53 protein-coding genes and 1 pseudogene (2 of these 54 cut by a window edge) are annotated in these 54,969 nt (G+C 66.4%); 18 read left to right on the forward strand and 36 right to left on the reverse strand.

All coding sequences use genetic code 11. From position 1 onward, the window contains the following. Both AC1DSC_RS16275 and AC1DSC_RS16280 read right to left on the reverse strand, forming a co-directional pair. A protein-coding gene (locus AC1DSC_RS16275; protein ID WP_015865885.1) for a hypothetical protein crosses the window boundary here: on the reverse strand, positions 1–140 show its 5' end (the start). The gene continues 376 nt to the left of window position 1, outside the view; only the first 140 of its 516 coding nucleotides appear in the window; the start codon lies at positions 138–140; its stop codon lies off the left edge, out of view. Between the two features lie 69 nt (positions 141–209). Next, positions 210–1,199: an IS1595-like element ISVapa1 family transposase gene (locus AC1DSC_RS16280; protein ID WP_015865884.1), complete on the reverse strand. Its 990-nt coding sequence runs from the start codon at positions 1,197–1,199 to the stop codon at positions 210–212. 65 nt (positions 1,200–1,264) lie between these two features. Here AC1DSC_RS16280 and AC1DSC_RS16285 point away from each other — a divergent pair, with 65 nt between their 5' ends. Continuing rightward, positions 1,265–1,534 (forward strand): hypothetical protein, encoded by a 270-nt coding sequence (locus tag AC1DSC_RS16285; protein WP_018904954.1) that lies wholly within the window; start codon positions 1,265–1,267, stop codon positions 1,532–1,534. 908 nt (positions 1,535–2,442) lie between these two features. Here the strand turns inward: AC1DSC_RS16285 and AC1DSC_RS16290 are convergent. Together AC1DSC_RS16290 and AC1DSC_RS16295 are read right to left on the reverse strand one after the other, a co-directional pair. Continuing rightward, a complete protein-coding gene (locus tag AC1DSC_RS16290) occupies positions 2,443–3,306 on the reverse strand; it encodes a hypothetical protein (RefSeq protein WP_015865882.1) in 864 nt (287 codons plus the stop codon). 209 nt (positions 3,307–3,515) lie between these two features. Continuing rightward, on the reverse strand, positions 3,516–3,881 hold the full coding sequence (locus AC1DSC_RS16295) for a helix-turn-helix domain-containing protein (RefSeq protein ID WP_080515786.1): 366 nt from the start codon (positions 3,879–3,881) through the stop codon (positions 3,516–3,518). A gap of 171 nt (positions 3,882–4,052) precedes the next feature. Between AC1DSC_RS16295 and AC1DSC_RS16300 the strand changes: the two genes are divergently transcribed. Further along, positions 4,053–4,616 carry a helix-turn-helix domain-containing protein gene (locus tag AC1DSC_RS16300; RefSeq protein ID WP_041945859.1) on the forward strand — a complete coding sequence of 188 codons (564 nt, stop codon included), beginning with the start codon at positions 4,053–4,055 and terminating at the stop codon, positions 4,614–4,616. 338 nt (positions 4,617–4,954) lie between these two features. Here AC1DSC_RS16300 and AC1DSC_RS16305 read toward each other — a convergent pair whose 3' ends face one another. Further along, positions 4,955–5,416, reverse strand: a complete 462-nt coding sequence (locus AC1DSC_RS16305) for a DUF1016 N-terminal domain-containing protein (protein WP_080515784.1) — start codon at positions 5,414–5,416, stop codon at positions 4,955–4,957. Positions 5,417–5,867: 451 nt separating this feature from the next. On the opposite strand from AC1DSC_RS16305, the gene AC1DSC_RS16310 reads away from it, so the two are divergent. The 5 genes from AC1DSC_RS16310 (at position 5,868) to AC1DSC_RS16330 (ending at position 8,907) form a co-directional block, all read left to right on the forward strand. Then, entirely contained in the window at positions 5,868–6,182 is a 315-nt protein-coding gene (locus tag AC1DSC_RS16310; RefSeq protein ID WP_478079951.1) for an Arm DNA-binding domain-containing protein, read from the forward strand. A gap of 7 nt (positions 6,183–6,189) precedes the next feature. After that, positions 6,190–6,486: a type II toxin-antitoxin system RelB family antitoxin gene (relB, locus tag AC1DSC_RS16315; RefSeq protein WP_015865880.1), complete on the forward strand. Its 297-nt coding sequence runs from the start codon at positions 6,190–6,192 to the stop codon at positions 6,484–6,486. After that, a complete protein-coding gene (locus AC1DSC_RS16320) occupies positions 6,473–6,760 on the forward strand; it encodes a type II toxin-antitoxin system RelE/ParE family toxin (protein WP_015865879.1) in 288 nt (95 codons plus the stop codon). Before relB ends, AC1DSC_RS16320 begins: the two co-directional genes overlap by 14 nt. 466 nt (positions 6,761–7,226) lie before the next feature. Beyond that, the gene (locus AC1DSC_RS16325) at positions 7,227–7,808 is read left to right on the forward strand and encodes a hypothetical protein (protein ID WP_478079944.1); all 582 of its coding nucleotides are present in this window, start codon (positions 7,227–7,229) and stop codon (positions 7,806–7,808) included. Positions 7,809–7,815: 7 nt separating this feature from the next. After that, positions 7,816–8,907: a relaxase/mobilization nuclease domain-containing protein gene (locus tag AC1DSC_RS16330; protein WP_015865876.1), complete on the forward strand. Its 1,092-nt coding sequence runs from the start codon at positions 7,816–7,818 to the stop codon at positions 8,905–8,907. Between the two features lie 73 nt (positions 8,908–8,980). Here the strand turns inward: AC1DSC_RS16330 and AC1DSC_RS16335 are convergent, their stop codons facing one another. From AC1DSC_RS16335 to AC1DSC_RS16395, 13 genes are all read right to left on the reverse strand, one after another. Continuing rightward, complete coding sequence (locus AC1DSC_RS16335) at positions 8,981–9,667, reverse strand: TraX family protein (RefSeq protein WP_478079945.1); 687 nt, start codon at positions 9,665–9,667, stop codon at positions 8,981–8,983. A 440-nt stretch (positions 9,668–10,107) separates the two neighbouring features. Further along, a complete protein-coding gene (locus AC1DSC_RS16340; RefSeq protein WP_015865874.1) occupies positions 10,108–11,316 on the reverse strand; it encodes an LPD7 domain-containing protein in 1,209 nt (402 codons plus the stop codon). Between the two features lie 67 nt (positions 11,317–11,383). Beyond that, positions 11,384–13,339 carry a type IV secretory system conjugative DNA transfer family protein gene (locus tag AC1DSC_RS16345; protein ID WP_015865873.1) on the reverse strand — a complete coding sequence of 652 codons (1,956 nt, stop codon included), beginning with the start codon at positions 13,337–13,339 and terminating at the stop codon, positions 11,384–11,386. Further along, positions 13,305–14,453: a P-type DNA transfer ATPase VirB11 gene (gene virB11, locus AC1DSC_RS16350; protein ID WP_015865872.1), complete on the reverse strand. Its 1,149-nt coding sequence runs from the start codon at positions 14,451–14,453 to the stop codon at positions 13,305–13,307. The genes AC1DSC_RS16345 and virB11 overlap by 35 nt, the downstream gene beginning before the upstream one ends. Continuing rightward, the gene (gene virB10, locus AC1DSC_RS16355) at positions 14,422–15,759 is read right to left on the reverse strand and encodes a type IV secretion system protein VirB10 (protein WP_015865871.1); all 1,338 of its coding nucleotides are present in this window, start codon (positions 15,757–15,759) and stop codon (positions 14,422–14,424) included. Before virB10 ends, virB11 begins: the two co-directional genes overlap by 32 nt. Continuing rightward, positions 15,756–16,598, reverse strand: coding sequence for a TrbG/VirB9 family P-type conjugative transfer protein (locus tag AC1DSC_RS16360; protein WP_015865870.1), 843 nt, complete (start codon positions 16,596–16,598; stop codon positions 15,756–15,758). The genes virB10 and AC1DSC_RS16360 overlap by 4 nt, the downstream gene beginning before the upstream one ends. Then, a complete protein-coding gene (locus tag AC1DSC_RS16365; protein WP_015865869.1) occupies positions 16,595–17,317 on the reverse strand; it encodes a VirB8/TrbF family protein in 723 nt (240 codons plus the stop codon). The genes AC1DSC_RS16360 and AC1DSC_RS16365 overlap by 4 nt, the downstream gene beginning before the upstream one ends. 157 nt (positions 17,318–17,474) lie before the next feature. Further along, entirely contained in the window at positions 17,475–18,527 is a 1,053-nt protein-coding gene (locus AC1DSC_RS16370) for a TrbL/VirB6 family protein (RefSeq protein ID WP_015865868.1), read from the reverse strand. 267 nt (positions 18,528–18,794) lie between these two features. Next, complete coding sequence (locus AC1DSC_RS16375; RefSeq protein ID WP_015865867.1) at positions 18,795–19,529, reverse strand: TrbJ/VirB5 family protein; 735 nt, start codon at positions 19,527–19,529, stop codon at positions 18,795–18,797. Next, on the reverse strand, positions 19,522–22,029 hold the full coding sequence (locus tag AC1DSC_RS16380; RefSeq protein WP_015865866.1) for a VirB4 family type IV secretion/conjugal transfer ATPase: 2,508 nt from the start codon (positions 22,027–22,029) through the stop codon (positions 19,522–19,524). The genes AC1DSC_RS16375 and AC1DSC_RS16380 overlap by 8 nt, the downstream gene beginning before the upstream one ends. Positions 22,030–22,043: 14 nt before the next feature. Beyond that, the gene (locus AC1DSC_RS16385; RefSeq protein ID WP_015865865.1) at positions 22,044–22,412 is read right to left on the reverse strand and encodes a VirB3 family type IV secretion system protein; all 369 of its coding nucleotides are present in this window, start codon (positions 22,410–22,412) and stop codon (positions 22,044–22,046) included. A gap of 12 nt (positions 22,413–22,424) precedes the next feature. Next, the gene (locus AC1DSC_RS16390) at positions 22,425–22,757 is read right to left on the reverse strand and encodes a TrbC/VirB2 family protein (protein WP_015865864.1); all 333 of its coding nucleotides are present in this window, start codon (positions 22,755–22,757) and stop codon (positions 22,425–22,427) included. Beyond that, on the reverse strand, positions 22,754–23,323 hold the full coding sequence (locus AC1DSC_RS16395) for a hypothetical protein (RefSeq protein ID WP_478079949.1): 570 nt from the start codon (positions 23,321–23,323) through the stop codon (positions 22,754–22,756). The genes AC1DSC_RS16390 and AC1DSC_RS16395 overlap by 4 nt, the downstream gene beginning before the upstream one ends. 245 nt (positions 23,324–23,568) lie before the next feature. Between AC1DSC_RS16395 and AC1DSC_RS16400 the strand changes: the two genes are divergently transcribed. After that, a complete protein-coding gene (locus tag AC1DSC_RS16400) occupies positions 23,569–24,357 on the forward strand; it encodes a ParA family protein (protein ID WP_015865862.1) in 789 nt (262 codons plus the stop codon). Next, the gene (locus tag AC1DSC_RS16405) at positions 24,354–25,253 is read left to right on the forward strand and encodes a ParB/RepB/Spo0J family partition protein (RefSeq protein WP_015865861.1); all 900 of its coding nucleotides are present in this window, start codon (positions 24,354–24,356) and stop codon (positions 25,251–25,253) included. Before AC1DSC_RS16400 ends, AC1DSC_RS16405 begins: the two co-directional genes overlap by 4 nt. A gap of 54 nt (positions 25,254–25,307) precedes the next feature. Here AC1DSC_RS16405 and AC1DSC_RS16410 read toward each other — a convergent pair whose 3' ends face one another. Further along, the gene (locus AC1DSC_RS16410) at positions 25,308–26,291 is read right to left on the reverse strand and encodes a helix-turn-helix domain-containing protein (protein WP_015865860.1); all 984 of its coding nucleotides are present in this window, start codon (positions 26,289–26,291) and stop codon (positions 25,308–25,310) included. A gap of 309 nt (positions 26,292–26,600) precedes the next feature. Here AC1DSC_RS16410 and AC1DSC_RS16415 point away from each other — a divergent pair, with 309 nt between their 5' ends. After that, a complete protein-coding gene (locus AC1DSC_RS16415) occupies positions 26,601–27,308 on the forward strand; it encodes an autoinducer binding domain-containing protein (protein WP_478079812.1) in 708 nt (235 codons plus the stop codon). On the opposite strand, the gene AC1DSC_RS16420 is transcribed toward AC1DSC_RS16415, so the two are convergent. From AC1DSC_RS16420 to AC1DSC_RS16435, 4 genes are all read right to left on the reverse strand, one after another. Next, on the reverse strand, positions 27,285–27,947 hold the full coding sequence (locus AC1DSC_RS16420) for an acyl-homoserine-lactone synthase (protein ID WP_478079811.1): 663 nt from the start codon (positions 27,945–27,947) through the stop codon (positions 27,285–27,287). The genes AC1DSC_RS16415 and AC1DSC_RS16420 overlap by 24 nt on opposite strands. A 187-nt stretch (positions 27,948–28,134) precedes the next feature. Further along, positions 28,135–28,998 (reverse strand): DMT family transporter, encoded by an 864-nt coding sequence (locus AC1DSC_RS16425; protein WP_478079810.1) that lies wholly within the window; start codon positions 28,996–28,998, stop codon positions 28,135–28,137. Then, on the reverse strand, positions 28,991–31,189 hold the full coding sequence (gene pabB, locus AC1DSC_RS16430) for an aminodeoxychorismate synthase component I (protein ID WP_478083536.1): 2,199 nt from the start codon (positions 31,187–31,189) through the stop codon (positions 28,991–28,993). Before pabB ends, AC1DSC_RS16425 begins: the two co-directional genes overlap by 8 nt. A 353-nt stretch (positions 31,190–31,542) precedes the next feature. Beyond that, positions 31,543–32,061, reverse strand: a complete 519-nt coding sequence (locus AC1DSC_RS16435; RefSeq protein WP_015865855.1) for an Lrp/AsnC family transcriptional regulator — start codon at positions 32,059–32,061, stop codon at positions 31,543–31,545. 92 nt (positions 32,062–32,153) lie between these two features. Between AC1DSC_RS16435 and AC1DSC_RS16440 the strand changes: the two genes are divergently transcribed. Next, the gene (locus AC1DSC_RS16440; protein WP_015865854.1) at positions 32,154–35,750 is read left to right on the forward strand and encodes an indolepyruvate ferredoxin oxidoreductase family protein; all 3,597 of its coding nucleotides are present in this window, start codon (positions 32,154–32,156) and stop codon (positions 35,748–35,750) included. Positions 35,751–36,135: 385 nt separating this feature from the next. Here the strand turns inward: AC1DSC_RS16440 and AC1DSC_RS16445 are convergent. From AC1DSC_RS16445 to AC1DSC_RS16460, 4 genes and pseudogenes are all read right to left on the reverse strand, one after another. Next, a pseudogene (locus AC1DSC_RS16445) lies at positions 36,136–36,301 on the reverse strand (type II toxin-antitoxin system VapB family antitoxin); the annotation flags it as partial. Positions 36,302–36,468: 167 nt separating this feature from the next. After that, on the reverse strand, positions 36,469–37,158 hold the full coding sequence (locus AC1DSC_RS16450; protein ID WP_015865852.1) for an RraA family protein: 690 nt from the start codon (positions 37,156–37,158) through the stop codon (positions 36,469–36,471). A gap of 10 nt (positions 37,159–37,168) precedes the next feature. Beyond that, positions 37,169–38,161: a tripartite tricarboxylate transporter substrate binding protein gene (locus AC1DSC_RS16455; RefSeq protein WP_015865851.1), complete on the reverse strand. Its 993-nt coding sequence runs from the start codon at positions 38,159–38,161 to the stop codon at positions 37,169–37,171. Between the two features lie 17 nt (positions 38,162–38,178). Then, on the reverse strand, positions 38,179–39,387 hold the full coding sequence (locus AC1DSC_RS16460; RefSeq protein ID WP_015865850.1) for a pyridoxal phosphate-dependent aminotransferase: 1,209 nt from the start codon (positions 39,385–39,387) through the stop codon (positions 38,179–38,181). A 102-nt stretch (positions 39,388–39,489) separates the two neighbouring features. On the opposite strand from AC1DSC_RS16460, the gene AC1DSC_RS16465 reads away from it, so the two are divergent. Beyond that, positions 39,490–40,488: a LysR family transcriptional regulator gene (locus tag AC1DSC_RS16465; RefSeq protein WP_015865849.1), complete on the forward strand. Its 999-nt coding sequence runs from the start codon at positions 39,490–39,492 to the stop codon at positions 40,486–40,488. Positions 40,489–40,572: 84 nt separating this feature from the next. After that, entirely contained in the window at positions 40,573–41,499 is a 927-nt protein-coding gene (locus AC1DSC_RS16470; protein WP_015865848.1) for a protein NO VEIN domain-containing protein, read from the forward strand. Positions 41,500–41,545: 46 nt separating this feature from the next. Here the strand turns inward: AC1DSC_RS16470 and AC1DSC_RS16475 are convergent, their stop codons facing one another. Beyond that, entirely contained in the window at positions 41,546–42,544 is a 999-nt protein-coding gene (locus AC1DSC_RS16475; RefSeq protein WP_015865847.1) for an SLAC1 anion channel family protein, read from the reverse strand. A gap of 108 nt (positions 42,545–42,652) precedes the next feature. Here AC1DSC_RS16475 and AC1DSC_RS16480 point away from each other — a divergent pair, with 108 nt between their 5' ends. Both AC1DSC_RS16480 and AC1DSC_RS16485 read left to right on the forward strand, forming a co-directional pair. After that, on the forward strand, positions 42,653–43,606 hold the full coding sequence (locus tag AC1DSC_RS16480) for a GlxA family transcriptional regulator (RefSeq protein WP_015865846.1): 954 nt from the start codon (positions 42,653–42,655) through the stop codon (positions 43,604–43,606). A 56-nt stretch (positions 43,607–43,662) separates the two neighbouring features. Next, positions 43,663–44,565 carry an amidohydrolase family protein gene (locus tag AC1DSC_RS16485; RefSeq protein ID WP_478079807.1) on the forward strand — a complete coding sequence of 301 codons (903 nt, stop codon included), beginning with the start codon at positions 43,663–43,665 and terminating at the stop codon, positions 44,563–44,565. A gap of 13 nt (positions 44,566–44,578) precedes the next feature. On the opposite strand, the gene yccS is transcribed toward AC1DSC_RS16485, so the two are convergent. Together yccS and AC1DSC_RS16495 are read right to left on the reverse strand one after the other, a co-directional pair. Further along, entirely contained in the window at positions 44,579–46,741 is a 2,163-nt protein-coding gene (yccS, locus tag AC1DSC_RS16490; protein WP_015865844.1) for a YccS family putative transporter, read from the reverse strand. A 109-nt stretch (positions 46,742–46,850) separates the two neighbouring features. Next, entirely contained in the window at positions 46,851–47,393 is a 543-nt protein-coding gene (locus AC1DSC_RS16495) for a MarR family winged helix-turn-helix transcriptional regulator (RefSeq protein WP_478131826.1), read from the reverse strand. Positions 47,394–47,598: 205 nt separating this feature from the next. Between AC1DSC_RS16495 and AC1DSC_RS16500 the strand changes: the two genes are divergently transcribed. After that, the gene (locus AC1DSC_RS16500; protein ID WP_015865842.1) at positions 47,599–48,579 is read left to right on the forward strand and encodes a tripartite tricarboxylate transporter substrate-binding protein; all 981 of its coding nucleotides are present in this window, start codon (positions 47,599–47,601) and stop codon (positions 48,577–48,579) included. 107 nt (positions 48,580–48,686) lie between these two features. Here AC1DSC_RS16500 and AC1DSC_RS16505 read toward each other — a convergent pair whose 3' ends face one another. Beyond that, the gene (locus tag AC1DSC_RS16505; RefSeq protein WP_015865841.1) at positions 48,687–49,082 is read right to left on the reverse strand and encodes a tautomerase family protein; all 396 of its coding nucleotides are present in this window, start codon (positions 49,080–49,082) and stop codon (positions 48,687–48,689) included. A gap of 168 nt (positions 49,083–49,250) precedes the next feature. On the opposite strand from AC1DSC_RS16505, the gene AC1DSC_RS16510 reads away from it, so the two are divergent. Next, a complete protein-coding gene (locus AC1DSC_RS16510) occupies positions 49,251–50,000 on the forward strand; it encodes a DUF4303 domain-containing protein (protein WP_478079806.1) in 750 nt (249 codons plus the stop codon). 57 nt (positions 50,001–50,057) lie between these two features. On the opposite strand, the gene AC1DSC_RS16515 is transcribed toward AC1DSC_RS16510, so the two are convergent. Both AC1DSC_RS16515 and AC1DSC_RS16520 read right to left on the reverse strand, forming a co-directional pair. Beyond that, the gene (locus tag AC1DSC_RS16515; RefSeq protein ID WP_018904913.1) at positions 50,058–50,849 is read right to left on the reverse strand and encodes an SDR family NAD(P)-dependent oxidoreductase; all 792 of its coding nucleotides are present in this window, start codon (positions 50,847–50,849) and stop codon (positions 50,058–50,060) included. Between the two features lie 30 nt (positions 50,850–50,879). Next, entirely contained in the window at positions 50,880–51,845 is a 966-nt protein-coding gene (locus AC1DSC_RS16520) for an alpha/beta fold hydrolase (protein WP_015865838.1), read from the reverse strand. A gap of 119 nt (positions 51,846–51,964) precedes the next feature. Between AC1DSC_RS16520 and AC1DSC_RS16525 the strand changes: the two genes are divergently transcribed. Continuing rightward, complete coding sequence (locus tag AC1DSC_RS16525; protein ID WP_015865837.1) at positions 51,965–52,891, forward strand: LysR family transcriptional regulator; 927 nt, start codon at positions 51,965–51,967, stop codon at positions 52,889–52,891. A 21-nt stretch (positions 52,892–52,912) separates the two neighbouring features. Here the strand turns inward: AC1DSC_RS16525 and AC1DSC_RS16530 are convergent, their stop codons facing one another. From AC1DSC_RS16530 to AC1DSC_RS16540, 3 genes are all read right to left on the reverse strand, one after another. Next, positions 52,913–53,446 (reverse strand): c-type cytochrome, encoded by a 534-nt coding sequence (locus tag AC1DSC_RS16530; RefSeq protein ID WP_244883582.1) that lies wholly within the window; start codon positions 53,444–53,446, stop codon positions 52,913–52,915. A 452-nt stretch (positions 53,447–53,898) separates the two neighbouring features. After that, complete coding sequence (locus AC1DSC_RS16535; RefSeq protein ID WP_049826197.1) at positions 53,899–54,408, reverse strand: GNAT family N-acetyltransferase; 510 nt, start codon at positions 54,406–54,408, stop codon at positions 53,899–53,901. A 129-nt stretch (positions 54,409–54,537) separates the two neighbouring features. After that, positions 54,538–54,969, reverse strand: partial view of a hypothetical protein gene (locus AC1DSC_RS16540; RefSeq protein ID WP_015865833.1) — the 3' portion only. It continues 171 nt past the right edge of the window; only the last 432 of its 603 coding nucleotides appear in the window; the start codon falls outside the window, past its right edge; the stop codon is at positions 54,538–54,540.

The raw sequence follows: 54,969 nt of genomic DNA on the forward strand, positions 1-54,969 counted from the left end.
ATCATCAAGCTGCGGCCGGGCCGAGGGTCATGGATCCGCGGCATGTAGACCAGCTCTCCCACGCGGCGCGTGAGCTTCACCGCCTCCTTGCTGGAAAGCGCCTGACCTTCGAACAGGTATCTAAATACTTCGCAGTACACCTGTATGAATATAAGGGGTATCCTCTTAGCTCCAGAAGGTCTGAGTGACTGGATGAATATACAGTTATCCTATCCTTTTCGGCGCTGTTTTGCACCCGCCTGAATCACCTGCTGATAGGTCACCGGTGGGGTGACCACGGCCTGCTGCAAGAGTCGGTAGAACAACATGCCGCGCGAGCTTGAGGTGCGACGGTTGAAGCGGAAGACGAACTCATCGAGATAGGCGTCCAGATGTTCGGGCTGCACCGAGCCATGATGCGTACCCAGAATCCAGCGCTTGATCAGTGCGGCCACGCGGTGGACGCCGGCCATCGACACATGGGCCGGCACCTGCGAGCCGAGCACCACCGTGCGCTTGTGCTCATAGCCGAGATCCTTCAGTGAACGATAGGCCGCAGAGCCATCGGTGCGCACCTGGGCGCCTGGCTCAACGTTCTCCTGCACAAATGGGATCACATGGGTGGCGGAGTCCTTGGGGATGCGGCGCAGGCGGATCCGGCCGAATCCCTTGGGCTCCAGCACCTCCACAGCCAGGACGACGAGCACCTGAGAGGTACTGTTCTTGCGCCCCTGGGGAGAAATCGGATTCTCGCGGTCGCTCAGCGCCAGATAGGTCTCATCAACCTCGACCGTGCCCTTGAGCCGATCCCGCTCGGGCCGCACCATAGCGCGGCGCAAACGGTGCAGCATGGTCCAGGCGGTCTGGTAGCTGCCCAGGCCCAGCACACGCTGCAGGCCCAAGGCACTGACGCCTTGCTTCTGGTTGGTCAGATACCAAGCCGCGGCCAGCCACACACGCAGTGGCGTGCGGGTCTTGTCGAAGATCGTACCGGCAGTCACCGTGGTCTGGTGCTGGCAGCTGCGGCACATCAGGCGGGTGCGGCTGGCACGGTACGCCTCGCCAATGCTGCCGCACTTCGGGCAGACGAACCCAGCGCCCCAGCGCAGCCGCTCCAGGTAGGCGAGACAGTCATCCTCCGTGGAAAACCAGTCCAGGAATTCATTCCAGGTCTGGGGGTAGTCCTTGCCCGCTGTCGGCGCTAATATCTGTACATCCATCCAGTGCTCTCTCAGTTGCTGGAGCTAAGAGGATACCCCTTATGAATATACAGTAGTATGTAGGCATGGAAAACGTGCCTGCAACTCTCTGGATTGCCGCCTGCGCGCATCGGCTGCAGCAGCAGTGGCACACCGTCGACCCGCTCGAGTTGGAGGATGTCGCCCGCGATCTGTGGCGCGACGCACGACTGCGAGCAATGCGGCCTGAAGAGGCTGCGGTGGAATGGCTGCGGCCGATCACCGATCGGGCCGGTTCGATCGGCCGGATGGCCGCCGGGCTGGAGGTGGATCTCGCTCGCCCGCCGGAGCGAAATTCTTCCCCGATTCTTCCCTGAGATTTCGGGGAGGCGCGATTGCCGGAGGGGAGCGAACGCGAGGGAGGCGGTGGCGCCGCGCGGACCCGAAGTCCCGTCCTTTTCTCCGCCGGCGACGGCGAGCAGGGTGCTCTTCTTGATTCACGCGTCCTTTGACCAGGCCCGCTGGAGCTGGTCGACGTTCACCTTGAACCCGATTGGCTCCTTCGGACCGGCCCCCTCGTCGTCTGGTCAGATCTGGTTGATGGGCTCGGCAGAGGCGCATAGGGTCGCGACGGTGGCAGCGGGAGGACCCGTCCAGGTAGGAGCACTTGAAACCTCCTGTCGCAGGCGGGGCGTTTCGGTTTGTCGGCGGGAGAAGCGCGGGGAGATCGATCGACTCGTCGATGTGTCCGGCATTGGCGCGACGATTTCTTCGCCTGGGGCGTGTCGGTCAAGGACATCGACCACATCGCCCCGGCCATCCCGCCTGACTGCTTCTTCTTCTTCGAAAAGCAACGCGGTGCGTAAGTCGTTGAGCCGCGTTCACCTTCGGCAAGCCACGAACAGCTTCTCCGCCGATGTTGGCATCCAGCGCTCCTTGACGATGACCGTGCCCGACCTGATTGACTTCCAGAAGGTGCAACGGCCTCAGTTCCTCGCTGTTCGAGCGCGGGATCTGAGCCCATCCCGGAGCATGTTGCAATAACTATGCATTTGGCAATAAATGACGAAACGTCGCTCTTGATTGCCGACGAAAAAGCCTCTGCCTTGAAGCCTGCGGCGATCGCTTCTTGTCGGTCGTGCGACAGGTGTTCGGGCAAGCGACGGATCAATGTGCAGGCCACGTCTCGGGGCAGGCATGCCGCCACCGGCGACCTGCGATGGCCGGTGCCTTGCGAGGCATTGGCATCCATGGCAATGAGGCATTGGCAGCGCACCCACGCCCGTCAAATCCCCCTCGTTCGAATCTTCATGCCCGACCGACGCAGCGCAAACACGCCTTCGAAGGTCCGGCACCACACGAGCTCCTGCGAGCTTGCGATGAGGCGTGCGGGCATTGGATGCCCGGCGCCCGGCGTCAGCAGCTCCGTCGAGAAGACGAACTCCCGCTCGGGCGGGGCCTTCGCGGACGCGTCCTTCCTGCCGGTTTCCTCCCTGGCGATGAAGGCCGCGAGTTCGCTGAAGCCCTGCGCGGCCTCCGCAGCGAGTTTGCGCTGAAGGTCTTCCGAGGGCCGGGCCAGGTCGTCGAGGCTGTAGGTCGAGGGCAACTGGTACATGTACAGGCCCGACCAGCGATCGGCCCCGCTGCCCTGTTCGAGCTGGACTGCCGCAGCCGCCAGCAGCCTGCCGCTGGGCGACTTGCTGATGGAGAGATAGGGGGTTGCGCCCGTGTGGGCTGGGCCGCCGACGTCGGCGAGCTCGAGCCCCTGCCGGATCGCCGCATCGAGGAACAACTGCCGCGGCTCAAGCCTGAGCTTGCCCTTCATGCGCGCCGCGTCGAGGCCGGTCTGGCTGTCGACCATGCCCATGTTGGCGAGCGCGCCCAGGGCACCGAACACCAGGCCGGCCGTCAGGCTGCCGCCCTGCGTCTGCGCGTAGACGATGGTCTTCGCCTCGTCGAGGTGGCGAGTGGCGTGCCGCGGCTCCTCCACGATCGCCGCATGCGCGAGCACGAACGTGGACGGTGCGCCCGCCGCGACGGGGCGATCCCTGTAGCTCGGCGGCGCCACGCAAGCTGTCAGGCCCGCCAGCGCCAGCAGCGCGCACACCCTCAGGGCGCGACGATGCGCGCGGGCCTCGAAACCGATCATGGCTTTTTCTCCTCGCTCCGTGGTCTGACAGGCCGCTCTTCGGCGGCGGGCGGATCATAGCCGCCGGGCCGCACGCAACCATGGCCGGCCGGTTCGCAAGCGCGCCAGCGCGCATGGAGGCCTTCGGCTTCGGTGACCCGTGGCGGCTGGGAGCTGAACGACGAGGCGTGTCGCCTGATCGATCGTCAACTTGCCCACTGAGAAAACCGTCAACGCAACTGCGAACGCCTGCTGCCGATGGCAAGTTTTAACTCGTGGGAGGCCTGATTGGCGCGACGCTTTCTGCCTTGCTCACCCATGGATGGCTCAACGACGTGCGTATTGCCTTGCAATAGATCCGGCACTGTCGTGTTGAGTGCGAATGCCAGTGTGCCAAGGGTCCACAACGATGGATTGGCCAACCCTCGCTCGATGAGCGATATGTAGGTCCGATCAAGTTCGCAGTCGAAGGCGAGTTCGGTCTGAGATCTATCCGCCTTGATCCGAAGTTCTTTGAGACGCTTGCCGAGTGCAATCGAAATAGGCTCCCTGTGCGGTGGAGCCTGTCGGTTCGATCTCTTGGCGGCAGTGGGCATACCCACTGACGATCTTTCTTTGCAGTCCTAGAATCGACGGCATATACACTGCATAGAAAACCTGTCATGGCTATCTATCAAGCGTCACCGCTGCCGACCGGGCGACCAGTGCGGATTCCCGCTTCCGCATTGCCCGCAAAAACACGCCGACCGGCACCTACTGCACGCAGCCTGTCGGCGACGCGCATCGGCGCGCAGGTGAGGGCGCTGCGCATGGCGGCCGATGTGTCAGGCGGCGAGCTGGCCAAGACCTCGGGGATTTCTGCCTCGATGCTGTCACGCATCGAGCGCGGTCTGGTCTCGCCGTCGGTGGAGACGTTGGAGCGCCTCGCTCAGGGCCTGCATGTGCCGACCTCCCGCTTCTTCAGTGATCAGGCGAGGCGCACCGACTTCTGCCATGTGCGCGCAGGACATGGTGTCCTGGTCGATCGCATCGGCGCGGTGGCGGACTACCGCTATGAGCTGCTGGGCCACCTGCTGTCGGGCAACCTGTTCGTCGAGCCCTACCTGGTCACATTGCTGCCCGGCGCCGATCCGTATGTGACCTTCCAGCATCCGGGTCTGAAGTTCCTGTACTTCCTGTCCGGAGAGGTCATGTACCGCTACGGCGGCAAGTCGGTGGCGGTAGGGGCGGGGGACTCGCTGCTGTTCGATGCGACCGCACTCCATGGGATCGAGGCCATTCAGACCCAGCCGGTCTCTTACCTGTCGGTGGTTTTCACGCTGCGGGAGTAGGCTGTTCTTGGTGGCACTGCCGTGCAGCGGGGCGACGCGGACGCCCCTTCGATGGCCCCCGAATTCGCTACGTGCCGAATTCACTTCTCTGTCCGGCTCTCTATTTCTCGGTGTTCGGCATGCCGAACATCGAGAAATTCTCGACAGCGAAGGTCTTCTGCTTGATGGAACCGTGAGGGAATTCATGCAGCGGCCGTGGGCTCGCTGTGCGAGCGGGATTGATGTCGGCTTCGGTAGCCTGGACGTGGCGATCGCAAGACGACCTCGAAACTTCGGAGGCAAAGTCCTTGTGCGGCTATGAGGGCAGCACGGAGGCCCATCTGCGATGCGAGGTGTTGTTACGCGTGTCCCACGCGCGGATCACAGTCGGCCAGCAGGTTGACATGACCCCATGGCACGGCCTCTGCCATTTCTCGCACAGCCCGTGCGAGTTCTGACTGGCTGGCGGCCGCCAGCGCTCTGGATCCCCAGCGGCACGGCGTGTCGCGCCCGCTTTCTCGCACAAGCTGTGCGAGAAACTCCGGCGCGGTGTAGGTCTCGTGGAACTGGCGCATGCGCCAGAGGCTTGCAGCGGAAAACCCTGCCGCCCCTGCGAAGGAAGCCTTGAGGTCGCGCGCGAGCCGATCGACTACTGCTTCGCCCCATACGCGGCGTGTCTGCTGCTCACGGATGGCTTGCCCGATGTCCCAGTACAGGCCCACCAGTTCGCGGCCGACAGCCGCGCACCGTCGATGCGACGTTTCAAATCCGCGACGAAGCCGGGGTAGGTCGAACGGACTGAGTACGGTGGAGGATGGAATATGGTGCCTTCACCGAGCATCGAGTCCGTAGGCGTCGTCGCGAGGCCTTCAACAACCCATGCGGCATAGGACTGCGTGAGGCCCTGTGCGGGGTTCGTGAACTTCTTTCAATTCATCAGCGCTTGGAAGGCCTGGGAATTGCATAGCAGCCTCTTGTAGATCATCTCGTCATTGGAATCCAGGCCACCATTTTTCTTTCCCCGTAGATCCCAAGCCAGCTTCAAGGCCCTTGTACATCAAGGAATTAGCCTGAAAAAGGCGGCTCAAGCGGCATCCTGATTCTCACGAAGTCCCGTTCTTGCGCGTACCCCACGGTGTACCCCAGACTGCTTTTCAACCGCGGCCGATCTTGGGTACACCATGGGGCAACTCAGCGAGCTTCAGAACAAGGCGGCAGCGCCGCGGGGACAAGGAGTATCTGCTGGCGGACGGCGACGGTCTCTACCTTCGCGTGCGGCCGACCGGCAAGGCGTGGGTCTATCGCTACAAGCGGCATGGCAAGGAGGCCAAGCTCGGCATCGGGCACTACCCGGTGGTGACGCTGGCGGCGGCGCGCAGAAAGGCGCGTGCCGAAGCGCCGAGGCACAACCGGCAGCCAACGCCCCGGCTTTTGGGCCCATCTGGGACGTCGGGACGGTGCAAGCTGCTAACGCTCTTTATCCGGCGCGGACCGCGAACTCGCTATGAAGGAAGGCTTGATGGCCCTTCATATTGCCACCATTTCGCATCTCAATTGAGATACAATTGGGTTCTACTTCAATACTGAGGCGACCGTGGCACAGACTTCAATGCTCCACGTCCGAGTGGACGATGACCTCAAGGCGCAGGCCACCGCCGCTCTGGCGAATGTCGGCCTGACCGTCTCTGACGCAATTCGCATTCTTCTGACACGCGTCACAAAGGAAGGGGGACTGCCGGCAGGGCTGGCGGTTGATGACTCTGCCCATGATGCGTGGTTTCGCGCGAAGGTTCGGGAAGCCTTGGAAGACCCCCGTCCGACCGTCCCTCACAAGCAAGTCATGGCTGAAGCACGGGACCTGATTGCCAAGAAGCGACGTGCTCGAACTTGAATGGCGCGAAGCGGCGCGCGTGGATCTGCTGTCCATCGTTGAGTACATCGCGCAGGACAACCTCGATGCGGCACTGGCACTCGTCACGGAGATCGAGGAAAAGGCCGAACAGTTGAGGGAGCAGCCTAAACTTTATCGGCCGGGGCGAGTCCGCGGGACACGCGAGATGGTGGTACGGCCAAACTACGTGGTCGTGTATTCGGAATCAATGATTGCCGTGACGATTCTGCGTGTCTTGCACGCTGCACAGATGTGGCCGCCCGCACGCCCCTGATGGAATGCCGTAGCCCGGATTGATGTTCGACTCGAGCTACACGGATCGCGTGTCCGCGCCCTGACAAGCTGACGCCAGGCCGTCACGTCGCGTCGGCCCTCAGGGGTGTTCTCTTCGTTCACCTCGCGCGATGGGCCTCTGGTCGGATGACCGGGTCGAGGCAAAGGCGGACGGCCTCCCCTTTGAAGTTGGCATGCTGAGCGCAAAGCCCGATCGCGCGTAGTCGCGGATGGCACGGCACATTAGCGCCCGGCAGATCCATCTCTCAGGTGCCTACCTCCGTCCATCAATGTTCGGCATGCCGAACATTGATGGAGCGCTCAGAATTCCCGATCGATAGCAACGCGCTGGGAGCGGCGAAACGGCGAGGGGAGTTCGACGTTGGAATTCCGAGGGCAAAGTCCTTGTGCGGCTATTAGGGCAGGATAGACTGACGTCAGACATTGTTTACGGCAACGGCGTTGCAATGACCAAGACCTCTCGATCGAGCCGCGTGATCGCCACCCGGGTGCCGCCCGAGACGAGGGCGCGCTTCGCCGCGCTGGCCGCCCGTCATCATCTCAGTGCGTCGAGCCTTCTCGCGAAGATGGTCGACGAGGTCCTCAAGACTCACGGTGACATCTCGCCGGGCTCGGGTGCACAGCGATTCCCAGACGAATCGGAATCCCGCCCCGGCGCGGCGGATCGCCTCACGCTGCGGCTTCGCAAAGGCGATCGCGCGCTGGTGGCAGAGCGAGCCCGTGCCCGTGGAATGAAGACAGCCAGTTACCTCGCCCTGCTGATCCACAACCATGTGCGTATCGCGGCCGTGCTGCCGCCGAACGAACTGGACCAGATCAAGGTGACCGCCGCCCGATTGGCTGCGCTGCAACGACAGCTTGGAATGTTCGGCATGCCGAACACGCTGCCCGAGCCGGTGGCGTCGGACCTCAGCGAAACGATCGCGTCGGTCCGTCAGGAAGTCGAGGCGGCACGCGAAGCCACGGCCGCCCTCGTGCGCCGCAACCTGATCAGCTGGGAGACCGGCGCCGGGAGTGCCCGTGCCTGAACAGAGGATGCGCGTGGGCCGAAGCGGCCGCGGCCCGGCCGATGCGCTGCGCGACATGACCCTGGACATCGTCAGCTACGGTCGGCGTGGACCCGGCGGCCAGCTGCGCCTCGGCGCCGACCATATCGCGCAGATCCAGCGCACGGTGGGGCGTACGCCCGAGGTGATGGTGAAGGTCTCCGGCGGCGGACGGGATGTCGGGGGCGTCGAGGCCCATCTGCGCTACATCGGCCGGCACGGCAAGCTGCCGATCGAAACCGACGAGGGGCTGATGCCGCAGGGCCGGGGCGCTCCCAAGGAGATCACGGCCGACTGGCAGCTCGAGCTTTGCCGAAGCCAGTACAGACCGAGATCCGCTCCGGGGCAGAAAGACACGCGTGCGAAGCTGGTGCACAACATCGTCCTGTCCATGCCCGCCGGCACGCCGCCGGACAAGGTACGGGCTGCCGCCCGCGTCTTTGCGCGCGAGAACTTCGCGCTCCAATATCGCTACGCCATGGTGCTGCACACCGATCAGCCGCACCCGCATGTGCACCTGGTGGTCAAGTGCGAGCACGAGTTCGAGCCTGGCCAGCGCCTCTACATCCGCAAGGAGACATTGCGGCAATGGCGCGAGCAGTTCGCCGCACTGATGCGCGAGCAGGGTGTGGCGGCCAATGCCACACCGCGACAGGTGCGAGGGCAGATCCGCAAGCCGTACAGGGATGCGATCCATCACCGGCTCCGCGCGCTTCGGGCATTCGGGCAACTGCCGCCCGACGACCGAGCCAGGCATCGACCGCCGAGGACGTCGACCTTCATGCGCGCCAAGCTGGAGAGCCTGCTCCAGGCTCTGAGGTCGGGGCGAGGCGCCGCGGATGACGGACAAGAGAAAATGCGAAACACCCGGCGGGAGGTGGTCGCAGATTGGCGCGCCACAGCAGATGCGCTTCGAAGAGGGGGCGGGGCAGATCTTGCCGCCCAAGTGGATCATTTCGTCGAAAGAATGCCGGACATACAAACCGACTCACAGCGACTGGCCGACCACTGGAAAGAGCAGATGAAACGCCGAACTCCAGAACGCGGCAATGCTCAGCCGCCCGGAACGCGCACCCGGTGAACGCGACGCGCACTCGAACGCAGACCGACCCCATGCCGGGGCATTGGTTCGGTATCGGAGCACCCCCGCCAGGTCAATTTTCGGTGACGATCAACGCCAGTGCGATCAGCGAGAGGTGAATTGGATAGAAGGCGTAGAAGACCCACCGACTGCGCGGCAGCGGAATCTCGACCTGCCGAGCTCCCCAGATCAAGAGCAGGGCGGTCACTGCGGCGAAGTTGCCATTGATGGCAGTGAGTGAAGCCGTCGCCAAGGTCCACAACAGCATCCGCAGACCGTTGGGCCTGCGCAGGAACGCCCAGGAGCCTAGGCAGAAGAGCAGCGCCGGCCACCAGAACTCCACCATGGCGCCACCAACGAGGAAGGCGATCAAGGCCGTGCGGCGCGCGGCCCAGCCGTCCCGCTCCAGCAGCCAGACGATCAGCGTTGCCAGAAAAAGGGTGGCAAGGATGTTCAACGGCCACCAGCCGACCAGATGAACGAAAGCCGGCGTGGCCAGCAGCGCAAATATCGCCAGTCGCCTCATGACGCGCAGGTGCATGCCGCTCTCGAGCGCTCCGGGGCGTGCCAGGTTGACCATGAGCACGAAGCCGAAGAGCGGCATCGCCATGCGACCCAATGCGTAGAGAGCAGGGCTCGACTCATGCAGCAGATACTTGTTGACGTGATCGCCCGCCATGAGCAACAGACCGACCCATTTGAGCGCTTCGAGCGAGCCGTTCGAGACCGACCAGGCGCTCACCTGCGGCTGAGTTTTCACTCGGTTGCGTATCTGGAACCTTCGGGACATGGCGGCGGGACCGGTTGAATCCCTTGTGCATCAGGACGCTTGCCAAGCCATGCGACGCGGCGAGCACCGGCGTATGGCGTACAACCAACAAGCTCTCGGCATTGCGCTGTGCAGCCGAGGATGCGCGGTTGAGGGCGGTCGGCCTGAACGTCCATGCCTTTCACAGTGAACTTGTGCTGCTTCAAGGGCATAACGCGCGTTCGAGCAGACCGGCCCCATTCCTTGACCGGAGAGCGGGTGGCGGAGCAGGACCGAACAGCCTTCGCATCTCGGTGCCGAAAGCATCGGCCCTGCGACCTGGCGCCTCGGATGGTGTTTTCCGGCAGCGCAGGACCGGATAGGGGCGCGAACAACGCGCACGCAAGGCTGGACGAAAAGCTGCAAGCTTCAACCCCGGTTTCCAACGATTTCTAGACGCGCTCGCGGCTCAAATCCTCCTGGCTTCTGGCCGTGCGTTGGCGCGCATGCATGCGAGCGACGCGCGGGAGTCGATCCGGAAGGTGGATGGCGCGGCCTTGCGCCAGCGCCTCGGCGATCCGATCGCGAATCAGCTGTACGAGGTGCTGCTGGGAGGACGGATCGCTGGTCACACGCTGTGCGTACTGCTCGGCCAACTTGAGATCCGCTGCCGCCGTGGCCAGTTCGGGGTGCGGACCCTGGGCCGCATCGGACAGCAATTTCCCGGTGCGTATGCGCATGGCGTGGTGTTCCATCGCGCGAAGGTGATCGGATGTCTCGATGCTCCAGTGCGCACGCTGCGCGACAATTTTCTTTTCGCCGACCAGCTCGCCTTCCGCATTGCGGGTCGCCACCCGGACGTTGACCGGACGGGTGCCGTGCTGCGTGAGCACCACTTGGTCGCCGATGCGCGGTTGCGAGGTCGACTCTGCGAGGGCCCTCTCGAGGTCCGTACCCCAAATGGTGCGAGCCCCGGTCTCCACGCGAACGGTCACGTAGAAGGACATGCGCTGCGTTGGATCGAATTGATAGGGTGCGGCAGCGGCCGCCACGAACATCCCCCTGACTGGCGATCTTGGTCCTCCCCGTTCGAATCGGCGGTCTTGCGGTTCGTCCTTGTGCGGACGAAGACTGGCACTGGGATCGGCTTCGGCGGGTACGGCGCTGTGGTGCACGGTTGTTGCTTCGCGGTCCAGCGACGCAGGTATCGGACGCCGTCCATTCTCGTGCGACGGCGGGCCTCGTTTCTTCAACGCACGCTGGACGTGGAGGATTTCAGTCGGAGTCGGTTCGTAGCCTCGGGCCTCGATGCCTCGCAGCGCGGCTTCGTGCCACATGCCCTGGCGGAAGGTCTCGGTGCCTGTGAGTTCGATGACCCGCCAGCCGCGCGTTTCGGCGATCGCCACGACGCTGTGCAGCACCTCGCGGTTCTCGGTTCGCACGCGGAGACGGCCGCCGTCGTCGATGAACGCGAGGGTGCGGTCCGGGAAGAAGTAACGATTGTCGATGCGCAGGTAGCGGCGCTCGATGGCATCGGGCACACGGGTATGACCGCGGCCCGCAGCAGGCGCATCTCCCTGGATGGAGCCCACGCCATACCAAGGTTCGGTGCTCTCGATCCCGTTCGGCGCTTGGCTTCCGGAAGAACTGTCTGTGGACATTGCGGCTCCTTTCATGTGTGCTGTCAGGCAGGGTGACCCTGGCTGTCCAAACCGGTTCGATGTGGCATCAGTCCAGGATTCGCGCCATGAACTCATCGGCGTGGCGCTTCAGGTCCTCGTCGCTGAGCTTCTCCGTGGGAATCTCCACGTCGTCGAAGTCGAACGAGAAGTCGTCCAACTTCAAGTCGTCGTTCAATACATTGCTGGCTACGGCAGCGGCCTGCCGGGCCGTCGGCGCGGCGCCACCGTCCGGAGGCGTGGCGTTGGAGAGGGATCCGGGACCTGTGCCGGACGTGTCTTTCCTGTCATCGAGCATTGCCGCCGGCACGGTTGTGGCGGCGCCGCCGGGCTTATCGACGTTCAGCTTCGGCACCAGTGGTGGCGGCAGTTCGCGTGGGGCAAATAACCTGTCGCGAAAGTAGAGGATCCGATGCGCCAGCACCGGCCGCAGGCCTTCGTAGAACAGGATCATCCGGTCCGGTCCCAGTTCCTTGACCTCCTGGGGCAGCAGCAGGCGGCGCGGCTGCTCGCTGATGGTCACGGTGGGCTCCTTGTTCGCACCGCCCCACATCGGGCGGCTGATGTTCTTCTGTCGGACGGTGTAGGTCCCCAGCTCTCGCGAGATGGCCTCGGCGTCCTCGTACTCCTTGGGTGGGAACACGATGCGCGCCGCGAGCATCTTGCGGATCGACTTGGCGCCCTCGATACCGTACTTCTCGATCAGTTGCGAATTGGACTGGACGATGATTACGGCGCGCACGTTGTAGCCGGGCAGGAAGGCCGTGGAGTCGGCGATGACGGGAATGCGCCCGAGCGCCGGAAATTCGTCGAGCATCAGGAGCACCTGGTGGCGAAGCTCGGGATTGTTCTCGGGGAGTTCCCGCGTTTGCAGGCCGATCGCCTGCTGGAAGAACAGGTTCAGCAGCGGCTGCAGCCGGGCGATGTTGTCGGGGTTGATCTGGACATAGATCGAGATCGGATGCTTGCGCAGTGCCCTCAGGTCGAAATCGTTGGCCGAGGTGGTCGCATCGATCATCGGGTTGAGCCACAGGTCCAGGCGGCTGGTGAAGGTCTTGCGGATGCTGGAGGCCGTGGTCGGTGCCAAGTCGATCACGTCGTAGAGGCTCTGCACCGCTTCCTGCGACAAGGGATACCCGGCGCGCTCGCAGGCATCAATGACACGCTTCCAGTGTTTCTGAAAGCCCTCGGCATCGCTGGCCATGCCCTGGCGCAGGATCTCGCCCAAGGTGCGCGTGGCCCCTTTGGTCTCGAAGAGATAGAGGGCAATGCCCAGGAATAGAGATCGGGCCGAGGAGGTCCAGAAGGGATCGCCGGCCTGTGGATCGGGAAAGAGCATCGTGCCGATGCGCTGCAGATCGTCGATGCAGCGGTAGGGCGTCTCGGAGACATAGCCGAGCGGATTCCAGCGAGCCGAGCGCTCGCGCTCGGACAGGGGATCGAACAGGTGCACCTGCTGCCCATGGGCCGCACGGAAGCCGGCGGTGCGCATGAAGTTCTCGCCCTTGATGTCGCTGATGATGGCCGAGCCGGGCCAGTTCAGCAGATTGGGGATGACCACGCCGACGCCCTTGCCACTGCGCGGCGGTGCCTCGAGTGCGACGCCCTGCTGGCCGGGAAGCACCAGGTAGCGATTGCCGAGCCGCCCGAGGATGATGCCGTGCTCGTTCAGGAGGCCCGATCGCGCGATCTCGCGACGGCTCGCAAACCGGGCATTTCCATGCAGCGGCCGGCGGCGGGGCAGCATGGCAATTCCGACCAGACCGAGCATCAGCCCCTGGGAGCCGACCAGCGACGCAATGAGGACACGGCGCACGTCCGGCCGCTCGCCGTAGGCCTGCCAGTACTCGTGAAGGGTCAGCAGCGTGGCGTGCTGTGGCGGCAGATTCATCGCGAACAGGAACGCTTGGCCGGCGACGTACATGCCGACCAGCGCCGCGATCAGCAGCGCGACCGCGATTCTGAAGGGACTAGGCAAGCCTTCGTATCTTGGTGCCAGGGTCATACCAGATCTCCCGCACGCTACGCCGCAGCAGGCCGTCCCGGCGCTCTCGCGCACACTGCACGACGATGTCCACGCTCATCTGCGCCAGTTCCACGCCGTCGCGTGTGGTCATGCCGTGGCCCGCCTGACTGCGCTTCATCAGCTGCGCCAGCGCCACGAAGGCCATCTCCGCGCTGTCGGCGTGCACGCTGGTGATCGAGCCTGGGTGGCCGGTGTTCACGGACACCAGATAGTCGTAGACCTCTTCGCCGGTGCGAAGCTCGGACACGAACACCCGGTCGGGACGTTGCCGCTTGGCGCCGGCGAGCAGTTGGCCGGGCGTGACCTCGGCCTGCCCCTGGGCGCCTTGCGAATAGAAGAGTCTCACGTGGTTGGGCTGGTTGCGCAGCGACAGCTCCTTCACGTCCTCGATGGTGATCAGGCGGTCCTCGGACGGCACCTCGAGGATCAGCGCCTTGCCGACTGTGGTCTTGCCGGAGCCGGTGGCGCCGGACAGTAGGATGTTCTTGCGAAACTGGACGGCGCATCGCAGGAAGGGCACGAATTGCCGGCGTGCGAGGAGATCTGTCAGCTCCCTGTCTTCGGGTGACAGGGACGCCCGTTCAGATTGGCACGCCGGAGTCGGGGGAGCACTGCGCGTGGTCTCGAAGATGTGCAATTTCTCCAGCTCTTCGAGGGTCCAGAGCGTGTTCGAGGGGCGCCGGATCGTGATCGAGACGGTCTGGTCCAGGGTCGCGGGTGGCAGCACGATCTGGATTCTTTCGCCGCCCGGGAGGGTGGCGGACAGGAGTGGCTCGTTGGCCGAGATGCGCTGTCGCGTGAAATTGGCCACGAGCTTCGCGATCGACATGCACCAGTCGAAGCTCGCGAACGGCAACGTCTCGCACGTCCAGCCGGACTGCCGTTCCACGAAGGCTGCACCGGGCTCGTTGATGCAGATCTCGGTCACCGCGGGATCACCCAATAAGTGGCCGAGCGGACCGAGAAAGAGGGCAAGCGACGACGGCGGCTCTGCGGAGGCTCCGTCATGCGCGCGCGCCCGCGCCGGCTGCCGGTCGCCTGTGGTGGCGCCGGGCTCGCCATCAAGGGATGGCCGGTTCGGTTCGAAGCGCATAGACGCTCCTGAAATCCACATCGCGGGCGACCAGGATCTGGATCCGCTCGCCCTGGTTCTTGATCACGGTCGGCGGAATCGACACGGTGCTGCGCAGCACCTCCGTGATGACGTCGCGGCTGCCCTGGGGAGCGAGCACCACGCCGCCGCCGCTACCGACAGACGTGCCGCTTTGCTCGTGGGCGGCGATCGTCTGCATCGTGCCGTCGATCACCGAGATCAGGACCGCGGCACCGAAGCGATCCCAGAAATGGGTGTCGACGAAGCCGGGGAGGCCGCTGCGCCCCAATTCGTCGGTGCCCGGGGACGCCAGCTGGACCACGACGCCGGTCGGCGTGCGCGCTTCGTTCCAGACGATGAAGACGCGACCCTGTCCCTGTCGCGGCGTTCCACGCTGTTCGCCGACGTACTTGGTGCCACGCTCCAGCAGCACGACCTTGCCGTCGGCCCCGTAAACGTCGCTCGCGCCGATGCAGGTGGTCATGCCCTCATAGGTGGAATCGATGGCGGTTTCCAGCGTGCAGTCGATGAACGCGCCCTTGGGCAAAAGCATGCGCCGTGTCGGCAGGGTCTGGGCGACCACCGCCGGCGTCGGCGTGGGCCGAAGGCTGGCGGCGAGCTGACCGCCGCCGGGTGCCGCCAAACTGGCGTGGGGTGGCTGCAGCGCACCGATCAGCTGGGCCATGCTTGGCACGCCGCCGGCAGGCAGCATCGCCGGATCCGCGAGCGCGTGCGGCGTGGTGGCGCTGCGCGCCTGAGCGGCTTGGGCGCGCCGAAGCACCGGGGCGCCCAGCTGTCGTTCCAGTGCGATCTGCTCGGGTGTCTTCTGCGGCGGTCCCGTGTTGGCGCTGTTCGCCGGCGGTGGCGGCGGGGAGGGCGGAGCGGCGGTCGCTGCTGCTTCCGGCGCCGCTCTGGGCGGATTGATGCGGCCGAGCGGCGGAACCTTCATCTCGCCGCCGGCGCGCGCAGCCGCCGCCTTTCTCGCAGCCTCTTCGGCCTCCTGGGTCTTGGCATACCGGGTGTTGTAGTACCAGAACAGGAATCCGGCGCCCAGCAGCATGATCGCCGTCAGTGCCAGGAACCCGCTGATGCGCGACTGGATGGAGCGCTCGCGATTGACCGATGGAATGGCCCGCTCGCCATGGATCGTCGGGCGCTCGTCGGCTGCCTGGAACGCCCCGTCTCCCGGAGCTGCGGCTCGCTGCGCTGACAGGATCTCCCCGGTGTTCTGGTCGATCTCGGGCGCGTCGCCATGCTCCTGGGGATCGGTCCGGGACACGCGGCGGGGCTCGCTCATCCAGGTCATGGCCCATCTCCTGCCGTGATGCGCCGCACACCTGTTGCGCTGGTGTTGGTGGGGGTGCGCGCGCCGCCGCCGACGAAGGACCGGTTGATCACGCAACCGACCAGCCCGCCCCGCCGCAGCACGAAGCGGCGCGCCACGCGGTGAATCACTACCTCGTCCGCGTCGACGTTGAAGTTCAACAGCGATTCGGACCCGTCGTCGTTCTGGACGAACATCGCCGGGAAGTCGGAGCGCGTGTGGAAACGCAGACGCGTTTGCGCCCCGTCGTCGTGGGCGCTCACGGGCTTGAGCGAATCGCTGCCGCAGAACCAGTAGTCGGAGTTGCGTGGTCGATCGGTCGCCCCTTCGCTCATGCGCGCCTCGGCCCGGCGCCGTTCCTGATCCTCGGCTGCCTTCCGGACCTCGTCTTCCGGGTAGGTGAAACGTATCGAATACACCATGCGCCTGGCGGCAGTGCCTACCGGCGCGATGGAGGAGACGGTGTAGTCGAAATGATAGGCCCGCAGGTTCGTGAGGACCGTGAAGTTGGTCGCGGCGCGCGCTTCCTTGGGCTTGATGAAGAAGTGGTTGCGCTCGGCACCGATATCGAAGGCACCGTTGTCGCCGGAGCCGAGATTCACGAACTCCTCGCCTTCGGCAAACTGCAGATGGATCTGATAGCCCACGTACCCCTGCAAGCTGATGACGTCCGCCGGGTCGTAGGCGACCACCCGTACCCGGGCATCGACCTTGCCGACGGCCGGCACGGTCGCGGCTCGGCCGTACGGTGCGGCGAGCGCCAGAGTTGTCGCCAGTCCGAGCGCCAGCGGAAAGCTGCGGTACACGGGCCGGGGCTTCATCGTGCATCCTGCCTGACGGGTGCAACGCTAGCTGGCGCGACCTCGGGCTCGCGGCGGTATTCGACGACGCGAAAGCCCAGCGGGTTGAGCGAACGCACCTTGTTGTCCGCCGATGGCGGAACATAGGCGAACTCGATCGTGGAGACCCAGTGGCTGGTCTGCTCCTCCCCGGTGCCGCCTGCGCGCGTCGAACGGGTGAAGCGGACCTGTGCCAGCTTGTCCTTTCCGCTCTCCAGCTTGAGGAAGGTGACCGATTGCACCTGCGCGCGGATGGAAGTGCCGTCTTTGTAGACATTCAGAGGTGAGGCCGGGTTGTCGGCCGCCCACAAGGCCGCCCACTCCTGGTTGAGACGAGGCGAGTTTTGCGAGGCGACCAGTTCGTAGTCCGCTTCCGCGGTGCCGTAGAAATAACGCTCGCGCGCAATCACGTAGTTCTGCAGCAGGTTCCGTGTCACGACCTGCTCAATGTCGGTCGTGCCTTCGTAGGTGGGGACGATGTCGACGATGCCGCTGCTGCTGTCGACCCGAATGAGAACGGGAACCGGCTGCTTCAGCGGCGTGAGCCCGCTGACGGCGGCGACGGCGAGGATCGCGATCAGTGCTGCCGATGTGGCCACGGCCCAGGCGATCCCGGTCGATCGCTCCGCCCGACGCGCGCGGTCGAGTTCCCAGTTCTGGGCTTCGCGCAGGTAGTTCTCAAGGGAGCCGTCCCGACTCATTGACCGCTCCTGATGGGGAAACCCCGTCCGAGATGTTGATCGGTGTGAGTAGCCCTTCGCAGTCCGGCGGTGCGGGTGAGCGAGTGCCACATGCCGCTGTCAGGAGAAGGGTAAGCAGAGAAAGGATGATCGAAGGTTTCATCTGCACACCCCACCGCTAGCGACTGCGTGAGAGGCTCGGCATGACCTGCTCTCTGGAAAGCACGGTGCCACCGCGGCGGGTGGCGCCGACACTTGCAATTGAGGCCACACCCGCGCCGATGCGATTGCCCGCGAGCCGGCGGAACGAGTCCCAGCGGCTGCCCGGCTCTCGCCGCAGGCCGTCCAGTACGCCGCGTCCGAACTCGTAGCTGGTGCGCTTGGCGCTTCCAAGTCCCCAACGGAGCGCTCCACTGACGACGCTATAGGTGCTCAGCGCAACACCGCTCGCAAGTCCCGCAGCGATTGACGTAACCTGTCGCATCACTAGGAAAACGAGGGCTGAGGCAACGCACACCCGTACACTCGCCGCGATCGTTATCCCTGCGCCTGACGCCGCGGCGCCAGCCGCATAGGCCCTTACCATATTGAGAAGTAGCGACGCTGCGAATAGAGTGAGGACCGCGACAAGTGCGTAGTTTGCTAGTTGTGCAATCCAGGATTCAAAAAATCGCTTCGTTGCATCAAAAAATAGCAAGGCGATGAAGATCGGGCCTAAGGCTAGCAAGATCGCAACGGCGACCTTTGACAATCCAAGCAAGAAAGCGGTTACGACGACGGTTAGGCCGAGTAGCAGGTAGACCAGAAATCCGGCGATGTAGAACGCAAAGTCACTGTCAAGCACACTTCCCTTCTTAAGCAATTGTTCAGCGATTGTCGTTCCATCAAGCCAGACCTGATCAATCACACTTACGACTGTCGACGCACCAATGACTGACGCCGCCAATTGCTCAGGAGCTCGATAGAAACTATCCGCAATGACTTGGTTGTAGGTCCACAGCCGAAGTCCTGCGCCAAGAACAATTGCCACGGTGAAGATTCGCTTGACTCCCTCCCACATCGGCTCTTGGATTCGTCCGGAAAGGCTGAGATAACCCCAGATCATTACGTAGACGGCTGCGAGCGTCACGGCGGCGGGTTCGATTGCGGATGCAACTCGTGCTGAGTGCGTGCCGATGTAGTCAGCAAGCTGGCTATCGAGCCAAGAAAAGAATTGCGCAAAGAATCCCATGATGTGAAACCTGCTATCGGGCGGCGCCCTGCGGGATAGGAATTGGCTTCAGGTCTTGCGTGTTTCCGATGCCATCACGCTTTCGCTGAGTCAGCGCGCCATCAATTTCCTTTGGTGCTGAAGTCTGAGGAATGGGTGCGTGCCGCAGGTCTGACGGGACCTGCTTTTCGGTCCGATGCTGAATGAGTAGGTATGGTCCGCCCACTGCCGCCGCGACGACGATGATTACAGTAGGTATCCAAGTGCTCTTGCTCATGTGAGTTTCGTCTAGTAGTCGACAGCGGGGAGCGATCGCATAGAACCTATGCCCGAGGCAGCTTGTTCTCGCGCGCGCTGTTTGCGCATGAGCTCCTCAGAATGAGCGACTTGATAAAGGCTCTGCAGCTTCGTTTGCTCATTGGTGAGCATGTTCTGCTCGGCCTGGATTCTTGCCTGCAGGTCCTGGATCGCCTTGGGATCCTGTGCGGAAGCGATGCGGTCGATCAGCAGTTGCAGGGCCGAGAAGCGCTGGCTGGTGTTCTGGTACGCGTTCTGGGTCATTCCGTTGAGCAGCGCTGCCGATTGCCGTCCTTGCTCGACGACCTGGCGCAACTCCGGACTCAGCCCCTCCAACTGGGTTCCCGAGAGGACGCTGTTGGCTTTCATGATCGACTGGACTTGGCTGGCCAGCCCGGCATAACTGGCCGACGAGCCGTTGAGCGTGCCCATCAGTTCGCCATAGCTGGGAGGCAGGTAGTTGCGTGCGAGGTCCGGGGTCGGCAGCAGCTGCTCCATGCCTCGGCTTCCCGTCATGGCGTTGTGGGTCCGGGTCAGCTGGTCCTTCGATTCCTTCAGCTGGTCGTACTGCTTCTGCATCCCGGAGATTTGCTGCTGCCAGTACATGACCTGCTGTATCAGGTTGGCGACGGCCGTGATGTCGATCACCGGGATCCCGGCTTTCGCGTGCGGCGGTGCGAGCGAGGCTGTGGCCGCGAGGAAGAGGGCAACAAGGAATCTACGCATGGGAGATCTCCTGGTGTGAGGGTGAACGGGAAGGGTTGTTCGCAAGCGCCCTGCGGAAAGACGGCAGCCATTGGGCGGGATCCGGTCCGCAGATCGCGATGAGTTCACGCATGAGGCGGACGTTGCCGGTGCGCCCGGAGATGACGTGCAAGGCGTCGTCGAATCCATGGAGATCGAGCTGCGCGACCACGCTGACATGGTTCTGCTTGATAAGGAACTGGCGAGAGCCAGGCTCGATCTCCTGCTTGATCAGCGCGAACTCCCGGTCGGTCAGGTTGAAGCCCCGGGTGTATTCGTCGTAGTCCGCCTCCGGATTGGGGAACAGGATCTTCGTCGGCGTCTGCTCGACGATCGCGCGGGCAATGCCGGAATCGAGCACGTGGCTGGTGCTTTGGGTGAACGTGGCGATATTCGCGTTCTTCTTGCGCCAGGTCTCCAGGCCGTTCTTGGCGAACTTCGCGAAGGCCGGATCGCTCAACAGCTTGGCGAACTCGTCCATCCAGCACACCAGCGGGCGGCCGTCCACCATCCGGTTCACGAGATGAAAGAGGTACAGGGTCAGCGGGGCGCGCACGACCTCGTTGTCCAGGAAGTCGGTCACATCGAAGCCCACGAGGGCGTGCCGGGCAAGCAGCGGGGCCACGTGGTCGTGCTCGTTGTCGAAGACCCAGGCATAGTCGCCGTGCTCCGAGGCGCACCACCGCCGAAGGCGCGCGTGCATCCCCTCCGGATCCGTGATGTCGAGGAAGGCGGCGAGCCGGGACAGGCGCCTGAAAGAGCGCTCGAGCTTCAGGGTGCCGCGCAGTGCCTGGTCGAGATCGTCTTCCTGCCGGACGGTCAGGGTCTCGCCCGGCGTGCGCATCACGAGGCGCCTGAGCCAGTGCCGCATGAACTCGACGTTGTCGGCGATCGAATCGTCGAGCTGCAACGGATTGCAGCCGGTGGGTGCCCCGTTCTTGAGTGGGAGGTACTGGCCGCCCAGGGCCCGCACCAGGATATGCAGCCCTTCATCCTTGTCGAAGACCACTTGTGTGGCGTCGAGGCGATTGCAGATCGCCACCATGCAGAAGCCCAGCAGCGTGGTCTTGCCGGTCCCGACCGGTCCCACGCCCGTGATGTGTCCGACATCGCGGCGGCTGCCGCCGTCCCGGCTGCGCGGGTCGCTCGCATGCAGCGAGAAGTAGTAGGGCGAGCCCGCGCGCGTGGTGAACATGGTCAGCGCATCGCCCCAGTAGTTGCCCGTTGCCCGGCCGGTCGGGAAATTGTGGAAGGGCGACATGGCGGCGAAGTTGCGGCTGGTGACGGGCGCCTTGCGGCTGCGGTAGCCGAAGTTTCCCGGCAGCTGCGCCCAGAAGGCCGCCTCCAGCGCGAGGTCCTCGCGGGCCACCACCATTCCCGCGTCGCCCAGCAGGTAGCGGGCGCGGGCGACGTTGTCGTTGAGTTGCTTCAGACGGGGCCGGCCCTCGGCCTCGCTGAGGCCGTCGTAGGTGTCGGCCAGCACATGCAGGCTGAAATGGTGGTCGCCCACCACGAAGCGATTGCTCATCAGGTCGTCCAGTGCGTCCTTGAGTTCCTCGGCCTGCGAGACTGCGAGGTCACCGGCGGCGGCCATCCGGTGATGCTGGCGGCTCATCATGTCGGTGGCCGTGCTCTTGGCCAGGAAGGTGAAGCTTTGCGTGAGCACGAAGGGGAAAGGTGCGGTCAGCAGGGCGCTGAACATGCCCGGCGCGGTGGGCGTGGGGTATTCCTTGATGCCGAGGAAGGCGCCAATGCGGGTCTGGGTGCCGGCCCGGTATTCCATGGCCTCGTTGCCGAAGAAGGGCCGGGTGGTGGCCAGGACCTCGTTGAGGGGGGCGCGCGGCAGCGGCATGCGCTGCCACTCCCCGTTGACGAGCAGGCCGTGGAATTCCACGAGGGAGGAAAAAAGCCCGTCGTTCCCCTGCAGCCGATAGATGCCCAGTGCTTCGGGGTCGTAGCGTTCCAGGGCGGCGAGCAGTTCCTGGCGCAGCTTGCTGCAGGCGTCCAGCGCATCGCGCAGCTCCGCCCGCGCACCCTCCGGGTCCGCGCGCTTGAACAGCCGCAATGCGGCGTTGCCGATGCGGGTGGGCTGCGGCCGGAAGACGACCGACAGGTACAGTTCATTGACCATCAGCCGTTCGCCAGCCATCTTGCGGCGATAGCGCTGCTCGATCTCGTCGGCGAAGCCGGGCGTCGTCCGCCCGGCCGGATAGGCCATCTCGCGGCGGCGGATCACGTGGGTCCAGAGCGCCAGGTTGGGCGACGCGATGTTGCGCAGCAGGACATTGAGGCGCTCATGCCAGCTGTTGATGTCCTCGTCGTCCGCGCTTTCGAAGCTCGTGCCGGCCAGGCGGAGTGTCTGCACATAGTCTCCGGCACGTGTCAGGGCCACATGCTCGTCCACATGCGCCGAAAGCGGAATCATGGTCGCGGCGCCGGCTTCGCGGCGCAGCGCGTGCTCGGGGCGTGAGAGCAGCTTCATGGCGGGGAACGGCGTCAGACCAAGGTCACGGGCGGCGTGCGCATGCGGCGATGCCCTCGCCAGTCAGGCATGTCCAGCGCCAGGGGACTGTACGAGTTCGCACGCCAGAACCGCAGATTGCCGCCGAGCATGGCCGGCAGGCGCGTGCGGCCCCAGAGCTGCAGCAGATCGAAGAAGCGCGGCTCGTACAGGCAGACCAGGTAGAGCACGCCGTGGATCGGTACGAAGGCCAGCAGCCACGCGAGGCTCTTGGTCACGATGAACGACTCGGTCGTGACGACGATGTTGAACATCATGGCCGAGTAGGTGACGCCCCAGACCATCGAGGGCCGCGTCATGCCGACGAACAGGGGGTTCGCGGCAATGCCCTGATTGCGACTCATGGACCGCTCCCTTCAGACCCCGAACAGGCCCCGGATCCAGGACACGATCTGCGGGCCGCCGAAGACCAGCACGGTGCCGATCACGACCGCGACCATCCACCACCAGCTCAGACGCCCGAACCAGGCCATGGCGCCGGAGACCATCACGGCGACGGCGGCCAGCGGCGTCAGGATGGCGACGAGTTGCTGCTGGGTCGCGTTCGCACCGGTCGCGAACGGGCTCCCCGCCCAGGCGACCTCGGTGGGGGCGGCGGCGATGAGCCAGGCGATGAGCAGCCATCCGATCCATCTGACATGGATGCCGGCTGCCGTTGCGGGCCGGATGTGGATCGAGCATGCGGTCATGGCGTTACTCCGTTGGGCTTGGGGGCTGATTCCGCGGGCGCTTGCACAGGTGGAGACGCAAGAGAAAGTGAAGCAGGCGATTCAATGCGCCGGCCGCTGCCGTAGACGTCCCACCACGGTGCCGGCACCACGCGCTTGCCAGCGGCGGAAGGGTGCTTGGCGGCCTGAACGGCCATGGGCCTGACCGCCGTAGCCTGGGCAGCGGCATGAGTGGCCGAAGCGATCTCCCGCCGGAGGGCCGCGATGTCGCCGAGCGTGCGGTCGCGCTGTTCCTCGGCCTCGGTCGCTGCCTTCAGGTCGGATGCTGCGAGCCGCTCGGCCTTGCGGCGCAAGAGACCTTCCAATTGCGCTTCCGACTTCCTGAGCTCCTCGCGAAGGATCTCGATGCGGTCGTTGTCGCGCGCCGCCTGCGGCTGTGGTCCGAGGCCCTGCGATGCGCTGGACCGCGCTTGTGCCCACAAGGGGCACGCGTGTGCCATCAAGCCGGCGAACATGAGCATGGAAAGCCAGGCTGAGCGTCGGCCTTCATCGGTCGCATGCCAGCGTTGAGTGTCGTTTGCTTGCATGGAGCGCAATGTCCGCCTCTGCCCGTGCGTGTGTCGACTATTGTTTTTGACAGTGGTGTCGCAAAGCGCGAGGCGGCGATATTTCGTGGGCGACGCGGCAGGGCGGTTTGCTCGTGGGCCAGTGAGGCGGCTCCGCCGCTGTGGGGGGGACGAGCCGCTGTTGCAAGTTGCAGCGGCTGCCCCCGAAGGTGCGCCGCTCGGGTGTGATGGACGCGCGTCCCGCGCCGAAGCCTGAGGAGCAAGTCATGGGCAACGTGGTCATCTTCGGCAACCAGAAGGGCGGCGTCGGCAAGTCCACGCTGGCGGTGCTGTACGCATGCTGGCTGGCCGATGTGCGACGCCGGTCGGTGTGCGTGATCGATCTGGACGCGCAGGCGAACAGCTCGAAATCACTGAATCAGTCCTCGGCAATCGCCGAAGCGGTGGAACTGTTCGGTCCGGATCTGGGTCCGATCGCCCCGCCGCGTGAGCGGACCATTGCGCTGGCGGCGGGCAGCAGAAGGCTGGCCGACGTCGAACTCGCGAGGGCGGACCTCGTGATTCCTTTGTTCCGCGGGAATGTGAGGCGCCTGGCGCAGGATTTCGACGCGGTCGTGATCGACACGCCCCCGGCGCTGGGCTTGCGCATGAGCGCGGCGCTGATTGCCGGCCATGCGGTGGCGTGTCCGATCGAGCTGGAGGAGTACAGCATCGACGGCGTCGCCGACATGCTCCGGACCGTCTTCGGGGTCAGGCGGCGCTACAACCCGCAACTGCGGATGGCGGCCATCGTGCTGAACCGGTTCAATCCGCATTCGCTGCGGCAGAAAGCCGCGATGCAGGACCTGGCCTTGAACTTCCGGGAGTTCGTGATACCGGCGCGGATCTCGACCCGTTCGGCCATTCCCGAGGCGCTGGCCGCGGGAGTGCCCGTGTGGCGGCTGCCCAAGAGCGCGGCACGCGAGGCGAGCCTCGAGGTGATGCGGGTGTTCGAGTTGCTGCAGCAACGCATCGAGGGCTCGGACGCGCCGATGCCGGCGGATACGCAGGCATGAAGGCGCCCGACGGCCTGGACCTGAGTGCGTTGTCGCAGTTCAGGGCGGCCGATCTGCTCACGGGCGAAGCCGCCCCTGCGGGCCCGGGCGCACCGACGCAGGTGGCGCTCGAACGCATCGACTTCGACCCCGACCAGCCGCGCCGCCGCATGCGGGGCGAACGCATCGAGGAACTCGCCGAATCGATCCGCGAGCATGGCGTGCTGGAGCCGGTGTCCCTGCGCTGCCATCCCGAGCACGCGGACCGGTACATCGTCAACCGCGGCGAGCGCAGGGTGCGCGCGGCGCGCCGGGCCGGCCTGTCCTGCGTTCCGGCGTTCGTGGACGCGCGGGTCGATCCCTTCGCGCAGGCAGCGGAGAACCTGCACCGCGAGGACATGTCGCCATTCGATCTGGCCGTCTTCATCGCGGAGCGGGAAGGAGAAGGCCATTCGCGCGCCGAGATCGCGCGCCGGCTGGGCAAGCCGCGTTCCTTCATCACCGAGGCCGCGCGGCTCAACGAGGCACCCCCGCAGTTGCGCGAAGCGGTGGAGGAAGGGCGGCTCGGCGCGGATGTGCGGGTGCTCTACCAGTTGGTGGCCGTCGCGCGAGAGCGCCCGCAGGAACTCCAGGAACTGATCGCGCGGGGCGGCCCGAACGGACGTGGCCGGACCAGGAGTCGCCCGCAATCGCTCGGGCCCGCCGGCGGCTCGGCGGCGGCGCCGCCCGGAAACGGGATTCCGAGGGTCATCAGCGGCGGCCGCACGGTGCTGGTGGTCGAGCATGGTGGACGGCGCGGGTCCTTGCGCATCAAGGCGAAGGACGGCAACGTTGGCGAGGTCCGCTTCGGCGACGGCACGCGCGCCCTGCTGCCGCTGGCGGAGCTGCGGCTGGTGTGCTGGGCCACGGAGGAATAGCAACGCCGGCGCTGGCCAGCGCGGCTCGACACCCGGTGATGGGACAGGGTCCTGCTAGGCCGCGCCGGCAGCTTTCATCGCCGCGTGGCGGCGCCGGTATTCGCGCGGCGTCATCTGCAGGTCGCGAACGAAGGCTCTTCGCATCACCTCCTGGGATCCGTAGCCGCACTGCGCGGCGATGGCTTTGAGGGGGCGTGTGCTCGTCTCGAGCAGGCGACGGGCGGCGCCGAGGCGGATCTGCTGAACGCCACGCCCGGGCGAGAGACCCGTCGCGCGTTCGTAGAAACGCGCGAAGGAGCGCGTGGACATGTGAACCTCCTGTGCCAATCGGGCGACGCTGAGCTTCTCCTGCAGATGTGCCGCGATCCACTGGTGCAGCACGCCGATGCGCGCGTCGGGCGCGGGCGCCTCGAGCGGCAAGCGGCGACGGCGTGACATGCCGCAGCGACGGCCGCGTGGTCCGGGCATGCGCAACGCAAGCGTCTCCACGAACGCGGCGCCCCGGTCCTCCTCGATCCAGGACAGCGCCAGATCGGCGCCCTGGCCCGGGTCGATCACGCGCCAGCTGCGCGTTCTCATGCCGGCCGCGAACAGGTCCGGTCCCTGCCCGCCACAGCGCAGCGCCGGCGGTGCGGTGCGCCCCTGTCGCCGCACGACGCGGGCCTCCGGCACAGGCGGCAGCAATGCCTCGGCGCCCAGCACGGCGCAGCGGCTCAGACGCCGCCGGTTCCTGGAGAGCCATTCGCGCAGGCGCTGCACGCCTGTCGCCCCGACCGCGCCCGGAACAGGTTCGCCGGTGATGAAGAGCGTGCTCGCCCGCCCGGCCAGCCGGTGCGGCAAGGCACCCGTCGACAGTGCCACACCGCTTGAACTCAGGGTTTGGCCGCCTGCGGCGGAGGCCAGCCGAACATCGTAGCCGGCGAGCTTGTTGTTGCGCGTCCGGCGCAAGGAGGCATTGGCGGCTTTGAAGACCTCGAGCATGCGGATGACGTCGAGAAGAAGGAAGCCGGGAAGCAGCAGGAGCCAGACCTTGTGCATCGTGAGAAGCCAACGTAGGGGGATCGATCCGCAATCTCCCGACCCTGGGCCGCACCGCGCCAGTGCGCGACGGCAGGCTCGCGAAATTGGCAGAAATGGTGGTGAATTTTGCCTCCGGGCCCCGCGAGGCGCTCCTAGACTGTCGCCCCCGTGCCTCCATCACGCGCTGAACGACCGCCACGCGCACGCCGCGGGCAGGCGCAGCACGGGTCGGTGCAGGCGGCTTGGCCGCCTGCCGGGCTGCGCCGCGGCAATGTCGACCGCGTCCGCGAATAAGGTGGGGGCGCCGACGACGCAGGAAGTGCACCTATGAACGAGTGGACCCAAGACGTTCTCGGTCGGTTGGACGAGGCCAGCGAGCCATCCCAGGTGCTCGCGCAGGTCAGCGTGGCAGCCAGGCAGCTCGGTTTCGAGCACTGCGCCTACGGGCTGCGCACCCTCGTGCCCTTCACCCGGCCGAAGACTTTGATGTTCAGCACCTACGATGAGCGATGGAGCCGCCGCTACATCAGTGCCGGATATCTCCAGGTGGATCCCACGGTCGCCCACGGCGTGCACAGCGGGACGCCCGTGATCTGGAGCAACGAAGTCTTCCGGGACGCGCCGCAGATGTGGGACGAAGCGCGCTCCTTCGGCCTGCGCGTCGGCTGGGCGCAATCGGTCTTCGAGCCCGACGCACGGGTCGGGATGCTGTCGCTTGCCCGCTCGAGCGAACCGCTGACGGCTGCGGAGATGCGCGCCAAGGACCTCCTGTTCCAGGGGCTGGTGAATAAGGCCCACCGCGCGTTCTGCCGGCTCCTGGGCGGCCCGCTCGCGGGGATCGAACCGCTGACGAAGCGGCAGGTGGAGGTGCTGCGCTGGACGGGCGACGGCAAGACGAGCGACGAAATCGCGGCCATCCTCTGCATCTCGAAGCCCACGGTCGATTTCCATCTGAGGAACGCAATGGCGAGATTGGGTGCCGCCACCAAGAGCTCGGCGGCGGCGTCGGCTTCACGTCTCGGACTCCTGAACTGAACGGGTGGCAGCGGCCCCTTCGCCCGCAGGTCGGCGGGCGACTCGGCCGAGCCCGTCGGCATGGCGGGCCTGGCGCGGACACCAGCTTTTGTCCACGTCGATGAGGCAGGCGAACAGAAGCTGGCCGTCGACCCGCACTGGTGGTGCCGCGCGGTGCGCGGACAGGCCCGTGCGGCGCAGGATGCGCTCGATGCCCAGGGGCGAGGCGCTGATGAGCCGTCGTCCGCCCTCCTTGGCGACAGTCCGCATCGCGGCGCTCAGCATGTCCAGCGCGAGCGACCATCCATGCGGATCCCCGCCGATCCCGAGCCGCGTGCCGTCGCCGGCGGCGAATCGCGACAGTTCCCAGATATCGGGCGAGCACGGGGCCGGCGTGTCGCCGAGCAGCTGCGGGAAGAGGCTGGCCAGAAGATAGGGCCGGTGCGTGGGCAACAGGCGGCTCGTGCCGATGATCTCGCCGTCCGGATTGCGTGCGATCAGATAGACAGTGTCCTTCCGGTCGAATTCGTCGAGTTCCAGCCGGCCGCGCGTATGGAGCTTCCAGCCCAGTTTCTCGACGAAAATCTCGTGCCGGTAGCGTGCCATGTCGAACAGCACGTCCGCCGAGAAAGTATCGATCGTTCCCGCAATGATCTCCATGAGGTCACCTCGTTGAATGAGGCCGCATTACAGCCTGATGACACACACCGGGGACACTGTCAGAGTTGATAGGGCCGGCGGTTGGCGGCCTTCGTTTTTTTGGGGCGGTCGCCCTCGCAGACTGCTGTCGTGGGGCAGATCGGTTGTCGGGGCCGTCGCGCCGCAGGCGAGAGCCGAGGCGGTTCACTCACGGACGGCGCGCCGCCCGGATGGTGAAGGCACCGGCCGCGACAATCAGGACCACGCCGGCGGCGGCTTCGAGGCGCGGCATGTCGCCCCAGATCGCGTATCCCAACAGCAACGCCCAGAGGATCAGGCTGTAGCGAAAGGGCGTGACGACCGAGAGATCGACGCCGCGGCAGGCCACGATGAGCGCGTAGTTGCCCAGTGCCGCACAACCCGCCGCTGCCGCGAGCATGCCGAGCTCGTGGCGCGTGAGCGGCGCCCAGCGTTCCACGAGCCCCAGCAGCAGGCCTGCCAGACATACGGCGAGCGTGGTCGCCACGGCGATGACCGACGACGGGACCGTGGCGGGAATGCGCCGCGTCACCAGGTCGCGCGCGGCCAGCGAAGCGGCACATAGCAATGCGCAGGCGAGGCCGGCCGCAGGGACCTCGGACCGCGCAGACGGCTGGATCACCAGCAGGACGCCGGCGAATCCCGCCACGGTGGCGAGCAGCCGGCCTCCGTGCCAAGGCTCCCATCGCAGCGCCATTGCAGTGGCGGCAATCATCAGCGGCGCGGTCATCATGAGCGTGCTGACCGTGGCGAGCGGCGCGAGCGACAGGGCGACGACGGAGCTGAGGGCGGTCGTGATCTCGAGCCCGCATCGCACGCCGACGATCGGCCGCAATGCCGTGCGCCAGCCAGCGCGCGTCCCGCGGGCGAGGGCCAGGACAAAGAGGGTGGCGAAGGCGCCGCGCACGGCCAGGACCTGGCAGGGCGGGAGGCTCTGCGCTGTCAGCTTCACGAAGACATCGTTGAGCACGTAGCAGCCCATGGCCACCAGCATGAGCAGGATTCCGCGGCGGTTGGCCGCTGCGCTAGCCATTGCCGGACGCAGGTGGTGACCGCGTAGAAGGGCTTTGCGGAATCTCGGGCGCGGACGGCGGCTCGAGGGGCCCCGGAACACCGGGATCGCCCGCGGCACTGGCATCCGGCGCCATCCCCGGCCGCGGACCGAGCGGTGCGCCGCAACGCCTGAGGACGTCCCACAGCGCCTGCGCCTTCAGAACGATCTCCTCGACCTCGGCGTCCGGATCGGACATGGCGACGATGGCGCCTCCGGCGCCGATGGAGACGCGGCCGTTGGCCGACACCAGGGTGCGGATCACGATGTTGAGCTGCGCTGCGCCGTTGAGCGATAGGTAGCCGATGCTGCCCGAGTAGATGCCGCGGGCCGCCGCCTCGAGTTCGTCCAAGATCTTCATCGTGCGCACCTTCGGCGCACCCGTCATGGAGCCGCCGGGGAACGCGGCGCGGATGCAGTCGACCGCTCCGAGGTCCGCGCGCAGCCGCCCCCGGATCGTGCTGACCAGCTGGTGCACGGTGGCATAGGTCTCGACCGCGAACAGGCTCGGCACGTGAACGCTGTCGATCTCGCAGACCCGGTTGAGGTCGTTGCGCAGCAAGTCGACGATCATCAGGTTCTCCGCGCGGGTCTTCTCGTCGGCGACCATGGCGTCCGCGATCGCCTGGTCCTCGGCCGGCGTCGCGCCGCGCGCCGCGGTGCCCTTGATGGGCTTCGATTCCACATCGCCGGCGCTGGAGATGTGCAGGAAGAGTTCGGGCGAGGCGCACAGCACGGCATAGCCGCCGATGCGCAGGTAGGCCGCATAGGGGGCAGGGTTGTGCCTGCGCAGGATCCGGTAGATCTCCAGCGGATGGACGCGCCCTTCGCCGACCAGTTGGTTCGTGAGGCAGACCTCGTAGGTCTCGCCCTGCAGGATCTCGTGCTGGCAGCGCAGGATCAGCTCCCGGTAGATCGCGAGGTCGATCCGCCAGGCCAATGGTTGCAGATCGCGGGCCGCGGCCGCGCTGTCGTCCGGCGCGGTCGCCGGTGCGCCTGCCAGCCGCGCGCGCATGGTCTGCATCCAGCGGCGATTCTCATTGGACGGCACGGCCTCATCCAAGCAGACGATCCAGACCTGTTGCTCGGCGTGATCGAAGGCGAGGAAGCGATCGGCGAGGATCCACATCGCGTCCGGGGTGTCTGCGTCGTGGGCATGCGTGCCGTCCAGCTCCCGCTTGAGCTCATAGCCGAAGTAGCCCACGAAGCCGCACGCGAAGTCGAAGGGGAGCGGGGGACCCGCAGGCGGCTGGCCCGGCAGGTGGTCGCGCAGGTAGTCGAAGATGCTCTCGTCGCGCACCTGGACGACGTCGCCCCGGCGCACCATCAGTTCGCGCGGGGCGGTGCGGTAGTTCAGCACCTGGGCACGCGGGCCGCTCGCGTCGCCCATGAAGGAAAAGCGCGCCCGCCCGGGCTCGGCGAGGCTGCTGTCCAGCCAGAAAACGCAGTCGCGCTGTGCGAACGTGCGCATGAACACGGCCTCGGCATCGGCTGCGGTGTCGATGCACTCCGCGTGCAGCGACAACGCCTGCGGGCCTTCGAAACGCAGCGCGGGTCCGAAGCGATCCCGTGCCTCGCGCCGGGGCGTCTGTGCGAGCCACTCCAGCGTCAGGTCCCTGAAGTTGCGCAGCAGCCGTGCGCCGAATTCGGTGCAGATCGACTCCGGATGGAACTGCACCCCCCACCAGGGCAGGGAGACGTGACGCAGTCCCATCAATGTGCCGTCGGACGTCCAGGCGAGCGGCTCCAGGGATGAGGGCAGCTGCGTGACTGCGAGCGAGTGGTAGCGCACCGCCTCGAAGCGGTCCGGGATGCCGGCGAAGAGATCGCGCTGCGCGTGCGAGATGCGGTCCAGGCGTCCGTGCATCGGGCGCACCGCCAGGTCGACACGGGCGCCGCAATGGTGGGCGATGGCCTGGTGGCCCAGGCACACACCGAGCACGGGTTTGCGCGAACGCTGCAGTGCGTCCGCCGAGATGCCGAGGTCGGCGCGCCGCTGCGGACGTCCGGGGCCCGGCGAGATCACGATGTTGTCGAAGTGCATGCGCTCGACCTCGTCCCAGTGCATCTCGTTGTTGCGCAGCACGATCGGGGCCTCGCCGTTGCAGGCCGCCAGGTACTGGTAGAGGTTGTAGGTGAACGAGTCGTAGTTGTCGATCAACAGCGTGCGCATGGAAGGCTCCTCGGCGGAAGGCGGGCCCATGCATCGTTGAAGAATCGAACGGTTGTCGCCACTGCGCAATGTGCTAGTTGCGCAGGCCGACAGCGCCTGTGCAAGCAGCGCGTTCGCCGCCTGCATGTCCGGGTCGTGCGCTTTTCTGGGATGTTCCGGTCCATGCGCCGGCCTTCTGAGGAGAGGAGGGCGAGCGTCAGGGGCCCTGCAGCTTGGGCGTCGACACCGTAGGAATGCGCGGGCCGGGTGGGCGACTGGCGGTCTTGTGCAGGCGCGAGTTCAGATGCTCCGCTGCCAAAGCCCGTGATGAGCCGATGCGCAACGGCGTTGCGCTTGCCGGCCGAGCACGCCGCCTAGCGCCGCGAAGCCCCCGGTCCCGCCTTCGCGCCGAGCAGGTGGCCCAGCGGCAGCGCTACCTCCGACTTGATCTCGCGCAGCACGATGCTCGAGCGCACGTGCGTCACGCCCGGCAGGCTGAAGAGCACCTCGTGCAGAAAGCGCTCGTAATGCTTCATGTCCGGCACGGTCACGTGGAGGATGTAGTCCGCGGGCCCGGTGGCCGACACGCATCGGATGATCTGCGGGCTCGCGGCCACCACCTCCTCGAAGCGCTGCACCATCGCCTCGCTGTGGCGGTCGAGGTTCACCTCGGCCACGGCCGAGACGTGCAGGCCCACCAATTCGGGGTCGACACGCGTGGTGTAGCCGCGGATCACGCCGGCGGCCTCCATCTCCTTGATGCGCTTCCAGCAGGGCGTGGGCGAGAGCCCGACGGCCTCGGAAATCTGCTGCACGGTTTGCCGCCCGTCATGCTGCAGCGCAGAAAGGATCTTGAGGCAATGCTCGTCAAGAGAAACAGGATCAACGTTCATCGCGGTTCCCGAGAGGATTCTTCTTCAAACAAGGGTCTGCGCGAGTGTATTGAAGAAACACTTACTCGGGGTGCGGCAGAACAATTCCGGGCATGAACGCCCCCCACAAGACGACCTCACTCCAGCGGCCCGGCTACCAGCTTTCCGACAACCTCTGGGCCGATGCCGGCGCCGTCTTCATCACCGGCACGCAGGCGCTGATCCGCATCCTGGCGATGCAGAAACAGCGCGACGCGGCGCGCGGCCTGCACACGCAGGGCTTCGTCAGCGGCTACCGCGGCTCACCGCTGGGCATGGTCGACCAGGCCATTTGGAAGGCCGGCGACCGCTTCAAGGAGGCCGGCATCCGCTTCGTGCCCGCGGTGAACGAGGAGCTCGCGGCCACGCAGGTGCTCGGCACGCAGCGTGTGGAGTCCGACCCCGAGCGCACGGTCGACGGCGTCTATGCGATGTGGTACGGCAAGGGGCCGGGCGTGGACCGCGCGGGCGACGCGCTCAAGCACGGCAATGCCTACGGCTCGTCGCCGCACGGCGGCGTACTGGTGGTGGCGGGCGACGACCACGGCTGCGTGTCGTCGTCGATGCCGCACCAGAGCGACCATGCCTTCATGGCATGGCGCATGCCGGTGATGCAGCCCGCGAGCGTGGCCGAGTACCTGGAGTTCGGCCTGTATGGCTACGAGCTGTCACGCTATTCGGGCGCGTGGGTCGGCATGGCGGCGTTGTCCGAGATCGTCGAGAGCGCCGGCACGGTGGATCTCGGTGCGGTGAACGCGCGCGTGTCCGCCTGGGAAGACGCCGATGCCGTGCGCGCCGCCACCGGCCACCGCCCGCCGGCGGACGGCCTGCACTACCGCTGGCCCGACCTGCCGTCGCTGCGCATCGAGTCGCGGCTGGAGGACAAGCTCGCGGCCGTGGCCGCGTTCGCGCGGCGCAACAGCATCGACCGCCACGTCATCGTGAGCCCGCACGCCAGGGTGGGCATCGTCACCTGCGGCAAGGCGCACCACGACCTGATGGAGGTGCTGCGGCGCCTGGAACTCTCGCCCGCGCAGCTCGCGCGCGCCGGCGTGCGGCTCTACAAGGTGGGGCTGAGTTTTCCGGTCGAGCAGACGCGCCTGAAGGACTTCGCGCGCGGGCTCGACGAGATCCTCGTCGTGGAAGAGAAGGGGGCGGTGGTCGAGACGCAGCTGCGCGACATCTTCTACAACGCCCCCGCCGACGCGCGCCCGGTGCTCGTGGGCAAGCACGACCGCGAAGGCCAGCCGCTGGTGTCCGCGCTCGGCGAGCTGCGCCCCTCGCGCCTCATCGAGCTGGTCGCGCACTGGCTGGCCGCGCACTTTCCCGACAACCGCGACCTGGGCGACCATCTGCAGCATGTGCGCGACTTCACGCCGCCCGAGCTGCTGGGCAATGCGAGCGATGCGGTCAAACGCCTGCCGTACTTCTGCGCCGGCTGCCCGCACAACACCAGCACCAAGGTGCCCGAAGGATCGACGGCGCGCGCGGGCATCGGCTGCCACTTCATGGCCAACTGGATGGACCGCAGCACAGCCGGCCTCATCCAGATGGGCGGCGAGGGCGTCGACTGGATCTCGCACGCGATGTTCACGAAGACGCAACATGTGTTCCAGAACCTCGGCGACGGCACCTACTACCACTCGGGCTACCTGGCGATCCGCCAGGCCGTCGCGGCCAAGGCGACGCTCACCTACAAGATCCTGTTCAACGACGCGGTCGCGATGACCGGCGGCCAGCCGGTCGACGGGGTCATCAGCGTGGATGCGATCGCGCGGCAGGTGGAGTCGGAAGGCGTCACCAAGGTGGTGGTCGTGAGCGATGCCATCGGCAAGTACGGCGCCATCAAGAACCGCTTTCCGCACGGCACCGAATTCCATGACCGCGCAGCGCTCGACGAGGTGCAGCGCCGCCTGCGCGAAATGACCGGCGTGACCGTGCTGATCTACGAACAGACCTGCGCCGCTGAGAAGCGCCGCCGTCGCAAGAAGGGCGAGCTGGCCGACCCGCCCAAGCGCCTCTACATCAACGAGGCCGTGTGTGAAGGCTGCGGCGACTGCACCGTGCAGAGCAACTGCGTGGCCGTGCTCCCGCACGAAACCCCGATGGGCCGCAAGCGCAAGATCGACCAGACCAGCTGCAACAAGGACTATTCCTGCGCCAAGGGCTTCTGCCCGAGCTTCGTGGGCGTCGCCGGCGGCAAGCTGCGGCGCAAGAGCGGGGCGCTGGCGGTCGGGCGCGATGCCTTCCTGCACCGCGTGGGCGCGCTCGCGCACCCCGCGCCGCACGCATGGACCGGCCCCTACGACCTGCTCGTGACCGGCGTGGGCGGCACTGGCGTGGTGACGGTGGGCGCGGTCATCGCGATGGCCGCGCACCTGGAGGGCAAGTCGGCCAGCGTGCTCGACTTCATGGGTTTCGCGCAGAAGGGCGGCTCGGTGCTGAGCTTCGTGCGGCTGGCCGATGCACCCGAGCGGCTGAACCAGGTGCGCATCGACACGCAGCAGGCCGACGCCATCCTGGCGTGCGACGTGGTGGTGGGTGCCTCGGCCGACGCGCTGCAGACCGTGCGGCACGGGCGCACGCGTGTGCTCGCGAACATCCACGAGATTCCGGTGGCCGAGTCGCTGCGCAACCCCGATGCCGAGCTGCACGTGGACCTGCTGCTCGAGAAGATGCGCTTCGTCGCGGGCGAGGCACAGGTCGAAACCTTCGACGCGCAGAGCCTGGCCGAGGAGTTCCTCGGCGACACGCTGGCCGCGAACATCGTCGCGACCGGCTATGCGTGGCAGCGCGGCTTGGTGCCGCTGAGCCTGGAGGCGCTGATGCACGCGATCGAACTCAACGGCGTGGCCGTGGCGGCCAACCAGTCGGCGTTCTCGCTGGGCCGGCTCGCGGCGGGCGACCCCGCCGCGCTCGATCAGTTGCGGGCGGCGCCCCTGCAAGCGCAGCAAGCCGACGAGCGCCCGCTGGACGCGCTGCTCGCCGATGGGTGCCAGCATCTCACCGGCTACCAGAACGCCGCATGGGCGCAGCGCTTCGAAAAGCGCGTGCGCACGCTGCAGGCGGCTGAATCCGCGCTGCCGGGCGGCGATGCGCGGCTGCCCTTCACGCGCAACGCGGCGCGCAGCCTCCTGAAGCTCATGAGCTACAAGGACGAGTACGAGGTCGCACGCCTCTACACCGACGACGCATTCCTGCGGAAGCTCAAGGACCAGTTCGAAGGCGACCTCCAGCTCGAGTTCCACATGGCCCCGCCGCTGCTTTCGCGCGCCGGGCACGGTCAGCGGCCCGTCAAGATCCGCCTGGGCGCGTGGATGCTGCCGGCGATGAAGTGGCTGGCCCACGGCAAGCGGCTGCGCGGCACGAAGTTCGACCTGTTCGGCTACACGCAGGAGCGCCGGACGGAGCGCGCGATGATCGTCCAGTTTGACCATCTGCTCGATGAACTGGTCGCCGAGCTTTCACCGGCGAACCAGCAGCTCGCCGCGCAGATCGCGGCGCTGCCGCTCTCGGTCCGCGGCTTCGGCCATGTGAAGATGGCCAACCTTGCGCTTGCCACCGAACGCGAGGCGGAGCTGCTGCACCGCTTCGCGCCGCAGCGCTATCCCCGGCCGGAGAAGAAGGCGCAGGCGGGCCATTTCAAGGGGATCGCCGTCGTGTCTCAATGATTGCGGGTCGAACGCAGCAGGGCGCACCATGGTTGGCTCGGTCATGCTAGATACTGAGCGCGGCTTGTCGGCAGCGGCGAGGCTCTGCCGGCACGCGGCTGTGCCAACGTTCGGCGCATCTCGATGCGGATGGTAAAAGGCGGCACGCGCGAGCGCAGGCTCAACGTTCGACCGGGCGGTGGGCCGCTGCAAATCGCTGTGCCAAGTCGCCCAGGCGTCTGTCCAAGGTCCACAACTCGGCCCCTGGAGTCATGAGCGTGGATGCCAGCAGAGTCAGGTTGACGAGCCCGTACCCCCATCCAAAGAGGCGTTCCTTCTCGATCAGGACGAGCACCTCTCGCCAGTTCGCCTGCTGCATCTGCGGCAGGTGCTGGAAATAGACGGGCATCTTGGGCGCACGCCGCCCGAGGGCTGCAAGTCGCTTGGCCGCTTGCACCCTCACGAAGGTCTTGATCGCTTCCCTAAAGAGGTCCGATTTGTCCATGCCGGGGTCCGCAACTGCAAGCGCTTCCTCGTAGAGAGCGTCTTCCCATGGTGACAGTAGTTCTCATGAATTTCCGTCATCAAAATCGATGCTTCCGACGGCGCATGCTGTGGCTCGCGCTTGGGCAATGCCGATCGATGCGGCACTCGACAGGGAGGTTGAAGACCATTCGCTGCCGGGTTCAAGGGCGATGCGGGTCGTGGCATCGGCTGCCGAACGTTCCCCTGCGCTTTGCTAGAGCGTCTCGTTCTCTCTAAGTACACCTGCGCTGCGCAGCGCGGAGTCCAGCCACTTGGCGGCTGTGTTGCCCTTCTTGATTGCCTCGATCCGCACGGCCTCGTCCTCGACCTTCCTGCCTGCGGCCTCGAGAAGCGCTTCCACTCTTTCGCGTTCGATGACGACCACGCCGTCGGCATCGCCAACCACGAGGTCGCCGGAGCGAACGGTCACGCCGCCGACAGACACGGAGTGCCCGATCCGGCCTGAAGCCAGCTTGGTCGGGCCGTTGGGATTGGTCCCGACCGAAAAGACGGGAAAGTCCATCTCGTCGATCTCCAGGCTGTCGCGCACCGCGCCGTCGACCACCACGCCGGCGATGCCGACCTGCCGGCAGGCGTTCATCATGATGGTGCCCATGAGGGCAGCGGTCTGGTCGCCCTTGCCGTCGATCACCAGCACGTCGCCCGGCCTGGCCAGCGCAATGGCGGCGTGGATCATCAGGTTGTCGCCCGGCCGCACTTCGACCGTGAGCGCGCTGCCGGCCAGCTTCATGCGGTGGCGCAGGGCCGCGATGCGGCCGTGCAGGGCGCCGCGGCGGCCTGCGACGTCGGCCAGGATGGCGGGCTGGAACGCCGAGGCCTGCGCGACCAGGTCGGGGGAAATGCGAGGGAAGTCGCGCACGATATCGGGGGAGGGGCTCTTCATGTCGCTGTTCTCATTCGGCCTTGACGTCGGCGTCCTTCACCACGCGGCCCCACTTGCGCTTGTCGGCGGCCAGGAACGCACGGAACTGCTCGGGCGTGCTGCCCACGGGTTCCAGGCCGTCGGCGGCGAGCCGCTTGGCGATCTCGGGCATCGCGAGCACCTTGGCGACTTCGCGCTGGATGCGCTCGACGACGGCGGGCGGCGTATTTTTGGCCGCACAGATGCCCGCCCAGGTCACGGGTTCGAAGTCGGGAATGCCGGCTTCCGTCACGGTCGGAATATCGGGGAACGCCGCCAGCCGGCGCGAACTGGCCACCGCCAGCGCGCGCAGCTTGCCCGAACGCGCGTACTGCATCGAGCTCACGGGCTGGTCGAAGATCATCGAGACCTGACCCGCCAGCAGGTCCGTCATCGCCTGGCCGGTTCCCTTGTAGGCCACGTGAACGATGTCGATGCCCGCGCGCGTTTTCAGCATCTCGCCCGCCAGGTGGCCGCCCGTTGCGGTTCCGGAAGAAGCGAAGTTGAGTTCGCCCGGCTTCTGCCTGGCGTAGGCGACGAGCTCCTTGACGCTGGTCACCGGCAGCGTCGAGTTGACCATCAGCATGTAGGGCGCGTTGGTGACCTGCGTGACCGGCACGATGTCCTTCTCGGGGTCGAAGGGCATGCTTTTCAGAACGTGCGGCTGGATCGACAGGGTTCCGGTGGTGCACATCAGCAGGGTGTGTCCGTCCGCAGGCGCCGTGAGCATGGCCGAGACCGCGATGTTGCCGCCGGCGCCGGGCCGGTTGTCGACCAGCACTTGCGCGCCGAGCCCCTCGGCCAGCTTCGGTGCGATCAGGCGTGCCACGACGTCGTTGGAGCCGCCGGGCGAGAAGCCGACCAGGATCTTCACCGGCTTCGACGGAAAGGGATCGGCCGCGAACGCATGGGCGGCGCACAGCCAGGCGGTGCCGGCGACGAGCCACGGCAGGAGGAGTTTGGGAGGAAGCGATCGGACGTTCATGGCTGTTCCTGGTTCATTCAGACGACGACGAGTTCGTTGCGAGCCAGCGCAATGCGGCGGCAACCCTCCAGCAGCTGTTCGGTGCTGGCGGCAAAAGAGAGCCGGAAGTGCGTCGGCACGCCGTAGGCGCTGCCTTGCAACGCGGCCAGATCCTGCGCATCGAGCAAATGCATGATCCAGTCGTCGCTGCTGCCGATCTTCACTCCCTTGGGCGTGCAAAGGCCGAACAGCGCGCTGCATGAAGCAAAGACGTAGAAGGCGCCATCGGGCACCTGGCAATGAATGCCGTCGATGGCGTTGAGCGCTGCAACCACCGTGTCGCGGCGCTGCTGGTATTCGCGCCGGTTCGCGGCAACGATGTCCTGCGGGCCCGCGAGCGCCGCGATGGCCGCGGCCTGGGCGATCGAGTTGGGGCCGGAGGTGCTTTGCGACTGGAGCTTGACCATCGCCTTGATCAGCTCCGAAGGACCCGCGCCGTAGCCGATGCGCCAGCCGGTCATCGCATAGGCCTTGGAGACGCCGTTGACCGTCAGGGTGCGGTCCTTGAGGTCGGGCGCCGCCTGGGCCATGGTGGCGAACTCGACGTCGCCATAGATGAGATGCTCGTAGATGTCGTCGGTGAGTATCCAGACCTGGGGGTGGCGCCTCAGCACCTCGGCCAGCGCCTGGAGCTCGGCGCGCGTGTAGGTGGCGCCGCTCGGATTGTTCGGCGAGTTGAGCATCAGCCAGCGTGTCTTGGCGGTGATGGCGCGCTCGAGGTCCGCGGGCTGGAGCTTGAACCGGTTGGCGGCCGGGCAGTCGACGAACACCGGCACGCCGCCGGCCAGCAGGGCGATGTCCGGGTAAGACACCCAATAGGGGGCGGGCACGATGACCTCGTCGCCCGCGGCCACCGTGCACATGAGGGCATTGAAGATCACCTGCTTGGCGCCGGTGCCGACGATGATTTCGCCCGGCGCGTAATCCAGGCCGTTTTCGTTCCGGAGCTTGGCGGCAATGGCCTCCTTCAGCGCCGGCGTGCCGCCGACGTCGGTGTACCGGGTCTGGCCGGCGGCCATGGCGCGGATTGCCGCCTCCTTGATGTGCTCGGGCGTCTCGAAGTCGGGCTCGCCGGCGGTCAGGCTCAGGATGTCCCGGCCCAAGGCGCGCAGTTCGCGCGCACGTTGGCCGGCCATGGAGCTGGGAGAGGGTTTGATGCGATGGAGCCGGGGAGCGATATGAAGCATGGGCGCAGTATCAAAGGCCATGCGCTGCGGGACAAACGAGAAATCGGAGGATCCGGGTATTCCTTTTTTTCCTGCGGAGCATCGGGCTTACATTCCATTGGAATGAACTTCACCTTTAAGCAGCTGGAGGCCTTTCTCTTCAGCACCAAGCTCCAGAGCTTCAGCGCGGCGGCGGTGAAGCTGCACACCACGCAGTCGGCCATCTCCAAGCGCCTGGCCGAACTCGAGGAGTCGCTGGGCGGGACGCTGCTGCACCGCACCTCCCATGGGCTGGAACTGGCCCAGGCCGGGCGCGAATTGCTGCCGCTGGCCGAGGAAGCCCATCGCCTGTGGCAGCGCATCCAGCACGACATCAGCGTGGACAAGACGCTGCGCGGCACTTTCCGCGTGGGCGTGACGGAACTGATTGCCATGACGTGGCTCACGCGGCTGATCCAGCTGCTTCAGAAGCTGCACCCCCAGGTGACGCTGGAGCCGGTGGTGGACGCGGGGCTGACGCTCTTCGAGCGCCTCGAGGCCAACAAGCTCGACCTGTCCATCATGCCGGGCACTTTCTGGGGCCAGGCGTTCGAATCGATCAAGGTCGGGCAGGTGGACCAGGCCTGGATCGCGAGCCCGCGGCTCGGCATTCCGCAACGAGCCCTGGCGCCGCACGAGTTTGCCGACTATCCGGTGATCGAGCAGCCCGCGGGCGCCTCGAAGAACAAGTTCTACGAGGCCTGGCGCGCGGAGCACGGGTTCCGCTTCGGCAAGGTCATGCTGACGAACAGCACGACCGTCCTGCGCGAGCTGACGATCAGCGGCTTCGGCATCAGCCAGCAAGCGCTCGACTACGTGCGCCCGGACATCAAGAGCGGCCTGCTGCGCATCGTCAAGAGCGACCCGATGCCGCCACCGCTGGTCTACAGCGCGGTCTATCGGAGCGACAATTCCAGTCCTGCGCTGGCACGCATCGTCGAACTGGCCGTGAAGACCTGCGATTTCAAGTTGCGGGCGAGCCAGCACGACGTGGCCCCGGCCCGGCCGTTGCGGGGCTCGAGTTCAGGCCTGCGGCAACGGCCGGTACGCAAGGGCGTGAAGAAGAAGCCGGCGAGAAGCTAGCGTCGCGGCATTGGCCGGCACGAAAGCCGGGCCTCCGCCGATGCGGCATACTCCCACCCCCCAACTCGCCAGAGACCCCGCTGAATGGACAAGGAAGTCGACCCCAAAGTGCTCGCCGTCATCGATGAGATGCGGCTTTCCGGACCGCGGCTTACGCCGGTCGAGATCGTTGCGAAGATGGGCGTCTTCGATGCGCGGGAAAAGCCGTTCGACCACGCCTGGCTTGCAACGGGCGACAACGTCATTGCCACCATCTGGGCCGAATTCGTGAACATCGGCGCCGGCGGACACTGGTTCTGCCTCGAGTCGCTCGACACGCAGCACCGCGTCGGCGGCGGCGTGCGCAGCCCCCAGCAGATCCAGCGCGCCAAGGACCGCCGTGCGCTGCTCAAGCGCACCGTCGATGCGGGCCAGGGCTTCCGTGCCGTGCTGCAGACCAACCGCGTCGCCATTGCCGAGCTCGAGAGCAACAAGAGCGCGAAGGTCTCCACGCGCGTGCGCGACGACGCCGAATGGCATGTTGCAAGCTGGGATTCCGACCAGCAGCTCGCGATCCTGGTGCGAGGTCCGCGCGGCTGGGTGCCTGGCGAAGCGGAGATACAGGCGGCCAAGGCGCGGGGCAGCGTGCCGGTCGCTGCGGCCGCCGATGCGGGCGCTGCGGCTGCCGAGCGGTCGGCCTCGCGGGAAGAGGTCCAGGCCGCCGCCATGGACTACGTGATGCGCCACTTCAAGGGCTACGGCTACAACGCCGAGGACGTCACTGGCCAGAAGCTCGGCTACGACCTCGAAGTGTCGAACGCGAAGGGCGCCAAGCTTCTCAGGGTGGTGGTGAAGGGCACGTCCACCGGAGTGCCCAGTTTCCGGCTCACGGACGAAGAACGCGCAAGCTCGGCGCGCGAGCCGCTCTGGCGGCTGCTGGTGGTTGCCGATGCCATCGGCACTGCGGCGCAGCACAAGATCTACAAGCCTTCAGAGATGGAGCAGGCGCCGGGGTTCGAGCCGCTGGATTAGCGGGCATTGCTGCTTTCGTGGCCGGTGTGCGCCCGGAAGCCCTGGCTCAGGTGAACAGCTTTCCGTTGAACGCGATGCGCAGGGTGCGCACCGTGAGCACCGCCAGTGCCACGGTCAGCATCCCGAGCAGCAGGACCGCGATGGTCCACAGCGGCGCGGTCGCCCGCAGTTGCGCGTACTTCAGCGCCGCGTTGGCCAGTGCGGCCATCGGGAAGCCGATCGCCCACCATCCCGCGGAGAAATTGATGCTGGGCCGGAACACCTTCGGCGCAAGCACCGCGAACATGAAGAGCGCGAAGTAGAAGAGCAGCGCGGCAAAGCGGTCGATGCTGCCCGTGATGTTCGTGTAGGCGAGGAACCCGACCGCGAAGGGCCCCACGAGGATCATCAGCGAGGGCGTCATTGCCGGCGCGAGCGGCGGCTGGTGCACCAGCCGGCCGACGATGAGCACGAGCAGCACCAGTGCGAGCACCGCGCCCACGGCCATTGCCAGCAGGTTCAGCTCTGCGGCCCAGGCCATGGACGGCTCGTGCCCGGCGGTCACTGCGATGTCCAGCGTGGCGACGCCAGGGATCAGCCAGGCCGGCACCGCATGCGATGCATCCAGTTGCCCTCTGAGCAGGCGCGAGACCACCACGAAGCCGAGCACGAAGGTCGCGATCGCGCCCAGGGTCCACAGCGCGTGCGCGGCGGACGCACTGTAGGGCGCGATCACGGCCGACAGCAGCAGCATCGAGATGACGATGGTGCCGAAGAAGTTGCCGGTCACCGGGTGATTGAACTCTCCGCGCACGGCCTGCGGATGCCTGGCCAGCTTCATCGCATAGCCCAGCGCCAGCAGCACGAAGACGCCGAGCGCAAAGGCGCCGATGGCCTCGCCGATGACGGCCGGCGCGCCCAGGCTGCCATGTGCCAGCCGCCAGGCCAAGGCCAGCCCCGAAAGCCCCATGACAGAGCCGAACAGGTTGACGGGCAGGTTGCGCAGCGAAGCTTCGCTTGCGGCGTGGAACACCGGAAAGGGCGGATTCAATGACTCGTTCTGCATGATGGCCTCGTTGGCTGAATTTGCGGGTACGGACAGTTTCTGCCAAACTGCTCGGGCCGTGGGCGCCGCGGCACGACGTTTTCTGCCAATCACCGAGCCTTCACCGCCATGCGTGTCGCGATCCTTGCTTTTCCCCGTGTCCAGCTGCTCGACGTCGCCGGCCCCGCCGACGTGTTCGCCGAGGCGGCCCGCCAGCTCGGGCTGCCGCGCGCCTACCAGGTGCAGGTGATCGGCACCGAGACAGGGTTGCTCAAGAGCAGCAGCGGGGTGCGGTTGGCGGTCGATGCCACGGTGGGCACGCATCGCGGGCCGATCGACACCTTGCTCGTGGCCGGCAGCCCCGGCATGGATGACGTGGTCGGCGATGCGGTGCTGCACAACTGGCTCAGGCGCCAATCGCGCACGGTGCGCCGCTATGGCTCCGTATGCAGCGGCGCCTTCGTGCTCGCGTCCGCCGGGCTGCTGGACGGCAAGCGCGTGGCGACTCACTGGAACTCCACCGCGCGCCTGGCCACGGCCTACCCGCTGGCATGTGTCGAACCGGACGCGATCTATGTGAAGGACGGCAAGCTCTTCACCTCGGCCGGGGTGACCGCGGGCATGGACCTGGCGCTCGCCATGGTGGAGGAGGACCACGGCCGCGAACTCGCGCTGCGCGTCGCGCGCGAGCTGGTGATGTTCCTCAAGCGCCCGGGCGGCCAGAGCCAGTTCAGCGCCCACCTGGCGGCCCAGACTTCCGAGCGATCGAGCATGCGGCAGGTCCAGGACCATGTGCTTTCGCACCTGAAGGACGACCTCTCCGTGCCCGCGCTGGCCGCGCGGGCCGGCATGAGCGAGCGCAGCTTTGCGCGGATTTTTCGAAGCGAGACCGGCACCACGCCGGCCGAGTTCGTCGAGAACGCCCGCATCGATGCCGCCCGCCGCCTGGCCGAGGAGTCGCAGCTGCCGGCCAAGCGCCTGGCGGGCGAAGTGGGCTATGCCAACGTGGACGGCTTCAGGCGCGCCTTCGGCCGGCGCCTTGGCGTGAGCCTCGTGGAGTATCGGAGGCGGTTCGCGAAGTGATGGCCGGTCCCGGCCAAGGCGTCAGAATAGGCGAGCCCCCATCCTTCACGAAGCCCATGAAAGCCATCGCGTCCGCCACGGCCCTTGTGCTGGCCACCTGCCTTGCCGCGGCGCCTCGCGCCCAGCCTGCGCAGACTTCGCCGCCCTATGCCGGTCCGCTGTTCGACACGCACCTGCACTACAACCAGGAAGCCTGGGACGGCAACACCGGGCCCTACCCGCCCGCCGAGGCGCTCGCGCGCATGCAGCGCAACAACGTGACGGCGATCATTGCCAATTCGAGGCCCAACGCCGGCACGCAAACGCTGGCCGCGGCGCGCGAGACCCGCGCCGCGGGCGTGGCCGTGGTGCCCTTCGTGCGGCTGTACCGCAACCGCGAGGACTACAGCAACTGGTTCCGCGACGAGAGCATCCACGAGATGGTGCAGGCCGAGCTGGCGCGCGGCACCGCGAGCGGGCCCTACCGCGGGATCGGCGAGTTCCACCTGTACGACAGCGCCAATGCCAACGGCCCGGTGGCCAAGAAGCTGGTCGCGCTGGCGGAGCGGCAGAAGCTCGCGGTGCTCGCACACGTCGACGACGTGGCGGTCGACCTGTTGATGGCCAACGCGCCGTCGAAGGGCCGGGACCTTCGGCTGATCTGGGCCCACACGGGCATCGGCGGCGCGCCCATCGAGCGGGTGCAGGCGCTGCTGGAACGCTATCCGCTGCTGATGGGCGAACTCTCGTACCGGCCGGGCCTGGCCTGCGAAGGCGGCAGGCTGTGCCCCGAGTGGCGCGCGCTGATCCTCAAGTACCCGGAGCGCTTCATGATCGGCTCCGACACCTGGGTGAACCAGCGCTGGAGCGCCTACGACGAGCTCATGCGCGGCTACCGCACCTGGCTCGGCGACCTGCCGCCCGACGTGGCGAAACGCATCGCCTGGGGCAACGCGGCCGCGCTGTTCGAGCTGCGCTGAGCGCTTCGGCCGCTCAGTTGCCGGCGGCGCCTTCGGGCTGCGGCTGCAGCCATTGGGCGGCCTGTTCGCGCAGCGCCTCGATCTGCTGGCGGACCAGCGCGAGCTCGGTGCGGAACAGCCGCGCGGCGTGGTCGCCGGCATCGCTTCCCTGGGGCAGTGCTTGCGGCAGCCCAAGATCCGCGGGCTCGGCGCCGGCTTCCGGTGGGCCGCCTTCCATGTACGACGCCAGTGCATCCAGCGCCGCCGCGGCACCCTCGGCCTCCGCGCGCAGCGCTTCCAGCTGCTGCGGTGCAGGCAGTGCCACGCGGTGCGCGCCGAGTGCCGAGAGGTAGCTCAGCAGCGCATGCGACTGGATCAGGAAGCGCAGCGCCGTGCCTGCGCGCGGCCGCACGAAGCCGGGTTCGCGGAACATCTCGAACACGGCGGTGGACAGCGTCGCATCGGCGTTGTGGGCGTTGCGCCGCGCGAGCCGGTAGGCCAGGTCGTCGCGTGCGCCCGAGCGGTACTGGTCCGCGATCTGCCGCAGGTAGTGCGCATGGTTGCGCAGCGCCGCCGCCGCCAGGTCGCTGAAGCGCCGCGCCTGCCAGTGCGGCAGCACCAGCAGCATCGCGAGCGCGGCAATCAGGCTGCCGATGGCGGTGTCGATCAGCCGCGGCAGCATCAGCATGTCGCTGTCGCCCACCTGGTTGAAGCACATCAGCACCAGCACCGTGACGGCGGCGGTCGCCAGCAGGTAGCGCGTCGCGCGCGTGGCGAAGAAGAACACGCCCGCGGCCACCGCCAGCAGCGACTGCGCCCAGTGCTGCGGAAAAAGCACCAGCAGGGCCCAGCCCGCCACCACGCCGATCGCCGTGCCCGCGACGCGCTGGCCGACGCGCGACACCGTGTCGCCCCAGGCCTGCTGGCAGACGAACAGCGTGGTCAGCAGGATCCAGTAGCCGCGCACCGGATGGATCAGCAGCATCACGCCGTAGCCGGCCACCAGCGCCACCGCCAGCCGCAGCGCGTGGCGGAACAGCGCCGAGCGCGGCGTGAACTGGCGCCGCACGCGTTCCACCATCTCGCGCGCTGAACGCGGCGAGCGGTCGAACAGGCCCATGTCGGCGCGCCCGGCGCGGGCCGAGGGCTCGGTGGCGCCGGCGAGCTGCCGCTCGAGCTGCGCCAGGTTCCACGCCATGGCCTCGACGGACCCGAGCAGTGCCTGCCGGCGCGGTTCGCGCGATGGCTGCGCGCGCTCGTGGTCGATGGCGCTGTGCAGCTCCGCGAGCGCGTGGCCGGTGGCGGGATCGGCGGCAAAGGGTTCGCGCCGCTCGACGGACACGGCGAGCCGCCGGCAGGCCTCGCCCTGCAGCGTCAGCACGCGCTGGCAGCGGTAGAGCAGGTCGCTGTGGAAGAAGGCATCGGCCAGCGCGTTGTAGTCGTCATGCGAGGAGGTCGCGCGCTCGTGCACGTCCTGCGCAATCAGGTAGAGGCCGCGGTAGCGCACGATGCGGCCCGTGGGCGCGCGCGTGCTGCCGATGCGCCGGAAGATGCCTTCCTTGGCCGCGTTGAGCCCGGCCACCACCTGCGTGTTGAGCTGCGCGAGCGACAGCCGCTTGCGCTCCATGTCGATGCCACGCAGCGGCTCGAAGAGCGAGGCCTTGAAGCACACGTAGTCGCCCAGCACGCGGAACAGCCCCGCCAGCTGCGCCTGCACCGGCTGCGCCGGAAAGAGCGTGCACCAGGCCACGGAGAACACGCCATACCAGGTGGCGCCCGCCAGCAGCCACAGGGCCTCGCCGAACCGGCCGGTGCCGCCCGGCGCGGCCGCGCCGCCGTCGATGCCCAGCATGGCGTAGATCGCCAGCGCGAGCGTCGCAAAGCCGACGGCCTTGTAGCGGGGCTCGATCGCGCCCAGCATCGTCAGCGCGAACGCGGCCAGCGCCAGCCCGGGGACGAAGAGCAGGGGGTGGTCGATCCACGACACCACCGCGAAGGCCGCCGCCGCGAAGCACCCCAGCGTGACGGCCTGCGCGCGCAGCCGGCCCCGGGCGCTGTCGTCGGTCTCGGCCAGTGCGCTTGCAATGGCACCGAGGAAAAGCGGCGTGATCGCTTCGGCATGTCCTCCGAGGCTGCCGATGGCCATCAGGCTGCCGAGCGTGAGCAACACCCGCAGCGGCTGGGCGCGGCCCGCCATCCAGCGAAGCCGCTGGTGGAAAAGATCGAGGGATAAAAGAGAAGCCATTGCCATCGTTTCGCACGATGCGTGCCAGCCGGACGGTCCGTGCCGCGGCCGCGGGATTGATTCAGCCCGCCTCAGGCCAGCGGTGCCGGGTGCCGCCCGCGCGCCGGTCGGCCTTCTCCACCACCACGCCCTGTGCGCTCAGCGCGCCGGCGCGCTGCTCGAGGTGCTGCAGGCACTGCAGGAACACGTCGAGCTGCGCGGGCGCGATGCCGGCGAGCAGATCGGTGTTGAGCGCCGCGATGCGCGGGAACACCCGCTCGAAGAGCTCCCGGCCCGAGGGGCTCAGCCGGATATGCACGCCGCGCCGGTCCTCCTCGTCCTGCCGGCGCGAGACCAGCTTCTTCTCGACCAGGCTGCGCAGGCCGCGCGAGGTGCGCACGCGGTCCAGCTGCAGGTGCGCGGCCAGCGCCGAGGAGCTCATCTCGCCATGCTGCGCGAGCGTGCCGATCATTCCCCACTCGCGCCGCGTGATGCCGAAGCCGCCTTCGACCAGGCGCGTGGCCATGCCGCTGGCGGTGCGCACCGCGCGCGAAAGCCGGTACAGCAGCAGCTCGTCCAGGGAGCGGGGCGCGCGCAGGGCGCTGGCGTCGGGAAAGGCTTGCATGCCTTGCGTGTCGTGCATCAGGTCGGGGCCGTCAAGGCGGTGTCGTTCGCGCGCCTCGCGCGGAAATGATGGATTAGATCAACTGTTTGTTGCGTGCGTATAACCATGTAACAAATGACACGGGAAGAAACGAATGTGGGCTGGCGATTGTCGCCGTGAGGTCCTGCGCGCGCCCGGTCGCCACCACTGCAAGCAGGAAGATCCGATGACCGCATTCCTTTCCCGGCGCAAGCTCACGGCATGGTGCCTGGCGCTCGCCGCCGGTGCCGCTCCCCTGGCCCACGCCCAGGCGCCCGCGCTCGATGGCGCGCTCACGCTCGTGGTCGGCTACACCGCCGGCGGCAGCACCGACCGCATCGCGCGCCTGGTCGCCGAGCGGCTGGGCCCCAAGCTGGGCGTGGCCGTCACGGTGGAGAACCGACCCGGCGAAGGCGGCCGGCTCGCGGCCAAGGAGCTCCGGCGCGCGCCCGCGTCGCAGAACGTGCTGATGCTCGGCAATCCCGCGGTGATGGTGGTGGCGCCGCTCGTCTTCAAGGACGCGGGTTACGACGCCGAGAAAGACTTCGTGCCGGTGTCGCAGGTCAGCAGCTACGACTTCGCGCTGGCCGTGGGCAACAAGCTCCAGCTCGACCGCGCGATGTTCCTGGTCGGCCGGCTCTGGGCGCATCCCGAAGAGGCCGTCTTCGGCGTGCCGGCCACCGGCAGCCTGCCGCACTTCTTCGGCCTGATGGTGGGCGACGCGCTGAGCGTGCAGCCGCAGATCAAGGGCTACGGCGGCTCGGCGCCGCTGTCGGCCGACCTGAGCGGCGGCAGCCTGCCGATTGCCATCGACACGCTCGACTCGCTCTACGGCCAGCACGTGGCCGGCAAGATCCGCATCCTGGCCGTGTCGGGCAAGCAGCGCGTGAGCTTCGCGCCGGGCATCCCCACCTTCCGCGAAGCCGGCATGAAGATCGATGCCGACGGCTGGAACACCTTCTTCGCCCCGGCCACGATGCCGCCGGCCAAGGTGCAGCTGCTGTCCACCAGGATCCGCGAAGTCATGCAGGACCCGGCGCTGCAGAAGGCTGCCAACGCCGCCTACATCACGCCCATCGTGAGCACGCAGGCCGAGACCGTGCAGATGCTCAAGGCCTTCCGCCAGCAGTGGGAGCCGGTGGTGCGGCGCTCGGGGTTTCAGCCCTGAGGGGGCGGTCGGCGTTGCCGATTGGCGCGGACTTTTTCTGGCCGCGGGTTTCTATCCGCTGTTCTTGAGTAGAGACGGGTGGCCGCTCACTTGAGCGGATGCCGGTCTCAGGTTTCTCCCGGCCGCCAGTCCGGGCTGAAGCCACCCAGGGCGGGGTGGTACATCTCGTCGCCATCGTGCTGGGTGAACTCGACGTTCAATCGGTCCTCGCGCAGGCCCAGCAGTTCGATGCAATGCGCGCACAAGGCTTTGGCTACCTCCATCCGAAGCTCGGCTGGCCGGCCGCGGCGGATGTCCAGCATCAGCAAGGAAACGGGCACAGGCGCCTTGCCCGCTTCGGCGACGCGCCAGATAGCGCCGGCGCCCAATTCCCGGATCGCTACGGATATTCGCCGAATATCAACGCTCATCATCGACGCATAGGTCTCGCACATCCGAGCCGCGAGCTGTTGCTTCAAATCCTCGGGATAGCTGTCGTTGACGTCGAGTTGCAGGTAAGGCACAGGATTTCCTTGGAAAATCTAAGGCTCGCATTCCGCCAGGGGATCAGCAGAAATGATAGGCCTCACGCTCGCGCCGACGGTACGCGAATGGGCGGTCAAGCTGGAGACCAGGCCGAAGTACCTTGTATCGTCGTGACACTACACCCCCCCCGAAGGAGTTCCCCGCCAATGACCTGGTCACTGTTCTATCGCTTCGACAACGAGGTGCCCACGGACTTTCACGAACTGCGCCAGTTCGGCAATTCGCTGTGGAGCGCGAACGGCAAGGTGAACACCATGGGGCACTCCATGGTCGCCGAGTTCGCAAGTGCCCAAGCCGCAAAGGATGCCCTCGCGCAGCGCGGCCACGAGATCGAGGCGCAGGGCTACAAACGGGTGCGCCAGGGCATGCACGATCCCGCTCGAATCGACTTCCCCTTGCTCACCAAAGAGATTCGCGAAGGTGCTCGCCGCGCCTTCCAGGCCATCCGCGCGGCCCATCCTGAGGAAACCATCCGCCTTTTCTCGCTCGGCAGCGATGACGGTGCGATGACCATCGTCCATGCCGCTGGCCATCTCGGTTTGGGCGCTCCAGGCGACATGGACGATGAAAGCGAGGTCTGGTGCTCCGCCGAGTGGCCCTACGCGGAGGGCGGTGAGTTCCTCGACATCGCCTACCGCATGATCCTGCCATGCCACCGCAGCGACCTGCCTTGCGAGGTTGAATTCGACGTCCTGTACGCAGGCCTGTTCGAGGCTTGCATTGCCGCCATGGAACAACTCGATCGTGAAGGCTTCTTCGGCACCGGCGACGCGCGTGAAGAGGTTGTGCTGCTATGCCAGATCGAAGGCAACGAGGATATGGAAGGCTCGATCGGCCGACTCAACACTTCTCGCGTGGTGGGCCGGCTCGAACGCTGGATCAAGCTCTGCGAATGAGCTGCGATTGGAATCGCCTTCAAGGCACCCAGCCGTTGAGCTTCGATCGCGCCCTCGTCAGAAGGCGCTCTTGACGACACCGCCGTCGACGCGCAGGGCCGCACCCGTGGTCGCCGACGCGAGCGGACTTGCCACGTAGGCCACGAGCGAGGCCACCTCCTGCGGCGAAGCGAAGCGCTTGATCAGCGAGGTCGGGCGGACGTGGTCGAAGAACTCTGCCTCGACCTGCTCGAAGCTCTTGTCGCTCGAGCGCGCCATGCCTTCCACGAAGTCGCCGACGCCGCGTGATCTGGTCGGGCCCGGAAGTACGCTGTTCACCGTGATGTGGGTGCCGGCGAGCGATTCCGCAAGGCCGCGCGACACCGCGAGTTGCGCGGTCTTCGTCATGCCGTAGTGAATCATCTCGGTCGGGATCTGCACCGCGCTTTCACTGGAGATGAAGATGATCCGGCCCCAGTTTGTGCGCTTCATCTCCGGCAGCACCAGGCGCGCGAGACGAACGCCGCTCAGCACGTTGATATCGAAGAAGCGCTGCCAGTCTTCATCGGGAATATCTTCGAAGGCCTTGGCCTCGAAGATGCCCAGGTTGTTCACGAGGATGCCGATGCCGGGGTGGCGACGCACGGCTTCCTCGGCAGCGTCGGCCCGGCTGAGGTCCCCGGCATAACCGAGCACCGTGCCTTGCGTTTCCGAGCGGATGCGGTCCACCGCCTCGTCGACCGCCGGCTGCGATCTGCCGTTCACGATCACGCTTGCGCCCTCCTGGGCCAGCGTGCGCGCAATTGCAAAGCCGATGCCGGCGGTGCTTCCGCTCACCAGGGCGAGCTTTCCATCGAGTTGCAAGTCCATCTTGGTTCTCCAGGTTTGGCAGCTTTTCCGCTAGCCCAGGAAATTGATCAATGCCGGAATGACCTGCTCTGGCGCCTCTTCCATCAACCAATGCCCGGAGCCTTTGACGAGGACGCCCTGCACGTTGGTCGCAACCATCTTTCCCTGCTCGATCAGGAAGGTTCCACCGGCTTTTTCACCGGAGAGCACCAGCATCGGCATGGGCAGCGGCGTCTTGCCGAGTTCGGCGAACTCGGCTGCATCCTGCTCGAAAGCCTTGAAATATTCAAACCCTGCACGCATGCCTCCGGGTTGTGCATAGGCCCTGGCATAGAACTGGCGGTCGGCTTCGGGCACCGAGTGCTTGGAGTCGGCCGCAAAGTCGTTCCAGAAGTGCTCGAAATAGATGCGCTCGCGTCCTTTCACGAGCGCCAGCGGCGTCGCACCGTGGAAATGGAAATGCCACAGGTCGCGCAGGAGCCAGACGTTTTGCCATTCGCCGATGCCGGGCAGGAAGGCGTCCATGAGCACCACCTTGTCGGTTTCCGAAGGAAACTGCGCGGCATATGCGTAGGCCACCATCAGGCCGATGTCGTGGCCGACGATGCTGACGCTGCGAATGCCGAGCGAGCGCACAAGCTCGTGGATGTCGACAGCCATGTTCTTCTTGCCATAGCCCGTCTCGGGCTTCGAGGAATCGCCGGCACCCCGAAGATCGGGCACGACCACGGTGTGCGTCTTGGCCAGAAGCGGCATCAGCGGGTTCCACATGTGCCCGGTCTCGGCATAGCCGTGCAGCAGCACGACGGTCGGCCCGCTGCCGCCGATGCGGTAGTGGATGCGGGTGCCGTTCACCTCCGCGCTGCCCGAGCGGAAGCCCGGCACCGCGTCGGCGGCGGGTGCCGCATGTGCGGCGCGGCCCATGGCCAAGGCGGCGCCCACGGCGACGGCGCCGCCAAGCAGGGCGCGGCGGGTGGGCGCAGAGGGGGCGGCGGAGCTGAGATCGGTGTCGGTCATGGGGGTTTTCCTTTCTGTCGGTTTTGGGGTGAGGTGAATTTATGATTCAGCTTCACTTCCAGAAAGAGCCCAAAAGTGGTTTACTCATTCAGCTTTTATGAATGATTGGAAGTGGGCCCATGGACCGATTGCGTGCGTACGAGGTGTTTGTCACCGTGGTGGCGCGGGGCAGCTTCACGAAGGCGGCCGACGCGCTGGACACCTCGCCGGCCAACGTGACGCGCTACGTCAATGAGCTTGAAGCCCACCTGCGCACGCGGCTCATGAACCGCACATCGCGCCGCCTGTCGCTCACCGAAGGGGGCGAAGCGCTCTTCGACCGGGCGAAATCGATCCTCGAAGAGGTGGCGGAGACCGAGGCCCTGGCGACCACCGCGTCATTGCAGCCGCGCGGGCGCCTGCGCATCAACGCGCCGCTGAGCTTCGGCAGCCTCGTGCTGGCGCCGCTGTGGCCGAAGTTCATGGCGAAGTACCCCGACGTCGAGCTCGACATCGCGCTCATCGACCGCGTGGTCGACATCGTCGAAGAGGGCTACGACCTGGCCATCCGCATCTCGCGCACCACCTCGGGCAACCATATCGCGCGCCGCCTGGGCCGCTCGCAGAACCTGGTCTGTGCCTCGCCCGGCTACCTTGCGGCCCATGGCATGCCCGAGACGCCGGCGGACCTTTCGCGGCATCCGTGCCTGGGCTACACCTACGGTGCGACTTCGGACGAATGGCAGTTTGCCGGCCCCGGCGGAACACTGGAATCCGTGCGCGTGCGCTGGGCCTTGCGCGCCAACAATGGCGAAACCGCGCGCGCCGCGGCGCTCGCTGGTGCCGGCGTCATCTGGCAGCCGAGCTTCGTGATTGGCGAGGATGTGCGGGCTGGTCGATTGGTCGAGGTCATGCCTGGTTATCACATGCCGCCCGTCGACATCCTGGCAATCTATGCAAGCCGTCGACATCTCAGTGCCAAGGTGCGGATGATGGTCGACTTCCTGGTCGATGCTTTTCAAGACTCGCCGCTGGTGACAGGCGGGATGACGGCGGTGGGCAAGTGAGTCTGCGCCGATCCAGACCGGTCATCCGGGGAACTGCACCAACGGGCCGCCAGGCTTGTTGGCACCCGGCGGTACGAAAGCGGGCGCCGGGTCGCCACCGCGGCCCAGCGAGCGGGTGTAGGCGTAGATGGCCTTCAAGTCCGCGTCCGTCATCGGGCGCACGTTGAACCATGGCATGGGCGGGCGGGGTGTCATGGTGCGAGCATGCTTCACCCACTGCTGCTTGCTCATGTCGGCCATGAACAAGCGCAGGTTGACCGGATACGTCGTGCCCCAAGGGCCGGACCAGCCCAGGGCGTCGCCCGTCAACCACAGCTTTTCATCCACCTCACCGTTCTTTGCGGCGTAGCCGGGCGTGTGGCAATCATTGCAGCCCGCGACCATCACCAGGTAGCGGCCGCGCTGGATCTCGCCCTTGTCTGCCTTCTGGCTGCTGGCTGTTTGCGCCCCTGCCAGGGCTGAGGACAGGAGGACGGTCAACACGGCGGTGGCGCGCGCGACGCGGCGAACCGGGCGAGCCATCAGGGCGGCATGTGGACTCATGCGATTCTTCATTGGCTGGCCCCCGGTTTGGCGTTCATGCCGAAGCAGGCATGGCACCACGGTAGCGATCGGTTCCGGACCGCGCATGGGCGCTTTGTCCTATTTCTGCCCAGGCGTTTTGTCATGGGTGGCTAACCACGCGCTGGCGCGACGATGCCGCGGCACCCACCCAAAAGCCGATGCACCGGAGGTCCTCGAGCCTGGCGGCTCGGAGTCGGCCTCCATCATGGCGAGCTTCGAGCTCACGGGCGAACAATATACCGGCGGCCATCGCGCTGCGATGCGCACTAGGAGCACGGACGTCGAAGGCGTACTGCCCAATCCCGCACCCGGTCTCTTGGTCAGGCTCTCGAGGTAGATGGTGGGCGGCCGAATCGACCGGCGGCTTTCTGGAGAACTGAAAGACTGGGCCAGGCCCACTGCGGTCCTGCTGAATACTCCGAAGCGGTCGTTCCATCAGGCGCTCATGCGGCTGCGCTTTCATTTTTGAGGCCGGTCTCGCACTGGTAAAGCGCTGCTACGTAGCCACTTTGTAGAGCCCGTTCGCCGACTTGAATGAATCCTCGTCTCTCGTAGTAGCGGCAAAGGGCGAAGTTCTTCTCATCGCAGTCCAGCCGAAGATACTGCCGGCCCTGCCGGGCTGCCTCCTGAACAGTCCAAGTCAGAACGTTCGCGCCTACAGCTTTGCCGTGAGCGCTTTCCTTGACGGCGAGCCCGTGCATGTAGGCCGCCACCGGCGGCTGCTTCCCCCAATAGTGCTCATCGTCCCACTGGAGGCGGAAGGTGCCGACGACATCGCAGTCGCTCAGGACGACGTACATTTCGTCTCTGTTGATTTGCTCCAGCACCTCTTGCTCGCTTGGACCGCGGCTGCCCCAGGCGAAATCGCCGCGCTGAAGTTTGTATTTCGTCGCGTCCGTCAACACGGAGACGATTTCAGCCGCATAGCCCACTGTCGCTTTGACTACCTGCATTTCAGTGTTTCTTTGCATCAACTTCACGTTACTCCTCCCCACCAAGTTCGCTGTCATTTAGCCCCGCCTCTCGAAGGCCTTCAGTTGGCCGTGAGGAGGCGTCTTGGTGATCGTCCTCATGCCGCGAACTCAGCAGTGCTGAACGAGCGTTGTGAACGCGTTCTTCGCCGGGTCATGAAAAACATACACCGCCGCCTCGTCATGAAAGTAGTCGGCGACAGGAAACTGCCCCAAGAAGACCAAAGGGCCAGCATCTCCGATGGGCCACGCTGGAGACTGCAACCAGCGCGGGGGCTGCTTGGCGTACTTGAACAGCTCCAAGATTCTCTGGCGCAGCCATGCCTTTCTCTGTTTGGAAGGTAGACATGGCGCGGCAGCGAGTAACGAGGCAAGGAACTTGACGTCCGCGTCCAGCCAGCGCGGCTGGGCATCGAGCAGCAGCGCATATTCCGCCGTTGCGGCCCCGTCCAGCGTTGTCGTCATTCCGTGCTTCTGGAGCAACGAGACCAACACGTCCTTTGCGCTGAGCACGTGGCCTGGGTCGCTGAGGTCGATTCCAAT

The organism is Variovorax sp. 01N425, from assembly GCF_056399465.1.

What these genes read in the sequence shown, in the direction of transcription:
- AC1DSC_RS16280 (WP_015865884.1), bottom strand. Translation starts at nt 1,199, where the DNA reads ATGGATGTACAGATATTAGCGCCGACAGCGGGCAAGGACTACCCCCAG.
- AC1DSC_RS16285 (WP_018904954.1), top strand. Translation starts at nt 1,265, where the DNA reads ATGGAAAACGTGCCTGCAACTCTCTGGATTGCCGCCTGCGCGCATCGG.
- AC1DSC_RS16290 (WP_015865882.1), bottom strand. Translation starts at nt 3,306, where the DNA reads ATGATCGGTTTCGAGGCCCGCGCGCATCGTCGCGCCCTGAGGGTGTGC.
- AC1DSC_RS16295 (WP_080515786.1), bottom strand. Translation starts at nt 3,881, where the DNA reads ATGCCCACTGCCGCCAAGAGATCGAACCGACAGGCTCCACCGCACAGG.
- AC1DSC_RS16325 (WP_478079944.1), top strand. Translation starts at nt 7,227, where the DNA reads ATGACCAAGACCTCTCGATCGAGCCGCGTGATCGCCACCCGGGTGCCG.
- AC1DSC_RS16330 (WP_015865876.1), top strand. Translation starts at nt 7,816, where the DNA reads ATGCGCGTGGGCCGAAGCGGCCGCGGCCCGGCCGATGCGCTGCGCGAC.
- AC1DSC_RS16340 (WP_015865874.1), bottom strand. Translation starts at nt 11,316, where the DNA reads ATGTCCACAGACAGTTCTTCCGGAAGCCAAGCGCCGAACGGGATCGAG.
- AC1DSC_RS16345 (WP_015865873.1), bottom strand. Translation starts at nt 13,339, where the DNA reads ATGACCCTGGCACCAAGATACGAAGGCTTGCCTAGTCCCTTCAGAATC.
- virB11 (WP_015865872.1), bottom strand. Translation starts at nt 14,453, where the DNA reads ATGCGCTTCGAACCGAACCGGCCATCCCTTGATGGCGAGCCCGGCGCC.
- virB10 (WP_015865871.1), bottom strand. Translation starts at nt 15,759, where the DNA reads ATGACCTGGATGAGCGAGCCCCGCCGCGTGTCCCGGACCGATCCCCAG.
- AC1DSC_RS16360 (WP_015865870.1), bottom strand. Translation starts at nt 16,598, where the DNA reads ATGAAGCCCCGGCCCGTGTACCGCAGCTTTCCGCTGGCGCTCGGACTG.
- AC1DSC_RS16365 (WP_015865869.1), bottom strand. Translation starts at nt 17,317, where the DNA reads ATGAGTCGGGACGGCTCCCTTGAGAACTACCTGCGCGAAGCCCAGAAC.
- AC1DSC_RS16370 (WP_015865868.1), bottom strand. Translation starts at nt 18,527, where the DNA reads ATGGGATTCTTTGCGCAATTCTTTTCTTGGCTCGATAGCCAGCTTGCT.
- AC1DSC_RS16375 (WP_015865867.1), bottom strand. Translation starts at nt 19,529, where the DNA reads ATGCGTAGATTCCTTGTTGCCCTCTTCCTCGCGGCCACAGCCTCGCTC.
- AC1DSC_RS16380 (WP_015865866.1), bottom strand. Translation starts at nt 22,029, where the DNA reads ATGAAGCTGCTCTCACGCCCCGAGCACGCGCTGCGCCGCGAAGCCGGC.
- AC1DSC_RS16385 (WP_015865865.1), bottom strand. Translation starts at nt 22,412, where the DNA reads ATGAGTCGCAATCAGGGCATTGCCGCGAACCCCCTGTTCGTCGGCATG.
- AC1DSC_RS16390 (WP_015865864.1), bottom strand. Translation starts at nt 22,757, where the DNA reads ATGACCGCATGCTCGATCCACATCCGGCCCGCAACGGCAGCCGGCATC.
- AC1DSC_RS16395 (WP_478079949.1), bottom strand. Translation starts at nt 23,323, where the DNA reads ATGCAAGCAAACGACACTCAACGCTGGCATGCGACCGATGAAGGCCGA.
- AC1DSC_RS16400 (WP_015865862.1), top strand. Translation starts at nt 23,569, where the DNA reads ATGGGCAACGTGGTCATCTTCGGCAACCAGAAGGGCGGCGTCGGCAAG.
- AC1DSC_RS16405 (WP_015865861.1), top strand. Translation starts at nt 24,354, where the DNA reads ATGAAGGCGCCCGACGGCCTGGACCTGAGTGCGTTGTCGCAGTTCAGG.
- AC1DSC_RS16410 (WP_015865860.1), bottom strand. Translation starts at nt 26,291, where the DNA reads ATGCACAAGGTCTGGCTCCTGCTGCTTCCCGGCTTCCTTCTTCTCGAC.
- AC1DSC_RS16415 (WP_478079812.1), top strand. Translation starts at nt 26,601, where the DNA reads ATGAACGAGTGGACCCAAGACGTTCTCGGTCGGTTGGACGAGGCCAGC.
- AC1DSC_RS16420 (WP_478079811.1), bottom strand. Translation starts at nt 27,947, where the DNA reads ATGGAGATCATTGCGGGAACGATCGATACTTTCTCGGCGGACGTGCTG.
- AC1DSC_RS16425 (WP_478079810.1), bottom strand. Translation starts at nt 28,998, where the DNA reads ATGGCTAGCGCAGCGGCCAACCGCCGCGGAATCCTGCTCATGCTGGTG.
- pabB (WP_478083536.1), bottom strand. Translation starts at nt 31,189, where the DNA reads ATGCGCACGCTGTTGATCGACAACTACGACTCGTTCACCTACAACCTC.
- AC1DSC_RS16435 (WP_015865855.1), bottom strand. Translation starts at nt 32,061, where the DNA reads ATGAACGTTGATCCTGTTTCTCTTGACGAGCATTGCCTCAAGATCCTT.
- AC1DSC_RS16440 (WP_015865854.1), top strand. Translation starts at nt 32,154, where the DNA reads ATGAACGCCCCCCACAAGACGACCTCACTCCAGCGGCCCGGCTACCAG.
- AC1DSC_RS16450 (WP_015865852.1), bottom strand. Translation starts at nt 37,158, where the DNA reads ATGAAGAGCCCCTCCCCCGATATCGTGCGCGACTTCCCTCGCATTTCC.
- AC1DSC_RS16455 (WP_015865851.1), bottom strand. Translation starts at nt 38,161, where the DNA reads ATGAACGTCCGATCGCTTCCTCCCAAACTCCTCCTGCCGTGGCTCGTC.
- AC1DSC_RS16460 (WP_015865850.1), bottom strand. Translation starts at nt 39,387, where the DNA reads ATGCTTCATATCGCTCCCCGGCTCCATCGCATCAAACCCTCTCCCAGC.
- AC1DSC_RS16465 (WP_015865849.1), top strand. Translation starts at nt 39,490, where the DNA reads ATGAACTTCACCTTTAAGCAGCTGGAGGCCTTTCTCTTCAGCACCAAG.
- AC1DSC_RS16470 (WP_015865848.1), top strand. Translation starts at nt 40,573, where the DNA reads ATGGACAAGGAAGTCGACCCCAAAGTGCTCGCCGTCATCGATGAGATG.
- AC1DSC_RS16475 (WP_015865847.1), bottom strand. Translation starts at nt 42,544, where the DNA reads ATGCAGAACGAGTCATTGAATCCGCCCTTTCCGGTGTTCCACGCCGCA.
- AC1DSC_RS16480 (WP_015865846.1), top strand. Translation starts at nt 42,653, where the DNA reads ATGCGTGTCGCGATCCTTGCTTTTCCCCGTGTCCAGCTGCTCGACGTC.
- AC1DSC_RS16485 (WP_478079807.1), top strand. Translation starts at nt 43,663, where the DNA reads ATGAAAGCCATCGCGTCCGCCACGGCCCTTGTGCTGGCCACCTGCCTT.
- yccS (WP_015865844.1), bottom strand. Translation starts at nt 46,741, where the DNA reads ATGGCGGGCCGCGCCCAGCCGCTGCGGGTGTTGCTCACGCTCGGCAGC.
- AC1DSC_RS16495 (WP_478131826.1), bottom strand. Translation starts at nt 47,393, where the DNA reads ATGCAAGCCTTTCCCGACGCCAGCGCCCTGCGCGCGCCCCGCTCCCTG.
- AC1DSC_RS16500 (WP_015865842.1), top strand. Translation starts at nt 47,599, where the DNA reads ATGACCGCATTCCTTTCCCGGCGCAAGCTCACGGCATGGTGCCTGGCG.
- AC1DSC_RS16510 (WP_478079806.1), top strand. Translation starts at nt 49,251, where the DNA reads ATGACCTGGTCACTGTTCTATCGCTTCGACAACGAGGTGCCCACGGAC.
- AC1DSC_RS16515 (WP_018904913.1), bottom strand. Translation starts at nt 50,849, where the DNA reads ATGGACTTGCAACTCGATGGAAAGCTCGCCCTGGTGAGCGGAAGCACC.
- AC1DSC_RS16520 (WP_015865838.1), bottom strand. Translation starts at nt 51,845, where the DNA reads ATGACCGACACCGATCTCAGCTCCGCCGCCCCCTCTGCGCCCACCCGC.
- AC1DSC_RS16525 (WP_015865837.1), top strand. Translation starts at nt 51,965, where the DNA reads ATGGACCGATTGCGTGCGTACGAGGTGTTTGTCACCGTGGTGGCGCGG.
- AC1DSC_RS16530 (WP_244883582.1), bottom strand. Translation starts at nt 53,446, where the DNA reads ATGAAGAATCGCATGAGTCCACATGCCGCCCTGATGGCTCGCCCGGTT.
- AC1DSC_RS16535 (WP_049826197.1), bottom strand. Translation starts at nt 54,408, where the DNA reads ATGCAGGTAGTCAAAGCGACAGTGGGCTATGCGGCTGAAATCGTCTCC.